This is a genomic window from Pseudomonas putida (genome assembly GCF_028682175.1).
Lineage (GTDB): Bacteria > Pseudomonadota > Gammaproteobacteria > Pseudomonadales > Pseudomonadaceae > Aquipseudomonas > Aquipseudomonas putida_AD.
Window position 1 is genome coordinate 55528 of the sequence record NZ_JANHKS010000014.1, and the last position, 50630, is coordinate 106157.

Below are 50630 nucleotides of genomic sequence, written 5' to 3' on the forward strand. Positions count from 1 at the left end.
TGGCGCCAAGGAATACCAGAAACAACATTCCGCCGATTTCGACCTGATCTCCAACGGCATCAAGAACGAGTCCGACACTGCCGCGCAGATCGACATCGTCAACCAGATGATCGTCAAGAAAGTCGACGCGCTGGTCATCGCGCCCGCTGATTCCAAAGCGTTGGCTTCGGTCATCAAGAAGGCCATGGATGCCGGTATCAAGGTCGTCAACATCGACAACCAACTCGACGCCGATGTGCTGAAAAGCAAGAACATCGAAGTGCCTTTCGTAGGCCCGAACAACCGCAAAGGCGCCAAGCTGGTGGGTGACTACCTGGCCAAGCAACTGGCCGCAGGCGACGAAGTCGGCATCATCGAAGGCGTGCCGACCACCACCAACGCCCAGCAACGCACCGCAGGCTTCAAGGATGCGATGGATGGCGCGCAGATGAAGATCGTCTCCACCCAGTCCGGTAACTGGGAAATCGACAAAGGCAACGCCGTGGCCGCTGCCATGCTCACCGCTCACCCGAACCTGAAAGCACTGCTGGCCGGCAACGACAGCATGGCGCTGGGTGCAGTGTCCGCAGTCAAGACCGCAGGCAAGACCGGCAAGGTGCAAGTCGTAGGCTACGACAACATCAATGCCATCAAGCCTATGCTCAAGGATGGTCGCGTGCTGGCGACAGCTGACCAGTTTGCCGCCCGGCAGGCTGTGTTCGGCATTGATACCGCACTGAAAATGGTCAAGGGCGAGAAGCTCGACATCAAGGACGGCGTTATCGAGACCCCGGTCGAGCTGGTCACCAAGGCGCAGTAAGCGCGGGATCTGTCGCAATCATCTGTAAGCAGCGTCTGCCCGTAGGGGCAGGCGCGTGGAGAGCGTTATGTCAGCGTCTGCTCAGGCCGCTGTTCTATCTGTCAGTGGCATTGGCAAAACCTACGCCCAACCTGTTCTCGGTGACATCGACCTGACGCTCATGCGCGGGGAAGTGTTGGCGCTGACCGGGGAAAATGGCGCAGGCAAAAGCACCCTGTCGAAAATCATCGGTGGCCTGGTCACGCCCACCACCGGCCAGATGCAATTCCAGGGGCAACCCTACCAGCCAGCCAGTCGTACCCAGGCCGAGAGGCTCGGCGTGCGCATGGTCATGCAGGAACTGAACCTGCTGCCGACGCTGTCGGTGGCCGAAAACCTGTTTCTCGACAACCTGCCCAGCCGGGCCGGTTTCATCAATCGCAAGAAGCTGCGCGAAGACGCGACCCGGGCCATGGCCCAGGTGGGTCTGGATGCCATCGACCCCGACACCCTGGTCAGCGAGCTGGGCATTGGCCATCAGCAGATGGTCGAGATCGCCCGTAACCTGATCGGCGACTGCCATGTGCTGATTCTCGACGAGCCGACCGCCATGCTGACGGCCCGCGAAGTCGAAATGCTCTTCGAGCAGATCACGCGCCTGCAGGATCGCGGTGTGTCCATCATCTATATCTCCCATCGCCTGGAAGAGCTGGCCCGCGTCGCCCAGCGCATTGCCGTACTGCGCGACGGCAAGCTGGTGTGCGTCGATGCCATGGCCAACTACAACAGCGAGCAGTTGGTGACGCTGATGGTCGGCCGCGAGCTGGGCGAGCATATCGATCTGGGCAAACGGCAGATCGGTGAAGTGGCACTGTCGGTCAAGGGGCTGAGCCGTTCGGACAAGGTTCGCGATGTGTCCTTCGACGTGCGCGCCGGCGAGATCTTTGGCATCTCCGGACTGATCGGCGCGGGGCGTACCGAGTTGCTGCGCCTGATCTACGGCGCCGATATCGCCGACAGCGGGACCGTAGAAGTGGGGCGACCGCTTCGGCAGGTGCGGGTGAACTCGCCGGTGGACGCCGTCAGCCATGGCATCGCGCTGATTACCGAAGACCGCAAGGGTGAAGGCCTGCTGCTGTCGCAGTCGATCAGCGCCAATTTCGCGCTGGGCAACATGGAAGCGATTTCCAGCGCCGGTGTGGTCAACGGCGCCGCAGAAATGGCCCTGGCCCGGCGTCAGGTGGAAGCCATGCGCATTCGCAGTTCCAGTCCGACGCAACTGGTGTCGGAACTGTCCGGCGGCAACCAGCAGAAAGTGGTGATCGGCCGCTGGCTGGAGCGCGACTGCCAGGTGATGCTGTTCGACGAGCCCACCCGCGGCATCGACGTGGGCGCCAAATTCGACATCTATGCGCTGCTTGGCGAGCTGACGCGCCAAGGCCGGGCGCTGGTGGTGGTGTCCAGCGACCTGCGCGAGCTGATGCTGATCTGCGATCGCATCGGTGTGCTTTCCGCCGGGCGCCTGATCGACACCTTCGAGCGCGACCACTGGACCCAGGACGAACTTCTTGCCGCTGCCTTTGCCGGCTATCAAAAACGTGATGCGCTGCTGTCTGAAGCCGCGCCCAGGACTGCCTGATGAAAACCTCTACCACACAAGCCGCGCTGCCATCGCCAGGCAAGCGCAGCGGCAACTATTTCGGCCTTGGCACCTACCTGGGGCTGGCCGGCGCCCTGCTGGCGATGATCGTGCTGTTCTCGTTGCTCAGCGATCACTTCCTGTCCTATGAGACGTTCAGCACCCTGGCCAACCAGATCCCTGACCTGATGGTGCTGGCGGTGGGCATGACCTTCATCCTGATCATCGGCGGCATCGACCTGTCGGTCGGTTCGGTGCTGGCGCTGGCGGCGTCGGCGGTGAGTGTCGCGATGCTCGGCTGGGGTTGGGGCGTGCTGCCATCGGCGTTGCTGGGCATCGCCTGCGCGACCGCCGCAGGCACGCTGACCGGCTCGATCACCGTGGCCTGGCGCATTCCATCGTTCATCGTGTCCCTGGGCGTGCTGGAAATGGCCCGGGGCGTGGCGTATCAACTGACCGATTCGCGCACCGCGTACATCGGCGACTCCTTCGCCTGGCTGTCCAACCCGTTCGCCTTTGGCATCTCGCCGTCGTTCGTGATTGCGCTGCTGGTAATCTTCGCGGCGCAAGCGGTGCTCACCCGCACAGTGTTCGGACGCTACCTGATCGGCATCGGCACCAACGAGGAAGCCGTGCGTCTGGCGGGGATCAATCCCAAGCCCTACAAGATCCTGGTGTTTTCCCTGATGGGATTGTTGGCGGGCATTGCCGCACTGTTCCAGATTTCCCGTCTGGAAGCTGCCGATCCAAACGCCGGTTCCGGTCTGGAACTGCAGGTCATCGCCGCCGTGGTGATCGGCGGTACCAGCCTGATGGGGGGGCGCGGTTCGGTCATCAGTACCTTCTTCGGGGTCCTGATCATCTCGGTGCTGGCGGCGGGGCTTGCGCAGATCGGCGCGACCGAACCCACCAAGCGCATCATCACAGGTGCCGTGATCGTCGTGGCCGTGATCCTCGACACCTACCGCAGCCACCGCGCGAAACGGCGGGGCTGATATGGCCACTATCAAAGACGTTGCGGCACTTGCAGGCATTTCCTACACCACGGTTTCCCATGTGCTGAACCGCACACGGCCAGTGAGTGACGCCGTGCGCAAGAAAGTGGAGGAGGCCATCACCCAGCTGGACTACGTGCCCAGTGCCGTGGCGCGCTCGCTGAAGGCCAAGTCCACGGCCACCATCGGCTTGTTGATCCCCAATGGCATCAACCCGTACTTCGCCGAACTTGCCCGCGGCATCGAGGACTACTGCGAACGCAACGGCTTTTGCGTGATCCTCTGCAATTCCGACGATAACCTGCAAAAACAGCGCAATTACCTGCGCGTGTTGCTGGAAAAACGCGTGGATGGCCTGATCGTATCCTCGGTGGGCGGCGACGACAGCCTGGTCGAAAGCCTGGCTGCTGTTCGCACCCCGTTGGTGATCGTCGACCGGGACCTGGAAAACATTACTGCGGACCTGGTACGGATCGACCACGAACTGGGTGCCTGGCTTGCGACCTCGCACCTGCTGGAACTGGGCCACCAGCATATCGCCTGCATCTGCGGTCCGGCGCAGACCAGCGTGGCGCGCATGCGTCTGGCCGGGTATCAGCGGGCGATGCGCGAAGCAGGCGTCGAGGTACAGGACAGCTGGGTGGTGGAGAGCGACTTCACCGGGCCCAGTGGCTATCAGGCCGCCTGTACATTGCTGGAAACAGATCGCCCCACGGCAATCTTCGCTGCCAACGATATGGTAGGCATCGGTGTGCTGCGTGCGGCGGCCGAGCGCAATGTAAAAGTGCCGGCCGATCTGTCGGTGGTCGGTTTCGACGACATCCAGATGAGCCAGTTCGTCTACCCCGCGCTCACCACCGTGGGGCAGTCGATCCTGCAACTGGGTGAGCGCGCCGCCGAGGTGTTGCTGCGCAGGATCACCACGCGCGGTGAGGCGCCTGATGTGCAACAGTCGATCGTCGCACCGAGCATGGTGCTGCGCGAGTCCACGGCGCCACCGCCCAACGCATTCAACGAGTTTCGCTGAGCCGGCCGAGGCCGGATTGAAGGTATTGACGTCATGCAAGCAAAAGTAGTGATAGTGGGCAGTCTGAACATGGACCTGGTGACCCGGGCGCCGCGCCTGCCGCGCGCCGGAGAAACCCTGGCCGGGCAATCCTTCGTGACCGTCCCGGGCGGCAAGGGCGCGAACCAGGCGGTGGCTGCCGCGCGGCTGGGGGCCAGCGTCGCGATGATCGGCTGTGTCGGTGACGACGCCTACGGCGAGCAATTGCGCAGTGCGTTGCTGACCGAAGGCATCGATTGCCAGGCGGTGACGACCATTGCGGGTGAGTCCACTGGCGTTGCCTTGATCGTGGTCGACGATAACAGCCAGAACGCCATCGTCATCGTTGCCGGCGGCAATGGGCATGTAAGCGCCAGCGTGGTGGACGGTTTCGACGCTCTGTTGCAACAGGCCGAAGTCATCATCTGCCAGCTGGAAGTGCCCGAGAGCACGGTGGGCCACGTGCTCAAGCGCGGTCATGAACTGGGCAAGACCGTCATTCTCAACCCGGCACCCGCCACAGGCCCATTACCAGAGCAATGGTACGGCTGGGTCGATTACCTGATCCCCAACGAAAGCGAAGCCACGGCGCTCACCGGGTTGCCGGTCGATAGCCCGGCCAGTGCCGAAGCCGCCGCGAAAACCCTGCTCGCCTCAGGCGTCGGCAAGGTGGTGGTGACCCTGGGCGAGCAGGGCGCGTTGTTCGCAAGCCAGGAACGTGTCGAGCATTTCCCTGCGCCCAGGGTCAAGCCGGTGGACACCACTGCAGCGGGCGACACCTTCGTCGGCGGATTTGCGGCGGCACTGGCTGACGGAAAATCCGAAGCCGAGGCGATCCGTTTCGGACAGATCGCGGCGGCGTTGTCTGTCACCCGTTCGGGCGCCCAGCCGTCCATTCCAACCTTCGCTGAAGTCCAGGGGTATCAACCATGAAAAAGACGCCGCTGTTGAATATTGCACTGTCGCGGGTCATCGCCTCCCTGGGGCACGGCGATGTGCTGATGATTGTCGACGCCGGCATGCCGGTGCCACCTGGCGTGGAGCTCATCGACCTGGCCCTGACCCGGGGCGTTCCGGATTTCGTCAGCGTGCTGGATACGGTGCTGGCAGAAATGCAGGTGGAAAGCCATGTGCTGGCAGAAGAGATTCGTCTCAAGCAGCCTCCGGCGCTGAGCGTTCTGGACAGGCTCAACGCCGAAGGCGGCCTGGGCGAGCAGCGGGTGGTCAGCCATGATGCGCTCAAGCAGTTGAGCCGCAGCGCCCGCGCCATCGTGCGCACAGGGGAATGCCAGCCCTACACCAACATTGCGCTGGTCGCAGGTGTGGTCTTCTGATTTCGCACTATGTTCCATACCCATGAAACAGGGAGTTTCACATGCACAAGAATCGTCTTTCATTCCTCGACCTGATCCGGAGCATCGCACTGTTGGCCATCTTCTCCGCCACTGCGGCCCAGGCCGCCGAACGCCGTGACCTGATCATCGACACCGACCCGGGCGCCGATGATGTCGTGGCCCTGCTTCTGGCACTGGCGTCGAAGGATGAGCTCAATGTCCTGGCGATCACCACGGTTGCCGGCAATGTGCGCATCGACAAGACGTCGCGCAATGCCCGTCTTGCCCGTGAGTGGGCAGGGCGCGAAGAGGTGCCGGTGTACGCCGGAGCAGGGCGGCCACTGGTGCGCCCGCCGATCTACGCCGAGAACATTCACGGCAAGGAAGGCTTGCCCGGCGTCGAGGTGCACGAACCCGCCAAGGGCCTGGCCAAGGGTAACGCCGTGCAGTACCTGGTGGAGACCTTGAGCAAGGCTGCGCCCCACAGCATCACCGTCGCGATGCTCGGGCCGCAGACCAACCTCGCGCTGGCGCTGATCCAGGCGCCGGAAATCACCCAGGGGATCAAGGAAGTGGTGGTCATGGGTGGTGCGCATTTCAATGGCGGCAACATCACCCCGGTGGCCGAATTCAACCTGTTCGCCGACCCGGATGCGGCCAGGGTGGTGCTCGCCAGCGGCGTCAAGCTGACCTATGTGCCGCTGGATGTGACCCACAAGATCCTGACCAGCGAGCAGCGCCTCAAACAGATCGAGGCGCTGAACAACAACGCCGGCAAGCTGGTGGGCAATATTCTCAATGAGTACGTCAAGGCGGACATGGTGCATTACGGGTTGCCAGGCGGCCCGGTACACGATGCCAGCGTGATTGCCTGGCTGCTCAAGCCCGAACTGTTCACCGGCAGGCAGATCAATGTGGTGATCGACAGCCGCGAAGGGCCGGGCTTTGGCCAGACCGTCGCCGACTGGTATGACACCCTGGGCCAGCCCAGGAATGTGTTCTGGATCGAGAATGGCGACGCTCAGGGCTTCTTCGATCTGCTGACCGAGCGCCTGGCACGGCTCAAGTAACCCATGCTCAGGCGTCGCTCAAGGCCTCGCTGGCGTAGCGCAGAAACACCTGGTCCATGAACACCTGGGCGCCGTCGGTGCCCAGTTCCCTGACCAGAAGGTCAACTGCGATGATCGCCAACTCCTCGGCGCTGCCGGGGCTGTGGGCGCATTGGCCCTGGGACCATCTGGCCCTGATGTCAGCAACGATGCTTACGCTTGCCATGTCTTGACGTCCTTAAAAAACCGATCACGATCCTGGTGTCCGTGCCAGCGCGTCTGGCTGGCAGCGCAGTAAAGCATTTTGCTCAGGACTGCACACTGCTACTTAGGCATGAAACGCCGCTCGCGTCAGGCATCGAGCGTGCTTTTGGCGTGGCGGCAGAGGAAGTTACCAAACGTTTTGTGACGATTTGCATGCTTGCGTCAAACCCGGGCTCGGGCAGACTCCATATCCAGCCAGATCTCCCGATCTGCACGGCTTCGCCGCCTCCCGGGGAAACCAAGCGGGCCGGGTGCTGTCGCAGAGGTTCTGGTTCACGTAAACACAAGGAGGCTGTATGCCCTGGAAATACGCATCATCGGGTCTGGTTCTGGTAGCGGCACTGCTGGCAGGTTGTAGCACGACGTCCGAATCGTCCAAGCCCGCCGAAAGTAGCGCCGCGACCGAATCGGGTCATTCCCGCTGTGATGCCGCCGCTGCACAGTTCGCAGTCGGCAAACCGGCAACGCCGGCCTTGCTCGAGCAGGCGCGGGTCAAGGCCGGTGCGCAGACCGCACGCGTGCTGGGCCCCAACGACATGATTACCATGGAGTACCGCTCCGACCGCCTGAATCTGAACACTGACCAAGCGGCCACGGTCAACCGCGTCAACTGCGGCTGAAGCTTTCACGCAGGCATAAAAAAACCCCGTCAGTGACGGGGTTTTTTCAGCGCGCTCGGATTACTCCGGGCGAACCTGAGCGGCTTGCATGCCCTTTTGGCCTTTCTCAGCCACGAAGGAGACAGTCTGGCCTTCTTTCAGGCTTTTGAAACCGTCGGATTCGATAGCCTTGAAGTGTACGAACAGGTCGTCGCCGCCACCCTGTGGAGTGATAAAGCCGAAGCCTTTTTCATCGTTGAACCATTTTACGGTGCCGGTTTGGCGATTAGACATGGTGTATCTCCAAAAACATAATATTCAGTAGTGCTGTGCTGCTCAGGCCAACTGGGCACACGCGAGGTATCATAGTCGAATTGTGTGAAAGCTGGACTTTTTCAGTAAGAACTTTGCGCCAATGACGCAAATAGATACGTCCAAATCATTTGCCAGTGGCCCGATTCAGGCCTCTTCGACACCCATCAAACTGTCTCGTCAAATGACTGAAGCCCGCGAGTTTGGCGGGCTTCAGCGATTGCGTCGAAAATCTTCCGCAGGCTGCGGGCGACGCTTTTGTAGAGAAGTGTAAATTTTTTATTTTTTGCCCTTCAGGCAGTTTTCGCCCACCGCTTTTTGCAGGCGAGAGGTCATTTCGGTACTCGGAGGCGTCGTTTTGTCATTCAGCGAAGCAATTTCCTTGTCCGAAAAGTTCTTGTTGATCTGCTGGGCTCCGCACTCGCAATGAGCCTTGACGGCATTGGCGTCCATCCCCGGGTTGTTCTGGGTGGCGGCGGCGGTGCACTCGCTCATGTAGCTGGTTTTGGTCTTCGCGTCCATGGCGGCATGAGCGCTGAGCGGAAGAGTCAACGCCAATGGTGCGAGGAGGGCGGCAACACGTAGAAGCTTCATGGTTGATTCCTTTTATCGGTGGGACCTGCGTTGGCGCAAGTCTTTAACGGGCCTCGGTTTATCTGACGGCAGGGATCGGCTCCAGTTCAGTGCAGGGTGTTTTCCTACGGTATTTACCGAAAAGTTTATTGGTTCATGGCGCTCGCATACCCACCGCAGAGCCGCTGCGCTGTGCTAGGATGCGCGTCCTGCAGCGCTTTTGCGCCTCGCGGGTCAGGGGTTGCCCGTTGCAATGCCTGCCGATTTCGTACATCCAGTCACTCTGGTTCGGTCAAACGGTTGGCCTTTGGGCTCCTGCCACTGTGAGGCAGGTACACCACCGAATCGCGTACTGGCTCTATCCCAACCCACGTGACCTTTGGTAGGGGTCACCACTAGGAGAGGAGGCGCCATGCCAACTATTACTCTTCCCGACGGCAGTCAACGTTCTTTCGATCACCCGGTTTCCGTAGCCGAGGTCGCCGCATCCATTGGTGCAGGCCTGGCCAAGGCCACCGTTGCCGGCAAGGTCAACGGCCAACTGGTTGACGCCAGCGACATCATTGACGCCGACGCGAGTCTGCAAATCATCACCCCGAAGGACCAGGAAGGCGTCGAGATCATTCGTCACTCCTGCGCGCACCTTGTGGGTCACGCGGTCAAGCAGCTGTACCCGACGGCGAAAATGGTCATCGGCCCGGTGATCGATGACGGCTTCTATTACGATATCGCCTACGAGCGCCCGTTCACCCCGGATGACCTGGCAGCGATCGAGCAGCGCATGCAGCAGCTGATCGAAAAGGATTACGACGTCATCAAGAAGGTCACTCCGCGCGCCGAAGTGATCGAAGTGTTCAAGGCCCGTGGCGAAGACTACAAGCTGCGCCTGGTCGAGGACATGCCGAACGAAAAGGCCATGGGCCTCTACTACCACGAAGAATACGTCGACATGTGCCGCGGTCCGCACGTGCCGAACACCCGTTTCCTCAAGTCGTTCAAGCTGACCAAGCTGTCCGGCGCCTACTGGCGCGGCGATGCGAAGAACGAACAGCTGCAGCGTGTCTACGGCACTGCCTGGGCTGACAAGAAGCAACTGGCGGCCTACATCCAGCGTATCGAAGAAGCCGAAAAGCGCGATCACCGCAAGATCGGCAAGCGCCTGGGCCTGTTCCACACCCAGGAAGAAGCGCCGGGCATGGTGTTCTGGCATCCGAACGGCTGGACCCTGTACCAGGTGCTCGAGCAGTACATGCGCAAGACCCAGCGCGAGAACGGCTACCTGGAGATCAAGACTCCGCAGGTGGTCGATCGCTCCCTGTGGGAGAAATCCGGGCACTGGGCCAACTACGCTGAAAACATGTTCACCACCGAGTCGGAAAGCCGCGACTACGCCATCAAGCCGATGAACTGCCCTTGCCACGTGCAGGTGTTCAACCAGGGCCTGAAGAGCTACCGCGAGCTGCCGATGCGTCTGGCCGAGTTCGGTGCCTGCCACCGCAACGAGCCATCGGGTGCACTGCACGGCATCATGCGTGTGCGTGCCTTCACCCAGGACGACGCGCACATCTTCTGCACCGAAGAGCAGATGCAGGCCGAGTCCGCCGCGTTCATCAAGCTGACCATGGACGTCTACGCCGATTTCGGCTTCAAGGACATCGAGATGAAGCTCTCGACCCGTCCCGAGAAGCGCGTCGGCTCCGATGACCTGTGGGATCGCGCAGAGTCCGCACTGGCGGCCGCACTGGACAGCGCAGGCCTGCCTTACGACCTGCAACCCGGCGAAGGTGCGTTCTACGGTCCGAAAATCGAATTTTCCCTCAAGGATTGCTTGGGTCGCGTGTGGCAATGCGGTACATTGCAGCTCGATTTCAACCTGCCTATCCGTTTGGGCGCCGAATTCGTTTCGGAAGACAACGGGCGCAAGCATCCGGTCATGTTGCACCGTGCGATTCTCGGTTCCTTCGAGCGTTTCATCGGAATTCTGATCGAGCACTACGAAGGTGCATTCCCTGCGTGGCTGGCTCCAACTCAGGCAGTGATCATGAATATCACTGATAAACAGGCAGATTTTGCCCTTGAGGTGGAAAAAACACTGGCTCAAAGCGGGTTTCGTGCCAAGTCCGACTTGAGAAATGAAAAGATCGGCTTTAAAATCCGCGAGCATACGTTGCTCAAGGTTCCCTATCTCCTCGTCATCGGAGACCGGGAAGTCGAAACGCAAACTGTCGCTGTGCGTACCCGTGAAGGCGCAGACCTCGGCTCGATGCCGGTCGCCCGGTTCTCGGAGTTCCTTGCACAAGCGGTTTCCCGGCGTGGTCGCCAAGATTCGGAGTAATTATTATTAAGCGTGAAATGAGACAAGATAAACGAGCTGCACCGAAAGCCCCGATCAACGAGAATATCTCGGCACGCGAGGTTCGGTTAATTGGCGCAGACGGCGAGCAGATTGGCATCGTCTCGATTGATGAAGCGCTTCGTATAGCTGAAGAAGCGAAGTTGGATCTGGTGGAAATCTCCGCAGACGCCCAGCCACCTGTGTGTAAGGTGATGGACTACGGCAAGCACCTCTTCGAGAAGAAGAAGCAGGCCAACGAAGCGAAGAAGAACCAGAAGCAGATTCAGATTAAAGAAATCAAGTTTCGTCCAGGGACGGAGGAAGGGGATTACCAGGTAAAACTACGCAACCTGGTACGTTTCCTGAGTGACGGGGACAGGGCCAAGATTTCCTTGAGATTTCGCGGTCGTGAGATGGCCCACCAGGAGCTGGGGATGGAACTGTTGAAGCGGGTTGAAGGTGACCTGCTCGAATACGGTTCGGTCGAACAGCATCCTAAGATGGAAGGACGCCAGCTGATCATGGTCATCGCCCCGAAAAGAAAGAAATAACCCCCAGGGCACGGCAGGCCTTGCGGTTATGTTTATCAACTGAATGCGGAGTATCCGAACATGCCAAAGATGAAGACCAAAAGTGGTGCAGCTAAGCGGTTTCTGAAAACCGCGAATGGCATCAAGCACAAGCACGCTTTCAAGAGCCACATCCTGACCAAAATGTCGACCAAGCGTAAGCGTCATCTGCGCGGAAGCAGCCTGCTGCATCCGTCCGACGTGGCAAAAGTCGAGCGCATGCTGCGCCTTCGTTAATTTTGATCAAAGATAGAGGAAGTTACTCATGGCTCGTGTAAAGCGTGGCGTCATTGCCCGTAAGCGTCACAAAAAAATTCTGAAACTTGCTAAAGGCTACTACGGCGCGCGTTCACGCGTATTCCGTGTTGCCAAGCAAGCGGTAATCAAGGCAGGCCAATACGCCTACCGCGACCGTCGTCAGAAAAAACGTCAGTTCCGCGCTCTGTGGATCGCTCGTATCAACGCTGGTGCTCGCGTCAACGGCCTGTCTTACAGCCGTCTGATCGCTGGCCTGAAAAAAGCGTCGATCGAAATCGACCGTAAGGTTCTGGCTGATCTGGCAGTGAACGAAAAAGCGGCGTTTGCTGCGATTGTCGAGAAAGCTAAAGCCACTCTGGCCTAAGTCCCCGGCAATCACCGAGCTCTTCGGGGCCCGGTGTTAAACGTCATAGATAGGGGAAGAGCCTTGTAAGCTCTTCCCCTATTTCGTATCTGGAGTCTGTACATGGAAAACCTGGACGCGCTGGTCTCTCAAGCACTTGAGGCTGTGCAAAGCGCCGAAGATATCAATGCCCTGGAGCAAATCCGGGTCCACTACCTCGGCAAGAAAGGCGAACTGACTCAGGTGATGAAGACCCTGGGCAATCTGCCGGCTGAAGAGCGTCCGCAGGTCGGCGCCCTGATCAACGTTGCCAAGGAGCGTGTCACAGAGGTTCTCAATGCGCGCAAGGCGTCGTTCGAGGAAGCGGATCTTGCCGCCAAACTCGCCGCCGAGTCGATTGACGTGACCCTGCCTGGCCGCGGACAGACCACTGGCGGTCTGCACCCTGTCACCCGGACTCTGGAACGTATCGAACAGTTCTTCACCCACATCGGCTACGGCATCGCCGAAGGCCCTGAGGTCGAAGACGACTATCACAACTTCGAGGCGCTCAACATCCCAGGCCATCACCCGGCCCGGTCGATGCACGACACCTTCTATTTCAACGCCAACATGTTGCTGCGCACCCATACCTCGCCGGTACAGGTCCGCACCATGGAAGCGAACAAGCCGCCGATCCGCATCGTCTGCCCAGGCCGTGTGTATCGCAGCGACTCCGATATCACTCACTCCCCGATGTTCCACCAGGTCGAAGGCCTGCTGGTCGACCGCGAGATCAATTTCGCCGACCTGAAAGGCACCATCGAGGAGTTCCTGCGCGTGTTCTTCGAGAAAGAACTGGCAGTGCGTTTCCGTCCTTCGTATTTCCCGTTCACCGAGCCATCGGCTGAAGTCGACATGGAATGCGTGATGTGCAGTGGCAAGGGCTGCCGCGTCTGCAAGCAGACCGGCTGGCTGGAAGTCATGGGCTGCGGCATGGTGCACCCGAACGTGCTGCGCATGTCGGGGATCGACCCCGAAGAGTTCCAGGGCTTTGCCTTCGGCATGGGGGCAGAACGCCTGGCCATGCTGCGTTACGGCGTCAATGACTTGCGCCTGTTCTTCGACAACGACCTGAGGTTCCTGGCGCAATTCCGCTAGGCCTCACGCACGTCACGAATAATCAGGAGAACAGAATGAAATTCAGCGAACAATGGTTGCGCGGCTGGGTCAGCCCGCAAGTTTCCCGCGACGAGCTGGTTGCTCGTCTGTCGATGGCCGGCCTTGAGGTCGATAGCGTGACCCCGGCAGCCGGTGCATTCACCGGCGTCGTGGTCGGCGAAGTGTTGAGCACCGAGCAGCACCCGGATGCCGACAAGCTGCGCGTGTGCCAGGTCAGCAATGGTTCGGAAACCTTCCAGGTGGTGTGTGGCGCGCCAAACGTGCGCCCTGGCCTGAAGATTCCGTTCGCCATGATCGGTGCCGAACTGCCCGGCGACTTCAAGATCAAGAAAGCCAAGCTGCGTGGTGTCGAGTCCAACGGCATGCTCTGCTCCCAGGCCGAGCTGCAGGTGGGCGAGGGCAATGACGGCCTGATGGAACTGCCTGCCGATGCGCCAGTCGGTCAGGATTTCCGTGCCTGGCTGGAACTGGACGACGTCAGCATCGAGGTCGACCTGACCCCGAACCGTGGCGACTGCCTGTCCGTGGCGGGCCTGGCCCGCGAAGTCGGCGCCCTGTACGACGCTGCGGTCACCCGCCCGCAGGTGGCTGCAGTGCCAGCCGTCCACGACGAAGTGCGTTCGGTGGAAGTGCTCGCGCCGGCTGCCTGCCCGCGTTATCTGGGTCGCGTCATCCGTAACGTCGACCTGTCGCGTCCGACCCCGCTGTGGATGGTCGAGCGTCTGCGTCGTTCCGAAGTGCGCAGCATCGATGCCGCCGTCGACATCACCAACTACGTGATGCTTGAACTGGGTCAGCCTCTGCACGCCTTCGATCTCGCCGAAATCAACGGCGGCATTCGCGTGCGCATGGCCGAAGAGGGCGAGAAGCTGGTATTGCTGGACGGTCAGGAAGTCAGCCTGCGTGCCGACACCCTGGTCATTGCCGACCATCAACGTGCACTGGCCATCGCCGGCGTCATGGGCGGCGAGCACAGCGGCGTGAACACCGCGACCACTCGCGACATTTTCCTGGAAAGCGCTTTCTTCGATCAGATCGCGGTCGCTGGCAAGGCACGTTCCTACGGCCTGCACACCGATGCCTCGCACCGCTACGAGCGTGGCGTGGACTGGCAACTGGCCCGTGAAGCCATGGAGCGCGCCACTGGCCTGCTGCTGGAAATCACTGGCGGCGAAGCCGGTCCGGTCATTGAAACCGTCAGCGAGCAGCACCTGCCGTCGATTGCTCCGGTCACCCTGCGTGCCGAGCGTATCGAGCAAATGCTGGGCATGAAGATGGAAGCTGCCGAAGTCGAGCGCCTGCTCAGCGGTCTTGGCCTGGAGGTGTCTTCCCAGGCGGCGGGCGAGTGGCGCGTAGAAGTGCCAAGCCACCGCTTCGACATTTCCCTGGAAGTGGACCTGATCGAAGAGCTGGCCCGCCTGTACGGCTACAACCGTCTGCCGGTTCGTTACCCTCAGGCCCGCCTGGCTCCGCAAGCACGCTCCGAATCAAGGGGTGACCTGCCTGCACTGCGCCGCCTGCTGGTTGCGCGCGGCTACCAGGAAGCGATTACCTACAGCTTCATCGATCAGAAATGGTTCGAGCTGTTCAGCCCGGGCGTCGAGCCGCTGCTGCTGGCCAACCCGATCTCCGCTGACATGGCCGCCATGCGCTCGTCGCTGTGGCCGGGCCTGGTCAAGGCGTTGCAACACAACCTCAATCGCCAGCAGGACCGCGTGCGCCTGTTCGAAAGTGGCCTGCGTTTCGTCGGCCAACTGGAAGGTTTGAAACAAGAGCCTATGCTGGCAGGTGTGATCTGCGGCAGTCGCCTGCCGGAAGGCTGGGCGCAGGGTCGTGATGGCGTGGACTTCTTCGACGTCAAGGCTGACGTGGAAGCCGTGCTGGGCTTCAGTGGCGCACTGGATGATTTCCGTTTCGTACCGGGCAAACATCCAGCCTTGCACCCAGGCCAGACCGCCCGTATCGAGCGTGATGGCCGTGAAGTCGGCTACCTCGGCGCGATCCACCCGGAACTGGCCAAGACCCTGGGTCTGGATCGTCCGGTGTTCGTGTTCGAGCTGGTTCTGGCCGATGTGGTCGAGGGCCGTCTGCCGAAATTCCACGAACTGTCGCGCTTCCCGGAAGTGCGTCGGGACCTGGCGTTGCTGGCTGATCGCGAGGTTGCGGCCACTGCGGTAATGGACGTAATCCGTGAAAATGCAGGGCAATGGCTGACAGACCTCAGGCTATTTGATGTTTATCAGGGTAAAGGCATTGATCCGCATAGAAAAAGCCTTGCAGTTGGCTTGACCTGGCAACATCCATCGCGCACTCTTACTGACGATGAGGTAAACGCTTCGACGCAGCAAATTCTCACCTCGCTTGAGGAAAGGTTAAACGCCACGTTAAGGAAGTAGCGTATGGGGGCTCTGACGAAAGCTGAGATGGCCGAACGTCTGTACGAAGAGCTAGGCCTGAATAAACGAGAAGCCAAGGAACTGGTTGAGCTGTTCTTTGAGGAAATCAGGCACGCTCTGGAAGATAACGAGCAGGTCAAATTGTCCGGATTCGGTAATTTTGACCTGCGAGATAAACGCCAGCGACCGGGTCGAAATCCCAAGACAGGGGAAGAAATTCCGATTACAGCTCGCCGTGTGGTCACCTTTCGCCCAGGGCAGAAATTGAAGGCCCGAGTTGAGGCTTATGCTGGAACCAAGTCATAACGACGAGCTACCGCCTATTCCCGGCAAACGCTACTTCACCATTGGTGAAGTCAGCGAGCTCTGCGCGGTCAAACCGCACGTTCTGCGTTATTGGGAACAGGAATTTCCTCAGCTCAACCCGGTCAAGCGCCGCGGGAATCGCCGGTATTATCAGCGCCAGGACGTGCTGATGATCCGGCAGATCCGCGCGCTGCTTTACGATCAGGGCTTCACCATCGGCGGGGCGCGCTTGCGCCTCTCCAGCGATGAGGTCAAGGACGATTCCCTGCAATACAAGCAGCTGATACGACAGATGATTGTCGAGCTGGAAGATGTTCTGGTGGTCCTGCGCAAATAGTGCCGCGTCATCAAATACTTCCATCTTTCAAAAGCTTAGGGTATATTCCTCGACGCTTTCACAAGAAGCGAAATCAGATACACGCCTAGTCGGGGCGTAGCGCAGTCCGGTAGCGCACTAGCATGGGGTGCTAGGGGTCGAGTGTTCGAATCACTCCGTCCCGACCATATTATTCAATGACTTAGCCCAATCTTTTCAGGTTGGGCTTTTTCATGCATAGGGACTTTTGCGGGGAATCATCCCGTTTTCCTCTTCAAGATCGTCAGTGCCGGTCCTCGCGAATCGGTTGCCGATACTTTGTTTGCCTCCTCAATCAACTGCCCAAGCTCTGCGATAGAATAGTGGCTGGTGATGCTGCCGTTCCTGTGTCCAAGCAATGCCTTTCGATCTTCTTCCGTCACGCCCGCTGCACGTAACCTTCTGCCAAAGGTGTGCTTGAGGTCGTGAACCCTGATCGATCTGAACCCAGGGTGCGCCGGTGACTTGTGTTCCTTCTCCCACTTCGCCGCCGCCCGCACCCTGGCTTTCTTCCAGGCTGTGTCGTTCATCCGATGCATTGCAGTTGGCCCGTGCTCATCTGGCTGACCGTACGGGAAGACATACTGCGCATGCAGCCCACGCTGCCCGTCGATAATCCGCATTGCCACCTTGTTCATCACGACGAGCCGTTCGTCCCGGTTTTTGACGCCGGACCGCTCGTTTCGCCCGCCGAAGTCATCCGGAATCAGGAACACGCTCGTTCCCAGCTCCGGCACCCGAATTTCCCACTCCCACTTGAGTTTGCAGACTTCCTGCTCGCGGCAACCGGTGTTCACCTTGTAGAGAGCCATCCTCAACAGGTGATCCGGGATTTCCGCGAACAGAATCGACTGCTCTTCCCATGACATGGGGTAGGGCTTACGGCTCGACCTCTTTTCCTCAAGCATCGAGATCATCGGCACGCTGTCCAGCCATGGCCGCTTCTCTGCGTCTCGCCACTTCCTGTGGCACAGGTTCAAGATCCGCACGACACGCTGCAACGCGATGTTGACCGTTCGGTTCGAAACCCCTGGCTTTACCTTCCCTTTTTCAGTTTTCGTGGGCTTTTGCCGGTCACGCTTAAATGCGGCCAACGTGCCGTCGTCTATATGGGTGATCGGAAGATCGCCGATATACGGGTCCAACTGCTCGATGTGCGATGCGGACAGCGCGATCGAGGCCTGGTCCTTGAACTCCACCAAGAACCGGGTGGCCGCCTCGCGCCAAGTTCGCACCTGGCGCACACCGTAAACCTTTTCCTGCCTGAGCTTTTCCAGCCGGTGAATCAGGTACTGCTCCGCTTCCTGCCTTTCGCTTGCTCCAGTGCTTTCTTGAAGTCGCTGACCTCTGACGACCTTGTCGATGTGCCAGATTCCGTTTCTCTCGTAGAGACCGGAGATCGTTTTTCGCGCCATTTATTGACTCCTTGGCGCCCACTGCGGGGCTGATTGTTGTCCTGAATAGCGGCTTTTTCAATTGCCCGTGCGGCAATGTAGGCATCGGCCCACTCGTCCAGCTCGTGCCGGTCGAACGCAACGCCCTGTTTCCCGATTGGAAATTCCCGTACCTGGGGTCGCACGGTCTTGTTGAACTCGTCCCGGCACATGCCGAGATAGCCAGGCGCATCTCCAAACCGGATGAATCGCGGCTGGATGCTTGTCGCCTTGGCGGCTGTAGCGTTCGCCATGTAGCTACCTCCGTCCGATGATGTCGCCCGACATGGTTTTCACATTGCCAGCCACCGTGCCACAGGTGACATCGCCTGACATTGTCCCGACGTCGCCGCGTACATCACCGCACTTCACGTCGCCACTCATCGTCTTCACGCGCCCGGCATAACCACTCACCTCGACTTTCCCGGAGCCCGTTTCAACCGATTCGGCGTTACCATTCACCGTGACGCTGATAGGCCCGACCAGGGTTCCTGACTGCTCAACCCCATCGACCACGACCTTGTCGCCATTGATACTGATGCTGCGACCTGTGAAGGTGCGCCCGTCGATTGTCACGCTGGAACCGCCTGCGTTGATTTTCATGCAATAGCTCTCCCGCCCGCCGTACACCGGCAGGCATGTGGATGATGGGGAAGGGGTTAGGCTGTTTTTCTGGATGGCGGGGTCGGCGGGAATCCGAAGTGCACACGGCGCTTACCGGTGTAGCCGCATTCCTCGCACCCGCTTGCACCATGAGCGTTGTAGCCATATGAGCACGACGAACAGTCGCAGCTGCAGCCAGAGCAGCCGATGGTGGCGACGCCGATCTGCTCAACACGGCCGTCACGCAGGATTAGAAAGCTGGAGCGCCTGTCGAGACGAAAACCAGTGATCTTCTCTGCATCCTCGTACGTCGCGGATTCGCGGCGAAAGCCCCATTTGGCGGAAGGATCTTCGACGATGCGAACGACAGTTCTCATGCCGCCTCCTTGCCGCGCTGCCACCAGTGCCAGGCGCGGGCCATGAAACGATCCAGATAGCTGCCATTGCTCAGGCGTTGGGATTGGCACCAGGCCAGAGTGCAGTTGTGGTCATCGGCGTAGGCCTGTTCGAACTGATCGCGGCTGATCATGGCGTCACCTGCTGGCCTTCACGGATGACCGCTGCCCTGTTCAGCAAGGTGCTCATGGCGCGCTGGAATTGCATTCCGGTAGAGATGCAGGTGAATTTCGTCACACGATCGCCCAAAGCTGCCAAGGCTTCGCCCGGGTTTGCGATGTTGAATGCGCCGCCGCGTGGCCAGATAATTTCCTCCCATTCCCCCGTTTTCTCGTTGCGTCGGCGACCTTCCAGAAACCAGTCAGGCCCGAAACGGTAATTGAATTCGTAGTGGCTGTTTTCCAAATCCAGTTCGATCTTGTCGCGCTCAAACCAGTCGAGCACGTAGCGGTGTCGCTCGACTGTCGCTGTTTTTGGCTGGCTCATGGCTTCACCTTCTCGAAATAGAACACCACCGGCACCGCTGTCTCGACGATCAGGCCGTACGCCTTCGCGAGCCGGTAGATGGGGTGATAGAGGTTGAGGCTGTTGACGTGCCCGGCCAGCCATTCCCGCCAGGCTTCCAGCGGCATTGCGTGCTTGCTCAGGTTGCATGGGATGCAAGCCGGCATCATGTTTTCGAGGTTGTGGTTCTCAGGGTTGAGCGCCGGAACCAGCTTCGCCTTTTTGCCCCAGTTCCGCCGAACGGCGTCGTGGTGATCGGCGTGCCACTTCGGGCCCAACTCAACACCGCAGTACGCGCAATGGCCGCCGTATTTCAGGCGGATCTGCTCGCGCTCATGTTTCTTCAGGCGCACAGTTTCTCCTCGCCGCGCTCAGGCGCAGCAGGCAATGGATAGGGTGGTGAGGGGTTACTTGGCGGCAGGGTGGGAGGCGTTCCACTGCTCGAAGGCTTCTTGCGTGCTGGCGGCCGTGATCGTCTCGTCGCAGGTGTGACAGAAGGCCTTGCCCTGGCATGCGCCCACATCGTGGTGACCCTGCTTGCACGGGTTCATATGCCAGTCCTCTTCGGCGAGCGCCGCATCGAGTTCGGGATATTCCGGCCTGGCTGGAGGGTAGGCGTCCGCTGTCATCGCCTGGTCAATGGCCGCGCGCAGGTTCTCGTTGTAGTTCTCGCCGATCACACGCTCATGCGGCGTACCCATCCAGTGCCCGATGATCTCGACGCTGGTGCTGTGGTCGCCGGTGTCTGCAATCGGGGTGCTGTGATGGCGCACGTCCCAATAGTTCGCCTCGAGGGAATCGAGCCGCGCCTTGTCCTGCTCCAAATCGTCTATGCGCTGGTCTGCCTCGTTCAGGCGCTGCTGTAGGGCTGCGTTCTCGGCCTGGAGGCGGGCGACTTGCGAGTCATAGTCATCAGCGAGCACGACGATGGGCCGAAATGCTGCTTTGCACATACCCTCTACACCCGGCAAGAAGCCTTTCAACTGCCAGCGCATGACTTCCACACCTTCGCCAGCAAGCGGAGCAGGCGAGTCGATGCATTTCGGACAGGTAGGGCGTGAACCGCCCCACAGCTCTTCCGGGGTGCAGTCGCCAGCGGCGAGCGAAGCCTTTTCTTCGGCTGTCGGTGTGCAGCACTGTTCTTTTCCCTGACTCATAACCCCTCCTGCGGATACGTGCCCACTTCGCCCTGGTCGGCGACGTTGGCGGCTTGGATGATTTGGCGGGCGATGTCGCGGGCCTGCTGCGGCGTGACTGGCTCGAATGGCAGCTGGCGGAAGCTGATGACCGGGCTGCCTTCGGACGGGCTGGTGATGGTGGCGCGCACCTGGTGCTGCGCACTTGGCGATTCAGGCATGACGATATCCCTGTAACCGATTCAGGTTACTTTTCGAGATGTAACCTCTAAAGGTTACTTTTGGGTTGGATAGTTGGTTCGTTCAATGTGTTGTGTGCTGGTCGACCACTCCCGCGTATATTTACTGTCACTGAATAACGCGAGGAAACAAGGATGTGGCTTTGGAAAAACTACGTGGAATATCGGCTATCGTTGCGGAGGCAGAGGAAAGGCCAAAAGCTACTTGACGCTACGTATCCGCCCTCAGCGGACGATATGGATAACGCTTGGATGTCTGAATATGTCCGAAAGGATGACGCCCTGTTCGAATGGAAGATGCTCATCCATACCGAATATCTGAGAAACAAAGCTGATGCTTTGGATGCTCAGATGCCAGACCTCACCGATCCAGAAATGTACGGTCGTGTGGACTGGGACGACGATCCTAAGCAGCCCTATTATCTGACCGAAAAAGGCATTCGAGCTGCGCGCGAGGCTATCAGGTCGGAGGAAAAGCACAGACGTGAAGCTGTTGGTTATTGGTTCGGCATTGCTGTCGGTTTGATTGGTGCCGTGACTGGTCTGGTTTCAGCCTTCAAGTACTAAGATCAATCGCCGCAGAAGCAGTCGATGTCTTCGGCGAGATAATCGAAATCGAAGTCTTTCTGGCGGGAGCGCTGATCAGCAGACCAGGCCAACGACTTGTAATTGGGGCGGTCTTGGCGGAACACCTGGCCGAAGCGTTCTTCGGTGCCGGACCACCAGATGACTCGCGACGGGTCTTCCTGGATGGTCCGGATCAACTTCGCCTCGCTTTTCTTCCAGCACAGGTCGCAATTGCCGTAGTCCGAATCCATCCCGAGGTCGAAGGGCTGCTCAGCCCAGAATGCCGCGACATCTTCTTTCGTGACTCCAGCCACGTAGGAAGGGCAGACACTATCCCATCGCGCATTGCCGCGTTCGTTTGCGGTCATCATTCGGCTGTATCGCCGCGGCTCGTCGTAGCGAATCCCGACGATGCAATCCCACTGGTCGTACCCCAGGGCCCGCATGTGCTTTTCGCCGATCTTCACCTTTAGGTAGGCGGTGCACATGTTGTTGCTGAAGTTTGGCAGCACGGCTGGCAGGTTTTTCTCCGCTTTCCGGTACGCCTCGTAGTACTCCAGCATCATGGTGAACGGCTCACCGTTTCGGCTGGCGGTCTCGAAATCGACGAGCTTGTACCAGGGTGCGTCGTCCGGCTGGCCGTATACCCGGCACCACTCCATCCAGACGATGTTCACGTTCCAGTGCCTGGCCATCGCGTCTATGAATACCAGCGTCCTCTCGTCCTCCTTGCCGGTGTTCTGGAAGAAGGCGTGCACATCTTGCGGGAGTTTACCGTCGTGAGCATCCAGAATTTTTTTCAGCATGTCACCGCTGGTACGTCCGCCGCTGACACCGATCTGAGCCGGGCCAGTGATTTTGTAGGGGTTCATTCTGATCCTCGCCAGTGGCGTGATTCGTGGAAGTGGGGTATTGATTAGCGCTTAATCCCTGGAAAAGGAGCGCCACGGTTATGAGTGAATATGAATTGCTCGACGTTGAAGTTTTCTTCGATCAGCGACGAGGCGAGAACCGCGTGAGGCCTCTGCCAGGACAGAAATATCCTTCGACCCTCGTGGTTGAGTGCGCGAAAAGCTTTAGGGAGGCCAGCAAGGTTGGCGCGAAATTTCGTTTGCAAGTCAAAGAGAAGGAGAAGAAAACAGACGATTGCAGAGTGCACCTCTATTCGTATTACCGATGGAAGGTTCAGTCTTTGGATTGAATGCCAATTTGACCTACGCTTACCTCTCCACAGGAAGGGAGAAGGTCATGAGCGAAGCCGGAAGGTTGGTAGAAGCAATCGCAATCGATGCATTGCTCAATGCGGCTAGGTCCTTGCACGTCAACGTGGACGAGCTGTGCGAGACGGCGATAGAGTCGCTGTTGGGCCCAACAAGCACGGTATCTCCAGCGGTGGCATTGGCGATCGATGCAATAGAGAAAGCTGCAGATGCGTTGGAATATGACAATTCAGCAGGATGATTTTCAGACCTGCTTACGACTCGTCCAAAAGCCAAACCCAAATTAATTAAGGGATTTTTATGCCCAGTATTTTCAAATACTCCGAGCGTGTGTGGAGTGATCTGCTTTTGGAAGAGGGTGGTGTAAGGATCGGAACTCTGTTTGATTACAGGCGTTCCGAGCACAAGGCTGGAATATCAGACTCTGTCGAGGGAAAGAAAACCGTTTCCCATGACATAAACGCCTACAGTACGAAAGGCCGATCTGGTATTGACCACGAATCAATTAAAAGCCTAGCACCGTTCAAAATACCTCCCTCAGCCGATATCTCATTGAGAAATGTTAGATTTACAAAGGAATTCAATGCCCGAGATTGCTTCATTCATTGCACCTCATTTGCTTTAAGTCGCAATGTGCTTGAACAGTTTGGATCAGCTGACTCATGCGTAGAAATTCATAAGCCTGCTGCTTTTTATCGCCATATAACCGCCATAATTAACAGGATAACTCCAGTTCACTTCTATGGGTATCGCAAGGTGGTTTACGGCGATAGAAACGAGAAATTCAACGGGGAGGGCTTGGGGCTGCGTCCAGATCTAATTAAGGGTTTGGAATTCTCTGCTCAATGCGAAGTCAGGGCGATTTGGCTCCCAAAGAGTAGAAAGGTGATCAAGCCGTTCAACCTTAAGGACAGGTCGTTGATTAAGTTTTGCAGGCATGCTGAGTTGGAGTAGGTATGGATTTTCAACTTGGTACCGGTTTTTCGCCAGGCAACACTTTTGTACAATAGCGGGCCGCGAGGGGTGGGGACCTTACGATCACCACCTCATGCGTGGCGCCGTACTGGGCGATGGCGAGTTTCGTTGCGACCGCAGAAGCAGCGCCGCAACTGAACTGGCAGACGATACGGGATTTTGAATCGATCATGCGGGATCCTCGCCACTGGCGTGACACAAAATTGGTTTTTACAATTGCTCCGATCATCGTTTTTAAAGGATGCACGCGATGACCGAACACCGGATTTACGATGTGTACAAAGGTTTGAGAATGTGGAACTACATGACCTGCGAGAAAAACGAAGCCGGTCGTGAAACCTGGAGAATCAACGTTGAGATCAAGCGCGGTGAAGAAGTTTTGATTCCTGTGGTCCCAGGCACAGAGACATACGTTGATCGTGGGTATGCACAGATCGCGGGCAAAGCATTGGGCATGAAGCTGGTGGACGAGGCTGGAATATCCTGAGCATCAGCCTGGCACACACTCATTTTCAAGTAAGAGGAGAGGTCATGAGCGAAGGCGCAATCAATGTGCGTCAATTCCATGCACTCGACGCAGTCAGCTACAAGGCTATTAGGGAGCACCTGTGTCTGAGCGCGGATGAGTTTGATACATGGGTGACTGGGGTATACGGCGCGGGAAGCATCTATGGCTACTCGGTTTACTTCGCTTCAAACACTCCCGCGCCCATCCGTGAGAAGGTCCCAGGCTTGACGGATAAACTATTCGTTCATACGGGCCCAGTCGGTGAGTGAGCAGAGCCAGATGGCACCTTGGCTCCTCAAGGTCTATCAGACCGAGCCTGACTAGGGTTAACCCTGATAGTCGCTGCCTGACTGCTGGGCTAAAGTGCTCCCAAAAAACCGGAGCCTAGTATGAAATGTTTCATCTGTGAAGGCGCAGCAAGGATTGTTGAAGCGAGTCGCGGCATCCGTGCTTCGGACTGTTCTGATTGTGGTGCTTATCTACTCGGCGAAGCATTATTGGCCGAACAGGTGATCAACAAGCTCACGTTCAATGTTCAGAAGACGCGTGAGTGGCTGAATGAGCAACGTCGGCTTGGCATGCCAATGCCACTGCTGGCAGCCACTAACGTCTACTGGAACGAGAGCCCGTGGCCGGCTGTGTACATTGGTGGTTCGTACCCCTTGGACTGATCGCTAGGCATTGGCTTAAGGTCCGCCAATGATTTTTTGTGATTAAGGCGGCGGCTGATGCGGTGCTCTGATCAAGCAGTGACTCGCTCACCGATGACAGCCGTTGTGTAGGTGACCTCGTAGTTAAGGGTCAGCTCAAAGCGTCCGCCGCATACGTCACAGGTCATTTTCTGGTCTCTGTGGTCCTCCGACTCAAGGTGAAAGGCGGTTGCGCAGTGCGGACACTTGCACTCGTCCTGGTATTCAAAGTCCGAATCGTCGAACTCTGCTTCGGCAAACTTGGCCAGCGCCTCCGCTTTGGCTGCAGCGTCTATCTTCGCTTGGCAGGGCTTACACGTGAATCCGTCTGGACGCCACCAGGGCGTTTCAGTCAACTCTGATCGGTGGGTGCGGCAGGATTGGCAAACATCTGGCTTGCTCATGGCAATGCTCCAGGCTCAAGCCTCCGAAAGTTCGGTGGCCAAAAGGTTGGTTGAACTGCAACTGCCAGGGGCTGCCAAAGCAGACACACCCCCAAGGAGACACGGCAATGGCAGAAGAAAAGAAAGAACCGCCAAAAGAGGACGTTCCAGCTCACTCCACTGAGAAAGAGAAGGAACGGCTCAAGGACTTCAACAAGGACGGGATTCCGCCTGGTTCGTGTTGAACCAGGTGCCACATGGCCCGCCGCTGGCGAAGTTTCGAGTGGTGGGCTATACGTGGTGACCGGCATGGGGCCGGGTCAAGGAGAGAAACAATGGGTCATGGTTTCGAAGGTGAAGCAAACAACAAAGCCCTCGCTGAAGCGCTTGGCATCTCAGAGGAAGAGATTGAGCAATACGTCACGGTAGACACCAATGAAAGCGATGACGGCCTAATCTACAGCTACATCGCAACATTTCATGATTCGACGCCTAAGTCTGTGCTCGAGGCGGCTGGCGTTGGTGATGACCTAACAGTCGAGCTGAGCCCAAACGTGTTCGATGAGGAAGAGTGATTAGGCTGGCGCGATGATCTCGTCGCCAGGGTCAGCCTGAATCGCCTTCAAGCTAGCATTCGTAAAAACACGCGCCACTTCTTCGCTAATCATGATTTCGTGGCGCGGATATTTCAGGAAGTCGATCAACTCTTCATCGCTCATCAAGTCCATCTTCATGATTGCGATCTGGAGGACCTCGCTGGCGACTGGCGTGCTCCCACGCTTCCTGACCCGGCTCAGGGCCTGCTCAATACCTGGTCGGACACGGTGTCGCAGTTCCTTCTCCGCCAGCTTCTTTCGTTTCGCAGCGGCTTTCTCGTCCCGCTGCTTCTGATCCATAGCCATGAACCGGCTCCTTCAAACCGCTGGGCGGAAGGTGAATGTGTTCCTGCCGCCGGCGCTGGGCGACAAGTCTGCTGATGCGCCTCATCGACCGCCCCGCTGCAACGGATAATCCAAGCCGTACTGCTCGACGATCCTATCTACCTTCTTAGGTGCGATGCCGAGGTGCTTTGCGCAGGTCTTGCGCGACACGCCCAGGTCGCGGATGGCTGTGATGCGCTCGATCAGCTTGCGATCTGCAGCCTCATCCACAAAGCCGGGAAGCTTGAAGCCGTAGGCCTTGGCCATCCGGCGCAGCCGGTCTTTGGTGATGTCGAACTTGCGGATCACGTCTTGCTGCGTGGCGCCCTCGGCGAAGGCGTTCTTCACATCAGGCACCAGGGCCGCTTCGCGCTCGCGCTTGGCCGCCAGGGCGCTGGTGTGGCCATTGCTCCTGAATACGATCCCGTAGTTGGCGGCGATGTAGTTCAGGCGCTTCGTGCCCAGGTGCAGATCCCTGGAAGCCGCCGCGACGCCGAGGTCGATATAGGCCCTCAGCTTTTCGGCGATGGCGCGCTCGAATTCGGCAGCCTTCTCCGACTTCTGGATGTGGACTGCCTTGCTGACCTTGGCGCTCGGCACGATGCTTTCGCTGTTGAACACCTCAGGCTTGAAACGGGTGATCTCCAGGCGCTGGATCACACCGCCGCGGCGCTCAAAGTCGGCCATGGCCTCGGCCAGGCGCGCCGACTCGGCCCGGTTGTGTTGGATGCTGCTGAGTTCGAGGCTGATCATGCTGCAATCCCCAGTACTCGATTCATGCGCTCATCGAGGATCTCGTAGAAGGTAGTGACGCGCTCGGCGAGCTTGCGGATCATTACCTCGTCGCGGTAGGCCCGCTTGATGAAAAGCGGCATGCCGGGCCAGTAACAGACGAAGTCGATCCACTCACGCTCGGAAACCCAAAGGCCGCCTTGGCACTGGGCGACGTGCTCTTTTGGGATCTCGCCGCCGAGGATTACCTCGACCTGCAGCTTGGGTAGCTTGGTCTTGATCTCAGTCAGGCCGACGGCGCCGATCAACGAGTCAGGCGAGTAACCGATGCCATGGTTCAGGATGATGCCCACCTGCTCGGCCTTCACGTCCTCTCGGGCCTCGTACAGGCCGCGCGCAATGCCTTCGTACTCATGGCCGCGTTCGGTGTGCCGGTTGCCTTGGAAAGTGTCCGCAGCCTCGCCGGTGATGCGCTCGCCGATCAGCGTGTTCATGTAGGTGAACGCACCGGCGCCGAATCCGGCCTCGCCCTTACCGTTGACCAGCAGGCTCTCGAGCTCAGAGCAGGTCACGATGCCCAGGCGCAGATCAAGCCAGGCTTGGGTTCCCTGCGCCACGTCACTGATGATTCGCATTTTCTGCCTCCGCTTTCGCTGCTGATTTGGTGAGCTGACCCAATACGCGGTCGAAGTCAGCCTTGGCGACATCCGCCGTCGTGCCGTACATGCCAGCAAAGGCTCCCTTGGCCTTTTCGCTGCACTTATCGAGCAGCGCCTGAAGCTGGCGTGCCTGGTTCTCCGTAATGGCGGGTGGTACCTCTGCAGCCTGACCGTCATCATCCTGATCGCGCGAATCGCCTGTCGTGATGTTGAGCAGGGCGCACATCACGTAGCGCTTTCCGTATGTGGTGGATGAACCCACTGCCTGCACCGCGTTGCGCCCCTTGCCGATATCCAGCGGCAGCAACATGGTCGTCTGTTCGCGATGACCTTCGCGGTGCATCAGAATGCCGGTCACGTTCACGCCAGCGGCGACGTGCTCAACCTTGAAGCTGATCGCGAAGCCATGGATCTGCATGATCGGCTTGAGTTTCACGTTGATGTCGTCGAGCGTGGCGTAGGTCTTGTCGGTGTGCTCGTTGAGCGCGCCGTGGGCGACGGTGGGAATCTCGCACTGCATCTGTGCCATGGCTGCGTTGAAGGCCGCTTCTGCGGTCTTCGCCTGCATGCGCTCATGCATGGCCAGCAACCGCTCCATTTTTTCGATATCGCAGGTTGGGTCGGCAGCAGCCCGGCTGATCACTGCCATGATGCTGTTGTCGCTTGAAATCGGCGCAACCACTTGGCGGCGCTGCTCCGGCATTATGATTTCGGTGGACATGGCGCCCTCCTCAGAAGTTGATGGTGACGTGAGGTACTTCGCGGCGTGCAATCTTCAGCACGATGGCCTTGGCCAACTCCTCGGTAATATTCAGCGACATCAGAGCCTCCTTTGCCGCGCCCATGATCTTGATCTGGTGCGCTTTGTCGGCCTCGCGAGCTGCCTTCTGGCGGAGAGCCTCCGCCGCCTCAGCCTCCTGACGGGCAATCTCGTCCAAGCGGGCGCGTTCAACGGCTTCGGCTTGGCGGCGCTCGGCTGCGGCGGCCTCATCTTTGGCTCGCTGCTCAGCAGCAGCGCGATCAGCCTCGGCCTGGATCCTTTGGCGCTCCGCCTGCTCAGCGGCAAGCTTCAGTTGCAGAGCTTGTTTCGCTGCGGCTGCCTCGGCATCGCGTGCAGCCTGTTCGGCGGCGCGCTGCTGGGCGGCGGCTTGGTCTTTCAGGTCCTGCTCGCGCTTGGCGGCTGCCGCCAGTTCGGCAGCGGCACGCTCGTCGGCTTCGCGCTGGGCCTTTTCGGCGGCCGCGCGGGCAATGGCGGCGTCACGTTCCTGCTGCTCGCGCTCTGCCTTCTCTGCGTTGAATTTGGCGATCTCGGCCAGTTCTGCTTCGTGCTTGGTCCGGTCAGCCAGCAAGGTGCGCAACGTGGCCAACGAGCGGTCCTTAACCTGAGCAGCCTCCGGTAGGAACTCTTCCCAGTTTTCGCCGAGTTTGACCATCTCCAGATCGGCAATGGCCTGGGCGACATGCGCTGCTGTTGGCGTTTCGGTGAAGACGGCAAGGTCTTTCATCTGCTGGATTGCGTCGTTGTGAGCGTCGACTCGCGCATCTTCGGCCTTTTCCCAGTCCGTCAGCGGCTGCCGCGTGGCGTCCCGCAGAGCGTCCATGCGAGTCACGAAATCTCGCAGCTCTGCCTCGACGACCTTGGGCATTTCTTTGAGGCGTTTCAGGTAGTCCCGGCCAGGCTTCTCCACCGCCGCCTTCGACTTGCTGACCTTGGCCGCCAGGCTGGCGATACGCTCGCGCCCCTTGCGAGTGGTCAGGTCCGGAACCTCGCCGGTGACCTCAGCCTTCACGGCTTCGAGGAACTGGTTCAGGCCGCCGGCGACGTAGATGACTGGCGCGTTGTCGACGCTGATGTTGTCGATGGTGATGACTTGCTGAGCTGCAGACATGATTGCTCCATGCGCCATGCCGTTACCGGGGCGCTGCGGTTGAATGGGTAGGGGTGGATCAGTGCGGTGCGTATGCGCTGGCGATCATCCAGGCAGTGCAGAGCAGAAGAGTGATGAGGCTGCCGCGCCAGAATGCCCAGCGGCGGGCTTGCTGGCGGCTCATTGCCGAGGTCTCACGCTTATCCGGCCGGCTTTGATCGCCGCAACCAGCTTGGGCGGTAGATGCGCAACCGGCAGCTCGCGGGGCAGGCCGGCATTGATGATCGCCAGGCTGCGTTCAATATCAGCGATCTGCTCGTCGACCAGGGATGGAACTACTGGAGTGGTCATGCCACACCTCCGTGCAGTTGGTGCAGGCCGCCCAGCTTGCGGGCCATGCCAGCCTGGTGAATAGCGCGGCGCCGGATCAGCACCGCATCGGCGGCCAGTTGCTCGAACTCTTCGACCTGGCGCTCGTCGATGAAGCCCTGCGCGTAATTGGCCTGGATCATCCCTTGGCAGAACTCGCTGCTGGGGTAGTCTGAGGCTCGGATCTGCGCTATCTGCCGCTCAATCATCGTCACGGCGGCTTGCTGATGGCGGCTCATGCTGCCCACCGTCCGGTCTTGGCTGCGTCGATCTGGCGCCACAGCTCGGCCTCGATTTCCTCGGCGTACTGCTCAGCAGCGGCGGCGCAACCATTGGCGCCCAAGTCGATAGCCACGCCGTCATCGTCGTAGGTATTGCCGGACCAGACTTCGAACTCCAGCTCGCGGTAGCCGTTGTGGTCCCAGTCGCTGGACCAGGTGCCCGGCGAAGGCTTCACGTCAACGATGGTGGTGATGAACACCGCGAGGACAAACTCCTCGATGATCACTTCGTAAGTCATGGTCGCCTCCGTGGCGAGCTGATTGACCGCATTAGCCAGATGCCAGGCGCGGGTGACCAAACCCAGCCAACGACGACTGGCCTGGCACCTGCTGATGCGGTCGGGGAGTAGGGTTATTCGGAGCGCGCAAGCAACATCGCGTCCGCCATCTTGTAGGCGGCCTTGGCGGTGTCGTATTCGCAGCCACCAAGCCCAAGCAAGGCAGGATGTCCTGAGGTCGAGATCATTGCCTGCAATGCTTTGATGGCGATGTAGTCGCGGACGGGCAGACCGAAGCAGCTCCCGTGACCTCCGTATTCGTTTGCGCCCAGAGGAAAGGCAGGCTCCTTGCCAAAGTCTGTTGCGTGGCATTCGAAGCACACACCGCCTGACTGCTCTGACTCTTCAATCAGGCTGTGACACTTGTTGCACGACCCAAAGCGCTCGGGATCCGGTGGCTGAAAGTTCATGCCGCCTCCGGCCAGTGGCGTTCAATGCTCTCTTTGGCATACGGAGACAGGCGCGAATAGTCGTTCACCGATCCGCAGCCTGGCATGGTTCCTTCAAGCTCGACACAGGCGCGGATGTCGCAGCGGCGCGAGCAGACCCAGCCGCCGTAGTGGCAGCGATGGACTTCACCTTTCGGCTCGGGGTGATAGGCGAGGCCGGCTTTCCATGATGGTGAGCCGCGCAGCTTGAGTCCGCAGCCTCTGCAAACCGCTTGGGTATCCGTGCAACTGTGCATCTCAATCTCCTTGCTGATTGACCAAACACACTCAGCTACCCCTTCAAGAACGCAAACGGCCAAGTGGCAGCGGAGAAGGGGTAGGTGGGCATGTTCGGAGGGGGGGGGTGGGGTGCAGATGGTCAGGCGCTACCCTGACGCTCATTTTTTCGACTCAGCATGACCTGGCCGCCGCTGGTGCTACTCCGGCCTAAGCCAGACGAGCTGAGCACTTCCAGTTGTGCGCTGCTTGCGCTTCATCTGCTTCCGCATGTGCGGGCGCTGTTCCAATATGCTGCGAGGGTTGGGCCTACCTTCCGGCCAATGCGCGGTGACATCGACGGCCCTGCTGTCCGCTGCCTGTCCGGGTGTTGGGCGCCGCCTTCAGGCTTACGGCACCACGCAGGTGAATCGGTTACTGGTACATGGCTGCAAATCCTCCATGTCAGGTGTCAGCTGCGGGAACGTCCTCTGGCAGCCGGAGCAGGGGGCCGCTTTCGCGGTGTGGACTCATCCGCATCCCACTGCGCACTCTGTGAATGCGCAGGAGGATGGTTCAGCCAATGACGATTGGATTCGCAAAGGCGTAATCCATGGCCTCCTGATTTGCTTGTTCGCTGTCGAGGAAGCGAATTGCCCATGGCATCAGTGTCTGCACCGTGCCGTCAGGCATTTCAACGATTGCCACGCTAAAGTTACCGGGCCCGTTTTCGAACTCTTCGTACTCAACGCCCCATCCGTGAAACTTGCCTTCGGCAGCATCTTCGATGCCCGTGCGCCTGCCGCTGTTGTCGTGCACACCTTTCATTGTCATTACTGGTCGCATCGTTTTGCCTCCGTTGATTTACAATGCCGCCTCATAGAAGCGGCATCAGTAAATCGATCAGGCGGTCAGTGCTTTCAGTTTTTCGCGGCAGTCACGCACCTCGGCGGCGCAGCGTTGCGCTTCAGCCTTGTCACCTTTGCGAAGCGCCTGCCTTGCCCAGTGCGTCCAATCTGCGATGAAGCCTTCAAGGTCAGCGATGAGCGCTTGCTGGGTGCTGACGAACTGGCCTTTGTCGTTGCGAATGGTCATTGCGAATCCCTCCGGTTGATTTCCCGTCAGCCCCTCGTGAGAAGGGCTGCCAGTGAAATCTGTTTACCTCTGGCACCGCGTAGCGGGTCATTCACTCGGTTCGAGCATTTCGCTCTAGTCAGCCGTCGAGGTGCGCCTCGCGTTGGTAGCCTTTCGGGGCTATCTGATCTCCGGTCGCCGTAGAGGCGGTGCCGTCTTTGTTCGTATTGCGCTGGTTGTTAAAGAGCGGTTCGGAGCGGTGTGTCGCTGCGATGTGTGAAATATGCACTCGTGCAATTAAGCTGTCAATGCACTGGTGCATAAATAATTTCAGAAATATTCCTCTTGCCCGTCAGAATACTCGTCAATTACTGTATGGATATACAGCAAACAAGGGAGGTAACCATGGTGCAGCAAAGCAGGAAAAAGGAAGTAGTACCGAAGCCCATCACCGGGATGGAGCGGCTCACTATGCGCGTGTCGTCGATGATCAACCACCCGATTGCCCAGGAGCGCAGGGAGGTCAGGATTCATCGGCTGGATACGGACGGGGAGAGGGAGTGGTCAGAAATTCTAGAGGCGCTGTCAGAAACTGACGCGATTGAGATGACGCTCAACGACGAGGACGAATCCATCACGCTGCGCTGGGTAGCGCCCGCGGATGATGATCGTCAGGAGGTCAAGGAGGAGACGGAAGAAGAGGCCGAGGCGCCTTTCTGATGTGCGGGGTTAAATAAGTCTTTATGTTTAGAAATCTCTGACACTGTTTTTACATACAGAGTACTGTTCCCATATACAGCATTGAGAGTCGGAACCAAAAAAAATTGCCCAAATGCAAAAAAATGCTGTCCAGATGACCAGTTAAAAGCTATAAAACGGGCGTGTGGGTGCGTGGGCGCGACCCTTTTTGAGGACCACGTTCGTGACGTCGCAGGAATGCTGGCTAAGACCGAGCGCAGCGACAGCAACTTAGGGAGAAGTATCACATGTTGGAGACTGCCATGGCGCACACTAAAAAAACGGGTAAAAATATGAAATCGTGGGATACACTCGCATCGTTGAACCACGGTCGTCGAAGCTATTCGACTCACTCAAAGCTCGTGAATAATGCTTTTCTAGTTGTATTTGCTCAGTACGAGCGTGCATTCGAAGAGCTATCTAAGGTTTGACGAATGTCAGATGTATTGCTGAGATCTATTAACTGGCTAAGCGAGACTGATATAGCTTCGCTTAATAATAACCTTATTGATGCTCAGACTCCAAGTGAACCTATTGGAGTTCTGAGCCTGTCTGGGCTTTCGTCAGCCCAAAGCCGCGCGATCCAATACCAGCACTACACCTCTGCGAACGATATATTTATATTGGGAGCAGTCTTTTCTGAGGCGCTTGTTCAGAATCATCCTTTTTTTAATGCTAACAAGCGCACTGCGGCGGCTGCTGTCATGGTGTTTTTGTTAATCAATGGGATGATGTTGAAAGCTCCATGGGAACAGGTAGTTGATATGTTTGAAGGGTTGGCAAAGCATGTTTATGATATTGATGATTTCACCTGCTGGCTAAAGCATTGGAGTGTTAAGTTTGATGTTTCCAAGCTTGATGAGCTTGCGGAAGAAGCATATAACAATAATAAAACTTTAAAAGATAAATTTCACAAAACTTGAGTTCAGGGGAACGTAGTAATGGACAGGGAACTGGTAGAGTCCATCCATCTACACTTGGTAGATCATTTTGCAGGGTCCGAGGACCCATTAGAGCCTTGTGGAGTCAAAGATTATAATCTTTTAGAGTCAGCTTGCGCCCGCCCTTTCATGACTGCTAATGGTAAAGACTTGTATTCTTCTGATTATCAGAAAGGCGCGGTTATTTTTCATGGAATCATTTCCAATCATTGTTTCTACAATGGAAATAAGCGCACTGCACTTTTAAGTGCTTTATACTACCTTGGTGAAAATAATATCTGGGTGGATGTCTGTAACGATGATGAGATGTATGAATTTACTAGGCAGGTCGCTGCTCACGAAATCACCGAAGACCGGGCTGATGAGGTTCAGCATATCGTTGATTGGCTAGAACGGAATTCCCGACGCATCGTAAAGTCTGACAAACATCTGTCGTACAACGAATTGAGGGAGATCTTGATCCGGTTTGGCTTCGATCTATCCGAGAAAAATGGATTGATCGAGATTCGTAAAGATGGGAAGTTCTACACAACTATCCTAAAAAAAGGCAAGCAAGGTAGAGAAGAGTACGATCCTCCGTATTTGTCAGGTCTTCGCAAAAGACTGGGCTTGACCGTGGACCAAGGAGTTGACTCTGGACGATTCTATGGTGAAAAAGGAGTATCGCCAGAGCTAAACGAGTATATGCAAATTCGAGGAGATGTATTCAGAAGGCTTGCGTCTACCTGAATATGTACACTGTTCCAGCCCGGTCCGAAGCCATCTGTTAAACACAGCTGGCTTGCTTTGTATTACACCAGATTAGCATTCCAGACCAGCAGCACCCGAGCCTGGATGTAGGTCTCGTCCAGAAAGATATCCTCAGCCGGGTGCTTCTTGTTGTCCGATAGCATCTTGAATTTGTTCTTGCCCTTCAGTTGCAGGCGCTTGATGTACTGGAAGCCCTGGTAGGAGAAGAAGTAGATCCCGTCGCCGACGAATTCCTTGATGCTGATGTCAACCAGGCACGGGTCGCCATGCTTGATGGTTGGCGTCATGGACTGGCCCCAGCCCGTTATCATCTTCAGGTGGAAGTGCTCTTTGAACTCGACGCCCATCGCGCGGAGCTGGGAAGGGCTGACTCGCACGTCCTGAAGCATCTCGGGGAAGTCGTGGGCAACCTCACCGCCGCCGAGTGCGCCGCGAACATCGTAGTGGGCAATCCACACCTCATCACCGACCTTGCCGATGCCAGGTTTGTAGGCGTCGTTCGCCAGGACTTCGATTGTCCCTTCCGGCTCCTCGCCTTCTGCAACCGCCAGAAGCTTTTGCAGGCGATCTTCGCCCAGCTTCTTTCCCGCCAGCATCTCGCGAATCTTGTCAGCTGCTGATCCAGGTGCTGGAGCCTCGTCCGGTTCAGGCTCGCTATCGATCCCCGCTTCGAACGGCGCGTAGCCACGCAACTGATCGGTGGTAATCCCGAACAGCTCAGCCAGAGGGCGCACCTGCTTATCAGTCGGCTCTTTGATCCCTTTAGGCCCATTAGGCTTGAGGATTCGAGAGATTGTGGACTGGCCAACTTTGGACCGCGCAGATACTTCGACTTGGCTCAGGCCATCCCGCCGCATCAGTTCAGCCAGAATTTTATCAATGGTTTTATGCATAGGTGCAATCGTCGCCTTGCGCGGTGCATACATCAATAGAGGGGAGCGTTGACAGATATGCACCAGTGCATGATCATGTGCATAACTACAAAGGAGGCAGCCATGAGCGCTACCGATCTTCCGAAAAAACTGGATGCATTGCTGGGCGCTGGCATGACCTACAAGGCCATTGCAGAGCGCGCCAAATGCGACATCTCGACGATTTTCCGTATCCGTAACGGCCAAATCAGCAATCCCAGCTACATCGCCGGTAAGGCAATCGACCTTATGCACGATGAGCTGGCCAAGCCTGTTAAGCCGGCGGCGAAGAAAACCGCTGCCTAGCCACGCTTCGAGCTGAGCGAGATCGTCGCTTGCTCGAAGCCGCGCAGAGCTTCATCGCTCAACTGATCACGCAGCTGAGTGGCCTTTTGTTCGAACGCAGGCCAGAGCCTCATCTGAGAAGACAGGGGCAGGGTGGATGCCAAGGCACCCACGAAGCAACAGAGGGCGGTTATCTCGCCTTGCAGTTCGGAAGAGTCGGTCATGGATGCGTCCTTGATCTGTAGTAGCGAATTGGCATGAACCCAGAATACGAACGAGAGACCCTCATGGAAACGTCCAGTCCAAGACAAGCAGTTCAAACCCGCGACCAGGTGCTGATCGCCCACGCCCAGAACCAGATCGCGCGCACCAGCATGAGCCAGGACGACTTCGCCCAGGCGCTGAGTCGCGAACTGCATTCTTCGTGTGCGGAAAAGGCAATCGCCAAGGATGTTCCGGACTTCGAAGCGCTGACCAAGGCCAATGACGTGACCGAGTTCGTCAAGGCCACCGGGCGTTGGCTGAAGCGGGTGCAGCGCTGGCTATCGGCTGAAAACGACCTGCCGTCTTGGCTGGAAGAGTCGTGGGTAGACGCCTTGATCCCTGAGTACCGCGACCACTGCATCAACGAACTGGCAAGCCGTCATGGCCTGATCGGCGCTCGTCATCTGGATAGCGACCTATGCGCGAACAAGAGCTTCGGTGCGCTGATCCGCGCTCTGGGCGATGTGATCGACACCGGTAGCGAAGTCTTCGATGACCAGGTGATGTGCGAGCAGGACCTTCCTCACCTACCAGCGTTCGCCAAGCAGTGTCGTCAGGTTGAAGCGCGGGCAGGGGAGCTGGGGCGCAAGGCCGAGCAGTTGATGAACTCAGGTCGCCTGAAAGTCGTTTCCTGAATTCCAGGCACAAAAAAACCACCGGCCAGGGTGGTTCTTCAGCAAAGCAGTAAGCGAGAAAAATCATGACAAACATCGTCTCTTTTGACAAGTCCCGAGGGTTCACCCGAATGGACAACTCCGTTATGGAGGCGCTTTCCACCGTCGACCTGCCTGCGCGCGAGCTCCGCGTGGTGATGGCTATTGCCCGGCAAACAATTGGGTACCAGGTCGAAACGAAGCGCCTCACCGCCGACGATCTCGGCAAGCTGACCAACATGCGCCGGGATGTCACCTCGAAAGCCATCAGCCATCTGCTGGAGCGCCGAGTGATCTACCGCATCGGAGGGAGCCGTGGCGACATCGGGATCTCGCCTGTGTCTGAATGGGTCTTCTTCGAGCAAAAAAAGAAGAATCTCACTGAGACCAAAACGTCTCACTCAGACAATATCGTCTCACTGAGACAGGAACCGAGTGAGACCAAAACGGCAACTTGCCTTCCTTATTCAAAGAAAGAACAACCCCCTATAACTCTTCCTTCGGAAGAGATTATTACCCCCCAAGCCGAACCGGCCCGGGCGAAGCCTGATCGCAAGCCTGCATTCGGCCTGACCAACCTGCTGGCAGACAACCCGCACGGCCTGACCGAAGCCCTGTTGACCGACTGGCTCGCCCTGCGCAAGGCCAAGAAGGCCGCCGTCACCGCGACGGTCTGGAACTCCCTGAACGCCGAATTGGTGAAGTGCGCCGAGCTGGGCATCGCCGCTGACGTCGCCATGACTGAGGCCCTTTCCGCTGGCTGGCAGGGTTTCAAGGCGGCCTGGATCGCCAATCGCATCGCAGAACAGGCGACCTCATCGCCATCTCAATCCCGTCACCACGGTTTCGCAGGTCGCGATTACACCGCGGGCCTGAAACAACGGGAGGACGGCTCCTATGCGCTCTGAAAAGGTGGTTGCCATGTCAGACGTCAAACAGGCCGCAGGCCAACGTGTTCAGCCTGCGCACTGCGACGACCACGGGGCGTTCGACCAGCGCGTGACCGTGCTGCTGGGTCGGGAGATCGTGGGCCGCTGTCCGGAGTGCTACAAGGCCGAGCGCGCAGAGCGTGAAGCCAGGCATCAGGCCGAGGAGATCCGCATCAAGCGGGAAGCCATGGCAAAGAAACTGGGCGCAGCGCTGATCCCGAAGCGCTTCGCTGACCGCACCCTGGATAATTACCGCGTCGAGCACGAAGGGCAGCGCAAGGCCCAGGCGTTCTGCAAGCGCTACGTCGCGGCGTTCGCCGAGATCGAGAGGACTGGGCGCTGCCTGATGCTGCTGGGCCAGCCGGGCACAGGCAAGACCCACCTCGGCGCGGCCATGGCAAACGATCTGATGCGGACCACATCGGCCACTGCCGTGTACCGCACCGTCGGCAGCATCCTGCAATCGATCCGCGCCACCTACGGCAACAGCGAGCAATCCGAGGCAGACATCCTGTCGAGCCTGATCGAGCCTTCGCTGCTGGTCCTGGACGAGGTGGGGGTGAGCAAGGAGCAGCCGAGCGACTTCGAGCTGACGACCCTGTTCGCGATCATCAACGGCCGGTACGAGCAGATGCGCCCCACGGTCGTCATTTCCAACTTGAGCGGCGACCAGCTCCCCGCAGCCATGGGCGAGCGCTGTGTTGACCGCCTGCGCGAGGGGGGCGGGGTCGTGGTGCCTTTCGAGTGGGAATCGCAGCGCGGCAAGGAGGGTTTTTGATGAGTAACCGTATCTGGCTCTCGCTGGCCCTCATCGCCCTAGTTCTCGCCTATGGCGCCCATCACAAAGTACAGCGGGTCACTGCGCCTGCAAATGTACAGGGGGTGTTTCGATGAGCTGCCGTGAACAGTTTGAATCCCGCTTCCCGGTGCCAGAAGGGGTGGCTTGGAACCCGGAAACGTCCCGCTACGTTCTGGTGCACCTGAAGCGCGCAACCGTTACCACCTATGAGGCTCACGTTGAGCGCTGGATCGTTTGGCAGGCCTGCCGCGATTCGCTGGCAGTCACGCTGCCGGCGGTTCCTAAAGCACCAGAACCGCCCGAGGACGCCATCGATGACAGCTTCATGGATGCGCACTGTGCGGCCATCCGGATGCGCAACGCCTGCTATCTAGCAATCGAAGCAGCTGGCGTAAGGATTAAGCCATGAGGGGGGGCATTAAATGCGACACCTACCTCAAAGCGCTGGCGCTGACAAAGTTGGATGCATGGTGTGGCCAATGGGAGCAGCTCAGCGTGAGGGAAAGCCACCACCTTCGCCGCCTCGGGTTGTGGGCAAAAGCCACTGGCCTGGTCCAGCACGACCGCACCCTGCTGATCGCAAACGAGGTGAATTCATGACTTTCCTGATCTCCCACCAGACCCAGCCAACCAACAACACCTGCTTCTCGACTTGCATGGCGATGCTGAAGTGCATCCCGGCCGCCGTCGTAGTTGGTCAGATTCACGACTGGTATTACGCAGGCGATGTGAGCGTACGCCAGGTGCTGGAGCGGCTTGAGATCCCGTTCGAGTCATTCGATACCGCCGACCTGCCCAAGTTTGGCCATGACGGTGTGTACCTGGTGGCCGTTCCCTCGGTAAATCAGCCCGGCTGGATGCATCAGGTTCTGTGCGAGTGCTTCGCAGGGCAGTTCATCGTGCACGACCCATGCCGAGGCCTGCGCGGTGCTATGCACTACGTCGCCGCGCTCACGGAAGGCGCATTCAATGAGGTGAAGTTCCACGGGTACGTCATTGATGCGTTCATCCCACGCAGCTACCTGCTGGAGACATACGCATTCAAGGCTTCGGCGGGGGTGGCAGCATGACTGACAAGATCAGCATCAACTGCCAGTCCAAGCTCACCGAGGCCATCACTCGAATGACGGCGATGTATCGCGACAAGAAGTTCGTCGTGGTCTCGTTGCGCCCGGGCAAAGACCGCACGCTGGACCAAAACGCCTTGTGGTTCGCCATGTACCAGCGCATCGCCCAGATGACGCAAATTGGGGAAGTGGAGGATGCGCGACGGTACTGCAAGCTCCACTTCGGCGTGGCGATCCTGACTGCCGAGGATCCTGATTTTCGAAACAGTTGGTTCAAGACCATGCGGCACCTGTCCTACGCCGACAAGCTTGACCTGATGGGGTCCTGCACGCTGTTCGGCCCGGACGGCTTCCCGGTGACCAGGTTGTTCAACCGCGCCCAGGGCATCACCTACACCGACCGCATCGTGGCCGAGTTCAGCAGTAAAGGTGTGGTTTTCAGCGATTTGCTGGGCGAGGTGGCGGCATGAGCGACGGATTGGGAATCACCACGCAAACCACGGTATTTCTGTCAGTAGACAAGCTGGTTAAGGAGATGGATGCCGAAGACATAGCTGGTTTTTGCAGCGCGGTTGCACTCCGGCTGGACCAGCAGTTCGCGGAGCGTGCGGGGGCGGCGGGCGAATTTTCAAATGGCCTATCAGAAATGGGTGCTCGGTTTCTTGCCGAAGTCGTCACCAGCTTTTACCAGCGTCAACCGCGGGAGCCTCGCCAATGAAGACCTTTCAGGCCCTCATCAGTGCCTTGGCGACCATGCTCGAGCATGCCTACCACTCCAACCCTGGCGCACATCAGTTCGGGGGTGGGCTGTGATCCCTCGCTCCGAAAAGCCAATGCGGCCGAAGCGCTGCCATGTCTCTGGGTGCGGAGCAACCTTCACCCCGACGCGCAGCTTTCAGAAATGGTGCTCGCCGGATTGCGCGGTGGTGCTTGCACGCCAGGCGCAGGAGAAACAGCGCAAGTCGATTGCCCAGAGCGAGCGCCGCGAGATCAAGGTTCGCAAGGAGAAGTTGAAGAGCAGGTCGGATCACCTTCGCGAAGCCCAGGCCGCCGTGAACGAATACGTCCGCCTGCGTGACGCGCACCTGCCGTGCATCAGCTGCGACTCGATGCCGAACGACAGCGACCTGATGACGGGCAGCCGCTGGGACGCCGGCCACTACCGATCAGTCGGCGCCTGTCCCGAACTGCGCTTCGAGCCTCTGAACATCCACCGCCAGTGCGTGAAGTGCAATCGCAACCTGTCCGGCAATTCTGTCGAGTACCGGATCCGGTTGGTGCTGCGCATCGGTGCCGAAACCGTGGCATGGCTCGAAGAGCCTCATCAGCCCCGCAAGTACACCGTCGAAGAAATCAAAACCATCAAGGCCGAATACCGGGCCAAGACCCGAGAACTGAAGAGGGCTGCAGCATGAACTACCACAACGTGATATCCGCAGTAGTCCGGGCCTTGGCAGCCGAGACGATCAACAGTTCCGGCGGATGCAACGTCGAGCCCCGGATACAGGCCAGCAAGCTCAAGGGCGAGATATCCGGGAAGGATGCCGCGCTGTTGGCTGACTGCATCGTGCATAAGCTCTTGCACGCCCAGCTTTCCCCGAGGCACTGGAACGCCCTGGTGGCGAAATACAGCACGCACCGTGGCCGCAAGATTGATTCTATCGGCCGGCTGGTTGCCGTGGTGAAGACCCCGGCACCGCAGCGCTTCACGCAACAGGCCGTTCTCGTTTGGGCGGTACCGCAGCAGGTGAAGGGCATTCAGCGAACGGTAACCCAGATCAAGGCGCCGAAACACCGGGAGAACAAGGAGGAGGGGCAGTGGGATTGGCGCAACGCGGCAGCAGACGCTGATGTTGCACGGGCCAACAAGCATGCGCGCGCGGTAGCAGAGGACAAGCCCGGCGAGATGATCGTCCTGGCCGAATCGAACTACGACATGACGAACTGGGATTCCCAAGGACTTACAGAACGCACTTACCAGCGCTGGAACAAGGCCATCAAGGACGGCTTGGAGTCACTTGTGAACGAGGCTCTGGTCGAGGCGCAACACATGCTTGAAGCAGTCGGAGTGCTGGAAGGCGAGGCGGCATAAAATAGTCCCTCAAAAGGGCTTGCAATGTCATGTCGCCCTGTCGCATTATTCACCCATCCTGTCATTCCTGCGTGTGTAGGAGTGATGCAATAAGCCCGGCCACAGAGTTGGGCTTTTTTGTGCCCGCCAGAATGCAAAAAGCCCCGACATGATCGGGGCTTTTTCTTTAGCGCGGAAAAAAGAGAGGGCGACTCCAGAGGGTGCTGTAACACCCAGAGGAGACGCCAGATCGCAGATAGAGCCTGCAAGCCAGCCAAGGCCCTCACTGCTCGCGCGAGCGGGGCGGAGCCTAGCAGAAAATCAAAAGGCTTTGCAGATGTTGAAAGATTGCAGATGTGGAAAGTGCAAAAGACTTCTTGCCCGAATCGGTGAGATGACCGAGCTCCAGATCAAGTGTTCCCGGTGCGGGACGTTGAATCATGTGAGGGCCCAGAGCCCCGAGCTATCGCCTTTGAGCGACATGAAAGCGGAATCCTCCGCACAAAATCATTCGACTCAATAGGTAAAACCATGGCCTTTAACTTCGCCCCCTTCACTGGTGTTGGCAATCCGATTCTGCCGCCACTGACCAAGCTGACCCCAGGTCAGTACCTGAAGTCACCGTCCCAGCAGTACCAGCTGATCTTGCAAAACGACGGCAGTTTGGTGATCTACAACAACGGTGTTGCTGTTTGGTCGGCGCAAGAGCGCGAGACCTACTTCAAGTACTCAATTCCGGCAGAGGATCGCGCCAATAACTACATCGCGACCCAATACTACTTCCGGTTCAACGACGCCACACGTAATCGACTGTGGCTCACGACCAACACCAGCCCTTTGGGCGGAAACATCAACCTTGCGTACTTCCGCACGTACCTGAGCCTCCAGGATGATGGCAACCTGGTGATGAACGACTGCTTTCCGCTCTGGGCAAGCAACTCTTCGATCGAGGCATTTTCGTTGTACGCAACGGATATGGTCATCACCCCGGGCCAATCGCTGGTTCAAGGTCAGGTCTATCAGTCGGGCGTGAACCGAGTGATTTTCCAAGCCGATGGCAACCTAGTTATCTACGCTCCGAACAATGCCGTGCTCTGGCAGAGCGCTACCCAAGGCGCGACACAGGCACTCATGCAAACAGACGGCAACTTTGTCATCTACAACGGCGCCACAGTGCTATTCCAGACCGGCACCGGCGGAAATCCCGGCGCATATGCACGGATTCAGTCGAACGGTACATTCTCAGTGGCTATCGACAAGGCAGTTTGGGCTCGATTTGGCTTTACGCCAGTCATCGCCCCTCGCCGGAAATGGAAGCAGTGGGGGCCTTACACCCTGCCTGAGTTCACCTTCTGATTAACCCGTGGGGCCAGCCAAGCGCTGGTCCCCCGGCTCAATGATAAAGACGTCGATGGACTAGGGGGCTCTCCCCACACATTCTCAGGCCTCGCAGATGCGGGGCTTTTTCATGCCCAGTACGGAGTCGAGCGCATGGAGTTTTTTCACCGCCTGCTCGACAAACTCGACTGGCTTGTCGCAGGGCTGATCGGCGCAATCGTCGCCAGTTGGTGGCACAAGGATGACCTCAAGGACCTATGGTCCTGGGCGATCTTCCTCATCACTGGCATCGCCTGCGCGTTTTATCTCACCGGAATCGTCTGTGATCGCTTCAGCGTGACGGAGCCGAGTGACGTTGCTGGGGTCGGGTTCCTGCTCGGCGCGTTCGGTGGCTCTCTTATGGCCGCCATCAACCGAGCCATCAAAGCCGCTGACCTCTGGGCGCTCATCCGCCAGCGGTTCGGGGGAGGCAATCCACCATGAACCTTGAACTGATCAACTCCATCGCCTGCGGCCTGATCGCGTTGTGGGCCACCTGGTGCGTGCTGAGCGGAAAGGTCCGGGATGGGATCGTCGGCAAGATCATCTACTCGGCGATCGCCATAAGCGGTTTCGTTGTGATGACGCGCAACCAGACACTGTTCTTCGGCCCGACCAACGCCGGGCTGACGCTTCACGTATCCCTTTGCCTGGCTGGAGTACGCCACATGTTCATGGTCACGTATTGGGCTTCGGTGAAGAGGTGGATCTGCTCGAAGCTGAACTGCGAGCACTGCCTGCAGGATCCGCGCTTTGGTGCGCGGCCTGGGCAGGTTGATCGTCGCCGGCGGCCGCGCTGAGTCGCGCCACAAATTCAGATGCGTCCGTTCCGTGGCGCGAGTTCTTCCAGAGGGCAACATCATGGACAACCAGCACAAGAAGATCACTGGCTACCGCGATCTGACGCAGTCGGAGATCGACGGCATGAACTCCATCAAGGCTCTTGAAGCCGATGCGGGTGAACTCTTTAAGCAGATCGGCCAAATCGAGGGGGTTGACCCGCGCCTGCTCGCGTTGGCGAAGACCAATTTGCAGCAAGGCTTCATGTGGTTCGTGCGGTCAATTGCCAAACCTGCTGATCCATTCAGCTGAGGTCCGCATGACGACCATCGCCTACAAAGACGGCGTCATCGCCTATGACTCCCAGATCACCCGGGGAGACCTCATCACCTATGACGACTACGAGAAATGCCTGGAACGAGAAGGGGTGAAGTTCTTCTGCTCTGGTGCTGTCTCGGATTATCCGCGCCTGGTGGATGTGTACTTCGGTGCGAAGCCAGACGGCAACATCGATGTCTCTGCCCTGGTACTGGATGGCGACAAGCTGATGATGGTCGCGGTGGATGACACGAGCGGCCTGTGGAAGGCTCCGGTCATGATGGATCGGCCATATGCCATCGGCAGTGGGACGCCTTACGCTTTCGCGGCGATGGACATGGGCGCAACGGCTGTGCAGGCGGTAGAGATCGCGGCCAAGCGCGATACCAGCACTGGCGGGATCATCCGCACGGTGGTCATCCTCGAAGGAGGGCAGCATGTTCCGACCACTCCCGCCGGAATCACTGCTTGAGGCGTCGGAACTGTCCATGCTCGGCACACGGCTGACGCCAGCGCCTGAAGTGTGGGAGTGGATAGGCGAGACGATCCTCGCCGACACCGGCAACATTCACAACCCCGATCACGCACATCTGCTCGATGCGCCAGTAAAGATCCTGTGGGCCTCGTCCTGTTTCGAGAAACAAGGCCGCACGGTGCTCGGCCAGGCTGAGTCAGTGATGCTCCGTGCAGGGGGATGGCAGAAGGCTCGCCAAGAGCAGCAGATGATTGACTGGTTCGGCGAGGTACCGGACTTCCTCATCACCCTGGCTGCTGACTACTGCGCCCAGTGTTCCGACGCCGAGTTCTGTGCCCTGGTTGAGCATGAGCTTTACCACATTGCCCAGAAGCTCGATCAGTACGGTGCCCCCAAGTTCAGAGAGGACGGGACGCCCAGCCTGATGCTGCGTGGTCACGACGTCGAAGAGTTCGTTGGTGTGGTCCGCCGCTATGGCGCGAGCAACGATGTTCAGCAGCTCATCGACGCTGCAGCACAGCCGCCCGAGGTGGCAAAGATCAACATTGCGAGGGCCTGCGGAACCTGTCTGCTCAAGTCGGCCTGATTCTGTGACAGGTTTTGACGGATGAATCCCATATGGCAGTGCTACGAAGCGAGGTCAAAGCCTTCATTGTGCAGGCGCTGGCCTGCTTCGATACGCCGTCTCAGGTGGTAGCTGCGGTCAAGACTGAATTCGGGCTCGACATCAGCCGTCAGCAGTGCGAGTCGCATGACCCAACGAAGTTCGCCGGGCAGAAGCTGGGCCAGAAGTGGGCAGAGCTGTTCCATCAGTGCCGAGCAAGGTTTCGTGAAGAGACTGCGGATATCCCGATCGCCAACCGCGCCTATCGACTGCGCACGCTTGGACGCATGGCCGAGAAGGCCGAGACCATGAAGAACATGGCGCTGACTGCCCAATTACTGGAGCAGGCTGCGAAGGAGGTGGGCGACGTCTATGTGAATCGCCGCCTCGAACCTGAAAAGCCGCTGGGCTCCCAAGCTGATCAGCAGCATGCGGTTGCTGAGTACAAGCTGGAGCCTGACGAGGATGTACCGACTACCCCGTACTTATGATGCGCCGGTAAAGCTGACACCGAAGCAGGCGAACATTTACGTGTGGGGCTTTCAGCCTCAGGCCCGGTTCCGCGATGCGGTCTGCGGCCGCCGATTCGGCAAGACATTCCTCGGTAAGGCAGAGATGCGCCGCGCGGCCAGGCTGGCTGCGGAGTGGGGCGTAAGCGTAGAAGATGAGATCTGGTACGGCGCGCCGACCTTCAAACAGGCCAAGCGCGTGTTCTGGCGGCGCCTCAAGCAGGCGATCCCGGAAGCATGGCGCGCTCACCGTCCAAACGAGACGGAATGCTCGATCACGCTCAAGTCGGGCCACGTCATGCGCGTGGTCGGGCTCGATAACTACGACAACCTGCGCGGCTCTGGGCTGTTCTTTGTCCTGGTGGACGAATGGGCGGACTGCCCATGGGCTGCCTGGGAAGAAGTCCTGCGCCCGATGCTCTCGACGTGCCAGTACACGCTCCCGAGCGGAGAGACCCGAAAAGGCGGCCACGCGCTGCGGATCGGCACGCCCAAAGGCTTCAACCATTGCTACGACACGTATCTGGATGGGCAGGAAGGCGGCGAGCCAGACCACAAGAGCTGGCAGTACACCTCGCTCCAAGGCGGCAACGTGCCGGCGGATGAGCTGGAAGCCGCACGGCGGAAGATGGACCCGCGAACCTTCCGGCAAGAGTACGAAGCCGGGTTCGAGAGCTATTCGGGCGTCGTTTACTACACGTTTAACCGCAAAGAGTGTGCCACCACTGAGCGCATTAAGCCTGGCGAGGCGCTGCACATCGGCATGGACTTCAACGTCATGAAGATGAGCGCGGTGGTGTTCGTAGTGCGTGATGGACTGCCACTGGCGCTTGATGAGCTGCACAAAGTGCGGGACACGCCCGAAATGATCGAAAAGATCCAGGCGCGGTTCCCCGGCCACGAAATCGCCGTTTACCCCGATGCCAGTGGCCAAAACACCAGTAGCAAGAACGCCAGCGAGTCTGATCTGTCGCTGCTCAAGAAAGCTAACTTCACCGTCGTTGTGGATTCCACCAACCCAGGTGTGAAAGACCGGGTGAACTCGATGAACGCCATGTTTTTGAACACCTACGGTGAGCGCCGCCTAAAGGTCAACATCGACCAGTGCCCACAGTTCACCCAGTGTCTGGAACGGCAGACCTACACAGACAAGGGCGAGCCTGACAAGGACCCGAAAAAGGGCCACGACCACATGAACGATGCTGCTGGCTACTTCATTGCCAAGCGCTACCCGATCAAGTCACAAACTTCCGGCATGCGCCGTATAGGAGGCCTTGCCTGATGCCTGTTCAATCGACAAACCCCGAGTACGACGTCCACCTGCCAGAGTGGCAGATGATGGACGACGCGCTCGAAGGTGAGTGCGCTATCAGTCGCAGCGCGAAGTATCTGCCCAAGCCATCTGGAATGGTCGAGGCAGAAAAGATCGACGCCGTAGGTAACGCCTACCTCTACAAAAACTACCGTGATCGCGCCCAGTACGAGCATTGGGTGCGCGACTCTCTCCGCTCGATGATGGGCCTGGTCTCTCGGCTCATTCCCGAGATCAGCTTGCCGTCGGGCCTGAAGGATCTGGAAGACAACGCCACCGCCGACGGCTTCGACTTGAAGCAGCTATTCCTGCGCATGGTTCGCCAGACGGTCTCACACGGGCGCATACCGCTGGTAGTGAATGTCGATGACAGCGGCAAGCCGTACTTTTCGACCTACGCCACCCGCAACGCCATCAACTGGGACACTGCCGATCAAGGCGGCCGGCAAGATCTGGTGCTGGCGGTGTTCCGCGAGTTCCGGCGCAAGACAGAGGATCGGTACAGCCACGAATGCGTGACGGTCTACCGTGAGTTCTACATGGCGGGGAACGTCTGCTACACGGCAGTGCGCAACGAGGGCGGCGAGCTGATTGAGGACGAGCGACCACTTGGCACGATTGGCAACAACAATCAGCTGGTACGCGGTCTGGGTTACCTGCCAGTCATCTACTGCGGTTCCACCGACAACTCCCCAGACGTCGACGAGGTGCCGTTGCTGACCATGGCACGGGCTGCCGTGAAGTCTTACCAACTCAGCGCCGACTACTTCACCGCGCTGCACCAGACCAGCCACCCGCAGCCTTGGGTCGCAGGCTTGGATGACAAGGTGGAACTGAGCGTTACCGGTCCCTCGGCAGCTTGGGATCTTGGCCCTAACGGGTCATGCGGTTATCTGGAGTTCCAAGGCGCCGGCATCCAAGCGGTTCGCACCGCGATGGGTGACCAGAAGAGCGCCGCGCTTGAGGCTGGCGCCAAGGTGATGGACGCGACCGGTGGCACAGAGTCTGGCGAGGCTCGCAAGACGCGCCAAGACGATCAGCACGCCACGTTGCACAGCATCGTCATCACGGTGGCTGCTGCTATCGAGCAGGGCCTGCGCTACGCCGCCGAATGGACGGGCTACAACCCAGACGAGGTAGCGTTCAAGGTCAAGCCTGAGTTCGACATCCCCGAGGTGGACGCCCAGGTGTTGGCCGAGCTGCAAAAGGCTGTGACTGCCGGCGGCATTAGCTGGGACACCTACTGGCAGTACCTGACCACCGGGAAGCTACCGGAGCGGGCCTATGACGAAGAAGCCACGCTGGTCAGCGAAGAAACTGACCAGGCGCGCGGCCTGAACCTGGACCAGAACGATGGCAGCGACACCAGTGCTCAACCCGAACAGCCAGCTGTTGGAGCAGACGACGCGGCATAGCGTCATGCTCGAGCGGCTCAAGGCCGGCGAGGTGAAGAAGTTCGAGAAGTACCTGCGCCAGATCGACACGGTTGTGCGTGACCAGTTGACCCGCACAGAGCTGACCACCTACAGCCGGCAGCGTTTGGAGGAATTTCTTGGGCGCGTCGACGGCAAGCTGCTGGACATCTACAAGGCCTACAGCGACGTGGTGCAGGCCGATCTAGTCGACATCGCGCTGTACGAGTCCACGTTTGAGGCCAACAGTCTGGGGCATGCGCTGTCCATTGACGCTGTCGTGCCGACCAATGCAATCATCAGAGCGGCAGTTTTTGCCTACCCGTTGCAGGTGACAGGGCTGGATGGTGGGAAGCTGCTCAAATCCTTCATCAGCGGATGGACTCGGTCTGAGTCGATGCGGGTGACCAATGCGATCCGCTTGGGCTTCGGGCAAGGCCAGACCAATGCCGAGATCGTGAAGGCGATTCGCGGCACCGCTGAGCAGAATTTCACCGACGGAGTGTTGGCCGTCAGCAACCGCAACGCCAGGGCGGTGGTGCAGACCGCCATCCAGCACGTGGCCACAACGGCCCGCATGGAGACTCTGAAAGCCAATCAGGATGTTGTGCTGGGCTACCGGTGGGTCTCGACCCTCGACAAGAAGACCAGCGCCCAGTGCAAGAGCCTGGATGGCCGGGTATTCCAACTGGGAAAGGGGCCGTTGCCGCCGGCGCACATCAACTGCCGGTCGACCACGGTGCCTAGCACCAGGTTGTCAGCTACTTTCTCGAAAGGCGCCACCCGGGCATCGGTTGGTGATTCAGGAGGCGGGCAGGTCGACGCAGGCCTGAGCTACTACGACTGGCTCGCGACCCAATCGGCCAGCTTCCAAGATACTGCTCTGGGCCCGGTGCGGGGGAAGCTTTTCCGCGATGGTGGCCTGACACCCGACAAGTTCGCAGCGTTGCAGCTAAGCACCAACTTCAAGCCGCTGACGCTGGAGCAGATGAAAGCGCTGGAGCCGAAAATATTCGAGCGAGCCGGTGTAAACTGACTGCCCATCACACTAGGGCGCGTCATGATCATCGTCGAGCACGGCAGCGGGGAAAACCCCGAGGCAAATAGCTACACCGACACCGACGCGCTGAGATCCCACGGCGATTATTACGGGTTTCCGGTGCCTGCGGATGACGCGGGCCGGGCTGAGTATTTGCTGAGAGCTGTGAACGCCATGGCGGCGATGCAGTGGAAAGGTCAGCCCGCATCGGCCCTCCAGCCCCTGGCCTGGCCGCGCGACGGGATCGTGCTTGCTGGGGAATTCCTCAGCAAAAAGCTGATTCCTTACGGCATCCGCCATGGTCAGACCATGCTGGCCATCGAGCTCTACGCCGCTGATCAGGGGATTGAGCTGCGGGAGCCCACGCATTTATTCGACGGTAAGAAGCGGGTGCCTCTGACGCGCAGCACAGCAGATCACCGCAATCATCCTCCTCTGTGGGTGGAAAGCAGGACGCAATTCGCCGATTACCTCGCTTTGCGGGGGCTGAGCATCGTTCGATAACAAGATCCGGAAATTTACAGACCTCGGCCATGCCGGGGTTTTTTTATGCCTGCAAAGCGGGAAATCAAACCCAAGGGGTGCACCAAGTGGCTGACGAAAACCAGATTGATCTTGAAGACCAGGCCGTAAAAGACGCCATCGCGGCAGCCGTTGAAGCTGCGACCGCCGGGCTCAAGAACAAAAACTCCGAGCTGCTTGGCAAGCTCAAGACCTCCACGACCGAACTGGAAGGCTTCAAAACCCAGTTCGAGGGCCTGGACATCAATGCGGTGAAAGGCCTGCTCGCCAAGGTCGGACAGGACGAAGAGACCAAGCTGATTGCCGAGGGCAAGCTGGACGAGGTCATTACTCGTCGTACCGAGCGCCTGCGTGGCGACTACGACAAGCAACTGGCTGCCGAGAAGACTCGCGCAGATAAGGCAGAAGCCTTCGCCGCGCGATACAGCGACAAGGTGCTGGCCGATTCCATCCGCGCCGCTGCTATCAAGGCCGGCGCGCTGCCCGAGGCTGCCGAGGACATCATCCTGCGCGCCAAGGGCACCTTCAAACTCAGCGAAGACGGCGAGGCGATCGCCACCGATCGTGATGGCGAGGTCATCTACGGCAAGGACGGCAAGACGCCTCTGTCGCCGCTCGAATGGGCGGAATCGCTGCGTGAGACAGCAACACACCTCTGGCCAAGGGCTCAGGGTGCCGGGCAGACCGGCGACAACGGTGGCAAGGCCACGAAGAAATGGGGCGAGTACACGGAGTCCGAGCGCGCCGCGCTGGCCCGCGACAACCCCGATGCGTTCAAAAAACTCTTGGCCACCAAAGGAACCTAATCCATGGCAACGACCCAACTGGCGGACATCTTTGTCGCCGACTATTACGGCACTATCGCGCCGGTCAACTCCCCGGAAAAGACTGCGGTCTTCGAATCCGGGATCATCGTCAAGTCGCCTGAGCTGGACGCCATCGCGCAGAACGGCCAAGGCACCTCGGAAATCAGCTACTGGCAGGATCTGGACGCTGACGAGGAGCCCAACATCTCCAACGACAACCCGGACGACCTGGGCGAAGTCGGCAAGGCAGAGCAGGGCACCATGCGCGCCCGTACGCTC

Annotated in this window: 77 protein-coding genes and 1 tRNA gene (2 of these 78 only partly in view); 51 read left to right on the plus strand and 27 right to left on the minus strand. The window is 58.7% G+C overall.

Annotated elements, in window-relative coordinates:
• The 7 genes from NPS29_RS12320 to NPS29_RS12350 all read left to right on the plus strand — a co-directional run.
• Window positions 1-799: the 3' portion of a sugar ABC transporter substrate-binding protein gene (locus NPS29_RS12320; RefSeq protein WP_274132864.1), read on the plus strand. 161 nt of this gene lie to the left of the window's left edge; only the last 799 of its 960 coding nucleotides appear in the window; its start codon lies beyond the left edge, outside the window; its stop codon occupies window positions 797-799.
• Between the two features lie 67 nt (window positions 800-866).
• Window positions 867-2417, plus strand: a complete 1551-nt coding sequence (locus NPS29_RS12325) for a sugar ABC transporter ATP-binding protein (RefSeq protein WP_274132866.1) — start codon at window positions 867-869, stop codon at window positions 2415-2417.
• Window positions 2417-3412: an ABC transporter permease gene (locus NPS29_RS12330; protein WP_274132867.1), complete on the plus strand. Its 996-nt coding sequence runs from the start codon at window positions 2417-2419 to the stop codon at window positions 3410-3412. The genes NPS29_RS12325 and NPS29_RS12330 overlap by 1 nt, the downstream gene beginning before the upstream one ends.
• A 1-nt stretch (window position 3413) precedes the next feature.
• Entirely contained in the window at window positions 3414-4439 is a 1026-nt protein-coding gene (locus NPS29_RS12335; RefSeq protein ID WP_274132868.1) for a LacI family DNA-binding transcriptional regulator, read from the plus strand.
• A gap of 33 nt (window positions 4440-4472) precedes the next feature.
• Window positions 4473-5390 (plus strand): ribokinase, encoded by a 918-nt coding sequence (gene rbsK, locus NPS29_RS12340; RefSeq protein WP_274132870.1) that lies wholly within the window; start codon window positions 4473-4475, stop codon window positions 5388-5390.
• On the plus strand, window positions 5387-5791 hold the full coding sequence (gene rbsD, locus NPS29_RS12345) for a D-ribose pyranase (protein ID WP_274132871.1): 405 nt from the start codon (window positions 5387-5389) through the stop codon (window positions 5789-5791). Before rbsK ends, rbsD begins: the two co-directional genes overlap by 4 nt.
• Window positions 5792-5832: 41 nt before the next feature.
• The gene (locus tag NPS29_RS12350; RefSeq protein WP_274132872.1) at window positions 5833-6861 is read left to right on the plus strand and encodes a nucleoside hydrolase; all 1029 of its coding nucleotides are present in this window, start codon (window positions 5833-5835) and stop codon (window positions 6859-6861) included.
• 7 nt (window positions 6862-6868) lie between these two features.
• On the opposite strand, the gene NPS29_RS12355 is transcribed toward NPS29_RS12350, so the two are convergent.
• Entirely contained in the window at window positions 6869-7066 is a 198-nt protein-coding gene (locus NPS29_RS12355; RefSeq protein WP_274132873.1) for a hypothetical protein, read from the minus strand.
• Window positions 7067-7400: 334 nt separating this feature from the next.
• On the opposite strand from NPS29_RS12355, the gene NPS29_RS12360 reads away from it, so the two are divergent.
• Window positions 7401-7724, plus strand: a complete 324-nt coding sequence (locus NPS29_RS12360; RefSeq protein WP_274132874.1) for an I78 family peptidase inhibitor — start codon at window positions 7401-7403, stop codon at window positions 7722-7724.
• Window positions 7725-7784: 60 nt separating this feature from the next.
• On the opposite strand, the gene NPS29_RS12365 is transcribed toward NPS29_RS12360, so the two are convergent.
• Window positions 7785-7997 carry a cold-shock protein gene (locus tag NPS29_RS12365; protein ID WP_003179963.1) on the minus strand — a complete coding sequence of 71 codons (213 nt, stop codon included), beginning with the start codon at window positions 7995-7997 and terminating at the stop codon, window positions 7785-7787.
• Between the two features lie 297 nt (window positions 7998-8294).
• Entirely contained in the window at window positions 8295-8609 is a 315-nt protein-coding gene (locus tag NPS29_RS12370; protein ID WP_274132875.1) for a hypothetical protein, read from the minus strand.
• Between the two features lie 391 nt (window positions 8610-9000).
• On the opposite strand from NPS29_RS12370, the gene thrS reads away from it, so the two are divergent.
• The 9 genes from thrS (at window position 9001) to NPS29_RS12415 (ending at window position 16460) form a co-directional block, all read left to right on the plus strand.
• Window positions 9001-10923 (plus strand): threonine--tRNA ligase, encoded by a 1923-nt coding sequence (gene thrS / locus NPS29_RS12375; RefSeq protein WP_274132876.1) that lies wholly within the window; start codon window positions 9001-9003, stop codon window positions 10921-10923.
• Window positions 10923-11474, plus strand: coding sequence for a translation initiation factor IF-3 (gene infC / locus NPS29_RS12380; protein ID WP_274132985.1), 552 nt, complete (start codon window positions 10923-10925; stop codon window positions 11472-11474). Before thrS ends, infC begins: the two co-directional genes overlap by 1 nt.
• A 60-nt stretch (window positions 11475-11534) precedes the next feature.
• Complete coding sequence (rpmI, locus tag NPS29_RS12385; protein ID WP_274132877.1) at window positions 11535-11729, plus strand: 50S ribosomal protein L35; 195 nt, start codon at window positions 11535-11537, stop codon at window positions 11727-11729.
• A 28-nt stretch (window positions 11730-11757) separates the two neighbouring features.
• Window positions 11758-12114 (plus strand): 50S ribosomal protein L20, encoded by a 357-nt coding sequence (rplT, locus tag NPS29_RS12390; RefSeq protein ID WP_045184205.1) that lies wholly within the window; start codon window positions 11758-11760, stop codon window positions 12112-12114.
• A 102-nt stretch (window positions 12115-12216) separates the two neighbouring features.
• A complete protein-coding gene (pheS, locus tag NPS29_RS12395; RefSeq protein WP_274132878.1) occupies window positions 12217-13233 on the plus strand; it encodes a phenylalanine--tRNA ligase subunit alpha in 1017 nt (338 codons plus the stop codon).
• A gap of 35 nt (window positions 13234-13268) precedes the next feature.
• Window positions 13269-15650, plus strand: coding sequence for a phenylalanine--tRNA ligase subunit beta (gene pheT / locus NPS29_RS12400; protein WP_274132879.1), 2382 nt, complete (start codon window positions 13269-13271; stop codon window positions 15648-15650).
• 3 nt (window positions 15651-15653) lie between these two features.
• Window positions 15654-15956: an integration host factor subunit alpha gene (ihfA, locus tag NPS29_RS12405; RefSeq protein ID WP_002553164.1), complete on the plus strand. Its 303-nt coding sequence runs from the start codon at window positions 15654-15656 to the stop codon at window positions 15954-15956.
• Complete coding sequence (locus NPS29_RS12410; protein ID WP_274132880.1) at window positions 15937-16293, plus strand: MerR family transcriptional regulator; 357 nt, start codon at window positions 15937-15939, stop codon at window positions 16291-16293. Before ihfA ends, NPS29_RS12410 begins: the two co-directional genes overlap by 20 nt.
• 90 nt (window positions 16294-16383) lie before the next feature.
• Window positions 16384-16460 (plus strand) — tRNA-Pro (locus NPS29_RS12415).
• A gap of 69 nt (window positions 16461-16529) precedes the next feature.
• On the opposite strand, the gene NPS29_RS12420 is transcribed toward NPS29_RS12415, so the two are convergent.
• From NPS29_RS12420 to NPS29_RS12460, 8 genes are all read right to left on the minus strand, one after another.
• Window positions 16530-17726, minus strand: a complete 1197-nt coding sequence (locus NPS29_RS12420) for a tyrosine-type recombinase/integrase (RefSeq protein ID WP_337993890.1) — start codon at window positions 17724-17726, stop codon at window positions 16530-16532.
• 276 nt (window positions 17727-18002) lie between these two features.
• On the minus strand, window positions 18003-18347 hold the full coding sequence (locus tag NPS29_RS12430) for a hypothetical protein (RefSeq protein ID WP_274132882.1): 345 nt from the start codon (window positions 18345-18347) through the stop codon (window positions 18003-18005).
• A gap of 56 nt (window positions 18348-18403) precedes the next feature.
• Complete coding sequence (locus tag NPS29_RS12435; protein ID WP_274132883.1) at window positions 18404-18724, minus strand: hypothetical protein; 321 nt, start codon at window positions 18722-18724, stop codon at window positions 18404-18406.
• Window positions 18721-18876 (minus strand): hypothetical protein, encoded by a 156-nt coding sequence (locus tag NPS29_RS12440; RefSeq protein ID WP_274132884.1) that lies wholly within the window; start codon window positions 18874-18876, stop codon window positions 18721-18723. Before NPS29_RS12440 ends, NPS29_RS12435 begins: the two co-directional genes overlap by 4 nt.
• On the minus strand, window positions 18873-19229 hold the full coding sequence (locus NPS29_RS12445) for a hypothetical protein (protein WP_274132885.1): 357 nt from the start codon (window positions 19227-19229) through the stop codon (window positions 18873-18875). The genes NPS29_RS12440 and NPS29_RS12445 overlap by 4 nt, the downstream gene beginning before the upstream one ends.
• Window positions 19226-19600, minus strand: a complete 375-nt coding sequence (locus NPS29_RS12450; RefSeq protein WP_274132886.1) for an HNH endonuclease — start codon at window positions 19598-19600, stop codon at window positions 19226-19228. Before NPS29_RS12450 ends, NPS29_RS12445 begins: the two co-directional genes overlap by 4 nt.
• A 54-nt stretch (window positions 19601-19654) precedes the next feature.
• A complete protein-coding gene (locus NPS29_RS12455; RefSeq protein ID WP_274132887.1) occupies window positions 19655-20404 on the minus strand; it encodes a hypothetical protein in 750 nt (249 codons plus the stop codon).
• Window positions 20401-20604, minus strand: coding sequence for a hypothetical protein (locus tag NPS29_RS12460; protein WP_274132888.1), 204 nt, complete (start codon window positions 20602-20604; stop codon window positions 20401-20403). The genes NPS29_RS12455 and NPS29_RS12460 overlap by 4 nt, the downstream gene beginning before the upstream one ends.
• Window positions 20605-20874: 270 nt before the next feature.
• Here NPS29_RS12460 and NPS29_RS12465 point away from each other — a divergent pair, with 270 nt between their 5' ends.
• Window positions 20875-21189 (plus strand): hypothetical protein, encoded by a 315-nt coding sequence (locus NPS29_RS12465; protein WP_274132889.1) that lies wholly within the window; start codon window positions 20875-20877, stop codon window positions 21187-21189.
• Between the two features lie 2 nt (window positions 21190-21191).
• Here the strand turns inward: NPS29_RS12465 and NPS29_RS12470 are convergent, their stop codons facing one another.
• Window positions 21192-22061, minus strand: coding sequence for a hypothetical protein (locus tag NPS29_RS12470; RefSeq protein WP_274132891.1), 870 nt, complete (start codon window positions 22059-22061; stop codon window positions 21192-21194).
• An 80-nt stretch (window positions 22062-22141) separates the two neighbouring features.
• Between NPS29_RS12470 and NPS29_RS12475 the strand changes: the two genes are divergently transcribed.
• From NPS29_RS12475 to NPS29_RS12495, 5 genes are all read left to right on the plus strand, one after another.
• Window positions 22142-22390, plus strand: a complete 249-nt coding sequence (locus NPS29_RS12475) for a hypothetical protein (RefSeq protein ID WP_274132893.1) — start codon at window positions 22142-22144, stop codon at window positions 22388-22390.
• Window positions 22391-22437: 47 nt separating this feature from the next.
• The gene (locus NPS29_RS12480) at window positions 22438-22650 is read left to right on the plus strand and encodes a hypothetical protein (RefSeq protein WP_274132894.1); all 213 of its coding nucleotides are present in this window, start codon (window positions 22438-22440) and stop codon (window positions 22648-22650) included.
• Between the two features lie 59 nt (window positions 22651-22709).
• A complete protein-coding gene (locus tag NPS29_RS12485) occupies window positions 22710-23363 on the plus strand; it encodes a hypothetical protein (protein WP_274132895.1) in 654 nt (217 codons plus the stop codon).
• A 271-nt stretch (window positions 23364-23634) separates the two neighbouring features.
• Window positions 23635-23871, plus strand: coding sequence for a hypothetical protein (locus NPS29_RS12490; RefSeq protein WP_274132896.1), 237 nt, complete (start codon window positions 23635-23637; stop codon window positions 23869-23871).
• Window positions 23872-24281: 410 nt separating this feature from the next.
• Window positions 24282-24563 carry a hypothetical protein gene (locus tag NPS29_RS12495; RefSeq protein ID WP_274132897.1) on the plus strand — a complete coding sequence of 94 codons (282 nt, stop codon included), beginning with the start codon at window positions 24282-24284 and terminating at the stop codon, window positions 24561-24563.
• 71 nt (window positions 24564-24634) lie between these two features.
• Here NPS29_RS12495 and NPS29_RS12500 read toward each other — a convergent pair whose 3' ends face one another.
• Window positions 24635-24985 carry a hypothetical protein gene (locus NPS29_RS12500; RefSeq protein WP_274132898.1) on the minus strand — a complete coding sequence of 117 codons (351 nt, stop codon included), beginning with the start codon at window positions 24983-24985 and terminating at the stop codon, window positions 24635-24637.
• Window positions 24986-25299: 314 nt separating this feature from the next.
• On the opposite strand from NPS29_RS12500, the gene NPS29_RS12505 reads away from it, so the two are divergent.
• Window positions 25300-25539 (plus strand): hypothetical protein, encoded by a 240-nt coding sequence (locus NPS29_RS12505; RefSeq protein WP_274132899.1) that lies wholly within the window; start codon window positions 25300-25302, stop codon window positions 25537-25539.
• Here NPS29_RS12505 and NPS29_RS12510 read toward each other — a convergent pair whose 3' ends face one another.
• The 12 genes from NPS29_RS12510 to NPS29_RS12565 form a co-directional block, all read right to left on the minus strand.
• Window positions 25540-25866 carry a hypothetical protein gene (locus NPS29_RS12510; protein ID WP_274132900.1) on the minus strand — a complete coding sequence of 109 codons (327 nt, stop codon included), beginning with the start codon at window positions 25864-25866 and terminating at the stop codon, window positions 25540-25542.
• Between the two features lie 81 nt (window positions 25867-25947).
• Window positions 25948-26637, minus strand: coding sequence for a hypothetical protein (locus tag NPS29_RS12515; RefSeq protein ID WP_274132901.1), 690 nt, complete (start codon window positions 26635-26637; stop codon window positions 25948-25950).
• Entirely contained in the window at window positions 26634-27251 is a 618-nt protein-coding gene (locus tag NPS29_RS12520; RefSeq protein ID WP_274132902.1) for a lambda exonuclease family protein, read from the minus strand. Before NPS29_RS12520 ends, NPS29_RS12515 begins: the two co-directional genes overlap by 4 nt.
• Window positions 27235-27996 carry an ERF family protein gene (locus NPS29_RS12525; protein ID WP_274132903.1) on the minus strand — a complete coding sequence of 254 codons (762 nt, stop codon included), beginning with the start codon at window positions 27994-27996 and terminating at the stop codon, window positions 27235-27237. Before NPS29_RS12525 ends, NPS29_RS12520 begins: the two co-directional genes overlap by 17 nt.
• A 10-nt stretch (window positions 27997-28006) precedes the next feature.
• Window positions 28007-29164, minus strand: a complete 1158-nt coding sequence (locus NPS29_RS12530) for a hypothetical protein (protein WP_274132904.1) — start codon at window positions 29162-29164, stop codon at window positions 28007-28009.
• A 159-nt stretch (window positions 29165-29323) separates the two neighbouring features.
• Entirely contained in the window at window positions 29324-29494 is a 171-nt protein-coding gene (locus NPS29_RS12535; protein WP_274132905.1) for a hypothetical protein, read from the minus strand.
• On the minus strand, window positions 29491-29751 hold the full coding sequence (locus tag NPS29_RS12540; protein ID WP_274132906.1) for a hypothetical protein: 261 nt from the start codon (window positions 29749-29751) through the stop codon (window positions 29491-29493). The genes NPS29_RS12535 and NPS29_RS12540 overlap by 4 nt, the downstream gene beginning before the upstream one ends.
• Entirely contained in the window at window positions 29748-30032 is a 285-nt protein-coding gene (locus NPS29_RS12545; RefSeq protein ID WP_274132907.1) for a hypothetical protein, read from the minus strand. Before NPS29_RS12545 ends, NPS29_RS12540 begins: the two co-directional genes overlap by 4 nt.
• Before the next feature lie 113 nt (window positions 30033-30145).
• A complete protein-coding gene (locus NPS29_RS12550; protein ID WP_274132908.1) occupies window positions 30146-30481 on the minus strand; it encodes a hypothetical protein in 336 nt (111 codons plus the stop codon).
• Complete coding sequence (locus NPS29_RS12555) at window positions 30478-30756, minus strand: hypothetical protein (RefSeq protein ID WP_274132909.1); 279 nt, start codon at window positions 30754-30756, stop codon at window positions 30478-30480. The genes NPS29_RS12550 and NPS29_RS12555 overlap by 4 nt, the downstream gene beginning before the upstream one ends.
• Before the next feature lie 535 nt (window positions 30757-31291).
• Window positions 31292-31543, minus strand: a complete 252-nt coding sequence (locus tag NPS29_RS12560) for a hypothetical protein (protein WP_274132910.1) — start codon at window positions 31541-31543, stop codon at window positions 31292-31294.
• Window positions 31544-31618: 75 nt separating this feature from the next.
• Window positions 31619-31810 carry a hypothetical protein gene (locus NPS29_RS12565; RefSeq protein WP_274132911.1) on the minus strand — a complete coding sequence of 64 codons (192 nt, stop codon included), beginning with the start codon at window positions 31808-31810 and terminating at the stop codon, window positions 31619-31621.
• A 384-nt stretch (window positions 31811-32194) separates the two neighbouring features.
• Between NPS29_RS12565 and NPS29_RS12570 the strand changes: the two genes are divergently transcribed.
• The 3 genes from NPS29_RS12570 (at window position 32195) to NPS29_RS12580 (ending at window position 34197) form a co-directional block, all read left to right on the plus strand.
• On the plus strand, window positions 32195-32509 hold the full coding sequence (locus NPS29_RS12570) for a DUF1654 domain-containing protein (RefSeq protein WP_274132912.1): 315 nt from the start codon (window positions 32195-32197) through the stop codon (window positions 32507-32509).
• 452 nt (window positions 32510-32961) lie between these two features.
• Entirely contained in the window at window positions 32962-33450 is a 489-nt protein-coding gene (locus NPS29_RS12575) for a type II toxin-antitoxin system death-on-curing family toxin (RefSeq protein WP_274132914.1), read from the plus strand.
• Window positions 33451-33468: 18 nt separating this feature from the next.
• Window positions 33469-34197, plus strand: coding sequence for a type II toxin-antitoxin system death-on-curing family toxin (locus tag NPS29_RS12580; protein WP_274132915.1), 729 nt, complete (start codon window positions 33469-33471; stop codon window positions 34195-34197).
• A gap of 62 nt (window positions 34198-34259) precedes the next feature.
• On the opposite strand, the gene NPS29_RS12585 is transcribed toward NPS29_RS12580, so the two are convergent.
• Window positions 34260-35111 carry a LexA family transcriptional regulator gene (locus tag NPS29_RS12585; protein ID WP_274132917.1) on the minus strand — a complete coding sequence of 284 codons (852 nt, stop codon included), beginning with the start codon at window positions 35109-35111 and terminating at the stop codon, window positions 34260-34262.
• A 102-nt stretch (window positions 35112-35213) separates the two neighbouring features.
• On the opposite strand from NPS29_RS12585, the gene NPS29_RS12590 reads away from it, so the two are divergent.
• Window positions 35214-35435: a helix-turn-helix domain-containing protein gene (locus NPS29_RS12590; RefSeq protein WP_274132919.1), complete on the plus strand. Its 222-nt coding sequence runs from the start codon at window positions 35214-35216 to the stop codon at window positions 35433-35435.
• Here the strand turns inward: NPS29_RS12590 and NPS29_RS12595 are convergent.
• Window positions 35432-35638 carry a hypothetical protein gene (locus NPS29_RS12595; protein ID WP_274132920.1) on the minus strand — a complete coding sequence of 69 codons (207 nt, stop codon included), beginning with the start codon at window positions 35636-35638 and terminating at the stop codon, window positions 35432-35434. The genes NPS29_RS12590 and NPS29_RS12595 overlap by 4 nt on opposite strands.
• 63 nt (window positions 35639-35701) lie before the next feature.
• Between NPS29_RS12595 and NPS29_RS12600 the strand changes: the two genes are divergently transcribed.
• From NPS29_RS12600 to NPS29_RS12710, 23 genes are all read left to right on the plus strand, one after another.
• Entirely contained in the window at window positions 35702-36313 is a 612-nt protein-coding gene (locus NPS29_RS12600; RefSeq protein WP_274132922.1) for a hypothetical protein, read from the plus strand.
• Between the two features lie 65 nt (window positions 36314-36378).
• Window positions 36379-37239 (plus strand): replication protein, encoded by an 861-nt coding sequence (locus NPS29_RS12605; protein WP_274132924.1) that lies wholly within the window; start codon window positions 36379-36381, stop codon window positions 37237-37239.
• Window positions 37229-38038, plus strand: coding sequence for an ATP-binding protein (locus NPS29_RS12610; RefSeq protein ID WP_274132926.1), 810 nt, complete (start codon window positions 37229-37231; stop codon window positions 38036-38038). Before NPS29_RS12605 ends, NPS29_RS12610 begins: the two co-directional genes overlap by 11 nt.
• Window positions 38039-38150: 112 nt before the next feature.
• A complete protein-coding gene (locus tag NPS29_RS12615; protein ID WP_274132928.1) occupies window positions 38151-38468 on the plus strand; it encodes a hypothetical protein in 318 nt (105 codons plus the stop codon).
• Window positions 38469-38655: 187 nt separating this feature from the next.
• Window positions 38656-39129 carry a hypothetical protein gene (locus NPS29_RS12620; protein WP_274132930.1) on the plus strand — a complete coding sequence of 158 codons (474 nt, stop codon included), beginning with the start codon at window positions 38656-38658 and terminating at the stop codon, window positions 39127-39129.
• Window positions 39126-39596 (plus strand): hypothetical protein, encoded by a 471-nt coding sequence (locus tag NPS29_RS12625; RefSeq protein WP_274132931.1) that lies wholly within the window; start codon window positions 39126-39128, stop codon window positions 39594-39596. The genes NPS29_RS12620 and NPS29_RS12625 overlap by 4 nt, the downstream gene beginning before the upstream one ends.
• Entirely contained in the window at window positions 39593-39844 is a 252-nt protein-coding gene (locus NPS29_RS12630) for a hypothetical protein (RefSeq protein ID WP_274132932.1), read from the plus strand. Before NPS29_RS12625 ends, NPS29_RS12630 begins: the two co-directional genes overlap by 4 nt.
• A gap of 115 nt (window positions 39845-39959) precedes the next feature.
• Window positions 39960-40541 carry a recombination protein NinG gene (locus NPS29_RS12635; RefSeq protein WP_274132934.1) on the plus strand — a complete coding sequence of 194 codons (582 nt, stop codon included), beginning with the start codon at window positions 39960-39962 and terminating at the stop codon, window positions 40539-40541.
• Window positions 40538-41218, plus strand: coding sequence for a hypothetical protein (locus NPS29_RS12640; RefSeq protein WP_274132935.1), 681 nt, complete (start codon window positions 40538-40540; stop codon window positions 41216-41218). Before NPS29_RS12635 ends, NPS29_RS12640 begins: the two co-directional genes overlap by 4 nt.
• 316 nt (window positions 41219-41534) lie before the next feature.
• Complete coding sequence (locus tag NPS29_RS12645) at window positions 41535-41720, plus strand: Com family DNA-binding transcriptional regulator (RefSeq protein WP_274132937.1); 186 nt, start codon at window positions 41535-41537, stop codon at window positions 41718-41720.
• Between the two features lie 8 nt (window positions 41721-41728).
• Window positions 41729-42553, plus strand: coding sequence for a putidacin L1 family lectin-like bacteriocin (locus NPS29_RS12650; RefSeq protein WP_274132939.1), 825 nt, complete (start codon window positions 41729-41731; stop codon window positions 42551-42553).
• A gap of 135 nt (window positions 42554-42688) precedes the next feature.
• Window positions 42689-43018 (plus strand): MFS transporter, encoded by a 330-nt coding sequence (locus NPS29_RS12655; protein ID WP_274132941.1) that lies wholly within the window; start codon window positions 42689-42691, stop codon window positions 43016-43018.
• Window positions 43015-43374 carry a hypothetical protein gene (locus tag NPS29_RS12660; RefSeq protein ID WP_274132943.1) on the plus strand — a complete coding sequence of 120 codons (360 nt, stop codon included), beginning with the start codon at window positions 43015-43017 and terminating at the stop codon, window positions 43372-43374. The genes NPS29_RS12655 and NPS29_RS12660 overlap by 4 nt, the downstream gene beginning before the upstream one ends.
• Window positions 43375-43435: 61 nt before the next feature.
• A complete protein-coding gene (locus NPS29_RS12665; protein WP_004573849.1) occupies window positions 43436-43666 on the plus strand; it encodes a DUF7681 family protein in 231 nt (76 codons plus the stop codon).
• Between the two features lie 7 nt (window positions 43667-43673).
• The gene (locus NPS29_RS12670; protein WP_274132945.1) at window positions 43674-44144 is read left to right on the plus strand and encodes a proteasome subunit beta; all 471 of its coding nucleotides are present in this window, start codon (window positions 43674-43676) and stop codon (window positions 44142-44144) included.
• A complete protein-coding gene (locus NPS29_RS12675) occupies window positions 44110-44733 on the plus strand; it encodes a putative metallopeptidase (protein ID WP_274132946.1) in 624 nt (207 codons plus the stop codon). The genes NPS29_RS12670 and NPS29_RS12675 overlap by 35 nt, the downstream gene beginning before the upstream one ends.
• 32 nt (window positions 44734-44765) lie before the next feature.
• On the plus strand, window positions 44766-45242 hold the full coding sequence (locus NPS29_RS12680) for a DUF2280 domain-containing protein (RefSeq protein WP_274132947.1): 477 nt from the start codon (window positions 44766-44768) through the stop codon (window positions 45240-45242).
• Window positions 45217-46542, plus strand: coding sequence for a terminase (locus NPS29_RS12685; RefSeq protein WP_274132949.1), 1326 nt, complete (start codon window positions 45217-45219; stop codon window positions 46540-46542). Before NPS29_RS12680 ends, NPS29_RS12685 begins: the two co-directional genes overlap by 26 nt.
• Window positions 46542-47987 (plus strand): DUF4055 domain-containing protein, encoded by a 1446-nt coding sequence (locus NPS29_RS12690; RefSeq protein WP_274132950.1) that lies wholly within the window; start codon window positions 46542-46544, stop codon window positions 47985-47987. The genes NPS29_RS12685 and NPS29_RS12690 overlap by 1 nt, the downstream gene beginning before the upstream one ends.
• Window positions 47926-49020, plus strand: coding sequence for a minor capsid protein (locus NPS29_RS12695; RefSeq protein ID WP_274132952.1), 1095 nt, complete (start codon window positions 47926-47928; stop codon window positions 49018-49020). Before NPS29_RS12690 ends, NPS29_RS12695 begins: the two co-directional genes overlap by 62 nt.
• Window positions 49021-49044: 24 nt before the next feature.
• Window positions 49045-49527, plus strand: a complete 483-nt coding sequence (locus NPS29_RS12700; RefSeq protein ID WP_274132954.1) for a DnaT-like ssDNA-binding protein — start codon at window positions 49045-49047, stop codon at window positions 49525-49527.
• A gap of 86 nt (window positions 49528-49613) precedes the next feature.
• Window positions 49614-50351 carry a hypothetical protein gene (locus NPS29_RS12705; RefSeq protein ID WP_274132955.1) on the plus strand — a complete coding sequence of 246 codons (738 nt, stop codon included), beginning with the start codon at window positions 49614-49616 and terminating at the stop codon, window positions 50349-50351.
• A gap of 3 nt (window positions 50352-50354) precedes the next feature.
• Window positions 50355-50630, plus strand: the start of a protein-coding gene (locus NPS29_RS12710) for a major capsid protein (RefSeq protein ID WP_274132956.1). It continues 702 nt past the right edge of the window; the window shows 276 of its 978 coding nt (coding positions 1-276); its start codon is at window positions 50355-50357; its stop codon lies off the right edge, out of view.

Coding starts and splice junctions, on each gene's coding strand:
- NPS29_RS12325 (WP_274132866.1), top strand. CDS start 867: ATGTCAGCGTCTGCTCAGGCCGCTGTTCTATCTGTCAGTGGCATTGGC.
- NPS29_RS12330 (WP_274132867.1), top strand. CDS start 2,417: ATGAAAACCTCTACCACACAAGCCGCGCTGCCATCGCCAGGCAAGCGC.
- NPS29_RS12335 (WP_274132868.1), top strand. CDS start 3,414: ATGGCCACTATCAAAGACGTTGCGGCACTTGCAGGCATTTCCTACACC.
- rbsK (WP_274132870.1), top strand. CDS start 4,473: ATGCAAGCAAAAGTAGTGATAGTGGGCAGTCTGAACATGGACCTGGTG.
- rbsD (WP_274132871.1), top strand. CDS start 5,387: ATGAAAAAGACGCCGCTGTTGAATATTGCACTGTCGCGGGTCATCGCC.
- NPS29_RS12350 (WP_274132872.1), top strand. CDS start 5,833: ATGCACAAGAATCGTCTTTCATTCCTCGACCTGATCCGGAGCATCGCA.
- NPS29_RS12355 (WP_274132873.1), bottom strand. CDS start 7,066: ATGGCAAGCGTAAGCATCGTTGCTGACATCAGGGCCAGATGGTCCCAG.
- NPS29_RS12360 (WP_274132874.1), top strand. CDS start 7,401: ATGCCCTGGAAATACGCATCATCGGGTCTGGTTCTGGTAGCGGCACTG.
- NPS29_RS12365 (WP_003179963.1), bottom strand. CDS start 7,997: ATGTCTAATCGCCAAACCGGCACCGTAAAATGGTTCAACGATGAAAAA.
- NPS29_RS12370 (WP_274132875.1), bottom strand. CDS start 8,609: ATGAAGCTTCTACGTGTTGCCGCCCTCCTCGCACCATTGGCGTTGACT.
- thrS (WP_274132876.1), top strand. CDS start 9,001: ATGCCAACTATTACTCTTCCCGACGGCAGTCAACGTTCTTTCGATCAC.
- rpmI (WP_274132877.1), top strand. CDS start 11,535: ATGCCAAAGATGAAGACCAAAAGTGGTGCAGCTAAGCGGTTTCTGAAA.
- rplT (WP_045184205.1), top strand. CDS start 11,758: ATGGCTCGTGTAAAGCGTGGCGTCATTGCCCGTAAGCGTCACAAAAAA.
- pheS (WP_274132878.1), top strand. CDS start 12,217: ATGGAAAACCTGGACGCGCTGGTCTCTCAAGCACTTGAGGCTGTGCAA.
- pheT (WP_274132879.1), top strand. CDS start 13,269: ATGAAATTCAGCGAACAATGGTTGCGCGGCTGGGTCAGCCCGCAAGTT.
- ihfA (WP_002553164.1), top strand. CDS start 15,654: ATGGGGGCTCTGACGAAAGCTGAGATGGCCGAACGTCTGTACGAAGAG.
- NPS29_RS12410 (WP_274132880.1), top strand. CDS start 15,937: ATGCTGGAACCAAGTCATAACGACGAGCTACCGCCTATTCCCGGCAAA.
- NPS29_RS12420 (WP_337993890.1), bottom strand. CDS start 17,726: ATGGCGCGAAAAACGATCTCCGGTCTCTACGAGAGAAACGGAATCTGG.
- NPS29_RS12430 (WP_274132882.1), bottom strand. CDS start 18,347: ATGAAAATCAACGCAGGCGGTTCCAGCGTGACAATCGACGGGCGCACC.
- NPS29_RS12435 (WP_274132883.1), bottom strand. CDS start 18,724: ATGAGAACTGTCGTTCGCATCGTCGAAGATCCTTCCGCCAAATGGGGC.
- NPS29_RS12440 (WP_274132884.1), bottom strand. CDS start 18,876: ATGATCAGCCGCGATCAGTTCGAACAGGCCTACGCCGATGACCACAAC.
- NPS29_RS12445 (WP_274132885.1), bottom strand. CDS start 19,229: ATGAGCCAGCCAAAAACAGCGACAGTCGAGCGACACCGCTACGTGCTC.
- NPS29_RS12455 (WP_274132887.1), bottom strand. CDS start 20,404: ATGAGTCAGGGAAAAGAACAGTGCTGCACACCGACAGCCGAAGAAAAG.
- NPS29_RS12460 (WP_274132888.1), bottom strand. CDS start 20,604: ATGCCTGAATCGCCAAGTGCGCAGCACCAGGTGCGCGCCACCATCACC.
- NPS29_RS12465 (WP_274132889.1), top strand. CDS start 20,875: ATGTCTGAATATGTCCGAAAGGATGACGCCCTGTTCGAATGGAAGATG.
- NPS29_RS12470 (WP_274132891.1), bottom strand. CDS start 22,061: ATGAACCCCTACAAAATCACTGGCCCGGCTCAGATCGGTGTCAGCGGC.
- NPS29_RS12475 (WP_274132893.1), top strand. CDS start 22,142: ATGAGTGAATATGAATTGCTCGACGTTGAAGTTTTCTTCGATCAGCGA.
- NPS29_RS12480 (WP_274132894.1), top strand. CDS start 22,438: ATGAGCGAAGCCGGAAGGTTGGTAGAAGCAATCGCAATCGATGCATTG.
- NPS29_RS12485 (WP_274132895.1), top strand. CDS start 22,710: ATGCCCAGTATTTTCAAATACTCCGAGCGTGTGTGGAGTGATCTGCTT.
- NPS29_RS12490 (WP_274132896.1), top strand. CDS start 23,635: ATGACCGAACACCGGATTTACGATGTGTACAAAGGTTTGAGAATGTGG.
- NPS29_RS12495 (WP_274132897.1), top strand. CDS start 24,282: ATGAAATGTTTCATCTGTGAAGGCGCAGCAAGGATTGTTGAAGCGAGT.
- NPS29_RS12500 (WP_274132898.1), bottom strand. CDS start 24,985: ATGAGCAAGCCAGATGTTTGCCAATCCTGCCGCACCCACCGATCAGAG.
- NPS29_RS12505 (WP_274132899.1), top strand. CDS start 25,300: ATGGGTCATGGTTTCGAAGGTGAAGCAAACAACAAAGCCCTCGCTGAA.
- NPS29_RS12510 (WP_274132900.1), bottom strand. CDS start 25,866: ATGGCTATGGATCAGAAGCAGCGGGACGAGAAAGCCGCTGCGAAACGA.
- NPS29_RS12515 (WP_274132901.1), bottom strand. CDS start 26,637: ATGATCAGCCTCGAACTCAGCAGCATCCAACACAACCGGGCCGAGTCG.
- NPS29_RS12520 (WP_274132902.1), bottom strand. CDS start 27,251: ATGCGAATCATCAGTGACGTGGCGCAGGGAACCCAAGCCTGGCTTGAT.
- NPS29_RS12525 (WP_274132903.1), bottom strand. CDS start 27,996: ATGTCCACCGAAATCATAATGCCGGAGCAGCGCCGCCAAGTGGTTGCG.
- NPS29_RS12530 (WP_274132904.1), bottom strand. CDS start 29,164: ATGTCTGCAGCTCAGCAAGTCATCACCATCGACAACATCAGCGTCGAC.
- NPS29_RS12535 (WP_274132905.1), bottom strand. CDS start 29,494: ATGACCACTCCAGTAGTTCCATCCCTGGTCGACGAGCAGATCGCTGAT.
- NPS29_RS12540 (WP_274132906.1), bottom strand. CDS start 29,751: ATGAGCCGCCATCAGCAAGCCGCCGTGACGATGATTGAGCGGCAGATA.
- NPS29_RS12545 (WP_274132907.1), bottom strand. CDS start 30,032: ATGACTTACGAAGTGATCATCGAGGAGTTTGTCCTCGCGGTGTTCATC.
- NPS29_RS12550 (WP_274132908.1), bottom strand. CDS start 30,481: ATGAACTTTCAGCCACCGGATCCCGAGCGCTTTGGGTCGTGCAACAAG.
- NPS29_RS12555 (WP_274132909.1), bottom strand. CDS start 30,756: ATGCACAGTTGCACGGATACCCAAGCGGTTTGCAGAGGCTGCGGACTC.
- NPS29_RS12560 (WP_274132910.1), bottom strand. CDS start 31,543: ATGAAAGGTGTGCACGACAACAGCGGCAGGCGCACGGGCATCGAAGAT.
- NPS29_RS12565 (WP_274132911.1), bottom strand. CDS start 31,810: ATGACCATTCGCAACGACAAAGGCCAGTTCGTCAGCACCCAGCAAGCG.
- NPS29_RS12570 (WP_274132912.1), top strand. CDS start 32,195: ATGGTGCAGCAAAGCAGGAAAAAGGAAGTAGTACCGAAGCCCATCACC.
- NPS29_RS12575 (WP_274132914.1), top strand. CDS start 32,962: ATGTCAGATGTATTGCTGAGATCTATTAACTGGCTAAGCGAGACTGAT.
- NPS29_RS12580 (WP_274132915.1), top strand. CDS start 33,469: ATGGACAGGGAACTGGTAGAGTCCATCCATCTACACTTGGTAGATCAT.
- NPS29_RS12585 (WP_274132917.1), bottom strand. CDS start 35,111: ATGCATAAAACCATTGATAAAATTCTGGCTGAACTGATGCGGCGGGAT.
- NPS29_RS12590 (WP_274132919.1), top strand. CDS start 35,214: ATGAGCGCTACCGATCTTCCGAAAAAACTGGATGCATTGCTGGGCGCT.
- NPS29_RS12595 (WP_274132920.1), bottom strand. CDS start 35,638: ATGACCGACTCTTCCGAACTGCAAGGCGAGATAACCGCCCTCTGTTGC.
- NPS29_RS12600 (WP_274132922.1), top strand. CDS start 35,702: ATGGAAACGTCCAGTCCAAGACAAGCAGTTCAAACCCGCGACCAGGTG.
- NPS29_RS12605 (WP_274132924.1), top strand. CDS start 36,379: ATGACAAACATCGTCTCTTTTGACAAGTCCCGAGGGTTCACCCGAATG.
- NPS29_RS12610 (WP_274132926.1), top strand. CDS start 37,229: ATGCGCTCTGAAAAGGTGGTTGCCATGTCAGACGTCAAACAGGCCGCA.
- NPS29_RS12615 (WP_274132928.1), top strand. CDS start 38,151: ATGAGCTGCCGTGAACAGTTTGAATCCCGCTTCCCGGTGCCAGAAGGG.
- NPS29_RS12620 (WP_274132930.1), top strand. CDS start 38,656: ATGACTTTCCTGATCTCCCACCAGACCCAGCCAACCAACAACACCTGC.
- NPS29_RS12625 (WP_274132931.1), top strand. CDS start 39,126: ATGACTGACAAGATCAGCATCAACTGCCAGTCCAAGCTCACCGAGGCC.
- NPS29_RS12630 (WP_274132932.1), top strand. CDS start 39,593: ATGAGCGACGGATTGGGAATCACCACGCAAACCACGGTATTTCTGTCA.
- NPS29_RS12635 (WP_274132934.1), top strand. CDS start 39,960: ATGCGGCCGAAGCGCTGCCATGTCTCTGGGTGCGGAGCAACCTTCACC.
- NPS29_RS12640 (WP_274132935.1), top strand. CDS start 40,538: ATGAACTACCACAACGTGATATCCGCAGTAGTCCGGGCCTTGGCAGCC.
- NPS29_RS12645 (WP_274132937.1), top strand. CDS start 41,535: ATGTTGAAAGATTGCAGATGTGGAAAGTGCAAAAGACTTCTTGCCCGA.
- NPS29_RS12650 (WP_274132939.1), top strand. CDS start 41,729: ATGGCCTTTAACTTCGCCCCCTTCACTGGTGTTGGCAATCCGATTCTG.
- NPS29_RS12655 (WP_274132941.1), top strand. CDS start 42,689: ATGGAGTTTTTTCACCGCCTGCTCGACAAACTCGACTGGCTTGTCGCA.
- NPS29_RS12660 (WP_274132943.1), top strand. CDS start 43,015: ATGAACCTTGAACTGATCAACTCCATCGCCTGCGGCCTGATCGCGTTG.
- NPS29_RS12665 (WP_004573849.1), top strand. CDS start 43,436: ATGGACAACCAGCACAAGAAGATCACTGGCTACCGCGATCTGACGCAG.
- NPS29_RS12670 (WP_274132945.1), top strand. CDS start 43,674: ATGACGACCATCGCCTACAAAGACGGCGTCATCGCCTATGACTCCCAG.
- NPS29_RS12675 (WP_274132946.1), top strand. CDS start 44,110: ATGTTCCGACCACTCCCGCCGGAATCACTGCTTGAGGCGTCGGAACTG.
- NPS29_RS12680 (WP_274132947.1), top strand. CDS start 44,766: ATGGCAGTGCTACGAAGCGAGGTCAAAGCCTTCATTGTGCAGGCGCTG.
- NPS29_RS12685 (WP_274132949.1), top strand. CDS start 45,217: ATGTACCGACTACCCCGTACTTATGATGCGCCGGTAAAGCTGACACCG.
- NPS29_RS12690 (WP_274132950.1), top strand. CDS start 46,542: ATGCCTGTTCAATCGACAAACCCCGAGTACGACGTCCACCTGCCAGAG.
- NPS29_RS12695 (WP_274132952.1), top strand. CDS start 47,926: ATGGCAGCGACACCAGTGCTCAACCCGAACAGCCAGCTGTTGGAGCAG.
- NPS29_RS12700 (WP_274132954.1), top strand. CDS start 49,045: ATGATCATCGTCGAGCACGGCAGCGGGGAAAACCCCGAGGCAAATAGC.